General features: G+C 71.2%; 52 protein-coding genes, 1 pseudogene and 1 riboswitch (2 of these 54 only partly in view). Of the genes and pseudogenes, 24 read left to right on the forward strand and 29 right to left on the reverse strand.

The window, feature by feature from the left end:
- Positions 1-755: the 3' portion of a glycosyltransferase family 87 protein gene (locus ACFWJB_RS02130; protein ID WP_386919699.1), read on the forward strand. Its footprint begins 754 nt before the window's first position; only the last 755 of its 1,509 coding nucleotides appear in the window; its start codon lies beyond the left edge, outside the window; it ends in the stop codon at positions 753-755.
- A gap of 113 nt (positions 756-868) precedes the next feature.
- On the opposite strand, the gene ACFWJB_RS02135 is transcribed toward ACFWJB_RS02130, so the two are convergent.
- The 3 genes from ACFWJB_RS02135 to ACFWJB_RS02145 all read right to left on the reverse strand — a co-directional run bounded on the left by ACFWJB_RS02135 (position 869) and on the right by ACFWJB_RS02145 (position 3,593).
- Positions 869-1,900, reverse strand: a complete 1,032-nt coding sequence (locus ACFWJB_RS02135; protein ID WP_385459265.1) for an alanine racemase — start codon at positions 1,898-1,900, stop codon at positions 869-871.
- A gap of 103 nt (positions 1,901-2,003) precedes the next feature.
- Complete coding sequence (gene femX / locus ACFWJB_RS02140) at positions 2,004-3,125, reverse strand: peptidoglycan bridge formation glycyltransferase FemX (protein WP_127444086.1); 1,122 nt, start codon at positions 3,123-3,125, stop codon at positions 2,004-2,006.
- 138 nt (positions 3,126-3,263) lie between these two features.
- The gene (locus ACFWJB_RS02145) at positions 3,264-3,593 is read right to left on the reverse strand and encodes a hypothetical protein (protein WP_385459262.1); all 330 of its coding nucleotides are present in this window, start codon (positions 3,591-3,593) and stop codon (positions 3,264-3,266) included.
- A 276-nt stretch (positions 3,594-3,869) separates the two neighbouring features.
- On the opposite strand from ACFWJB_RS02145, the gene rpsF reads away from it, so the two are divergent.
- The 4 genes from rpsF (at position 3,870) to rplI (ending at position 5,569) form a co-directional block, all read left to right on the forward strand.
- Complete coding sequence (gene rpsF / locus ACFWJB_RS02150) at positions 3,870-4,160, forward strand: 30S ribosomal protein S6 (RefSeq protein ID WP_077798159.1); 291 nt, start codon at positions 3,870-3,872, stop codon at positions 4,158-4,160.
- A gap of 76 nt (positions 4,161-4,236) precedes the next feature.
- Positions 4,237-4,824 carry a single-stranded DNA-binding protein gene (locus tag ACFWJB_RS02155; protein WP_386919702.1) on the forward strand — a complete coding sequence of 196 codons (588 nt, stop codon included), beginning with the start codon at positions 4,237-4,239 and terminating at the stop codon, positions 4,822-4,824.
- 43 nt (positions 4,825-4,867) lie between these two features.
- Positions 4,868-5,104 carry a 30S ribosomal protein S18 gene (gene rpsR, locus ACFWJB_RS02160; protein ID WP_003949403.1) on the forward strand — a complete coding sequence of 79 codons (237 nt, stop codon included), beginning with the start codon at positions 4,868-4,870 and terminating at the stop codon, positions 5,102-5,104.
- Between the two features lie 18 nt (positions 5,105-5,122).
- A complete protein-coding gene (gene rplI, locus ACFWJB_RS02165; RefSeq protein ID WP_385459258.1) occupies positions 5,123-5,569 on the forward strand; it encodes a 50S ribosomal protein L9 in 447 nt (148 codons plus the stop codon).
- A gap of 131 nt (positions 5,570-5,700) precedes the next feature.
- On the opposite strand, the gene ACFWJB_RS02170 is transcribed toward rplI, so the two are convergent.
- Positions 5,701-7,038 carry an MATE family efflux transporter gene (locus ACFWJB_RS02170; protein ID WP_386919705.1) on the reverse strand — a complete coding sequence of 446 codons (1,338 nt, stop codon included), beginning with the start codon at positions 7,036-7,038 and terminating at the stop codon, positions 5,701-5,703.
- A gap of 459 nt (positions 7,039-7,497) precedes the next feature.
- Between ACFWJB_RS02170 and dnaB the strand changes: the two genes are divergently transcribed.
- Both dnaB and ACFWJB_RS02180 read left to right on the forward strand, forming a co-directional pair.
- Positions 7,498-8,979: a replicative DNA helicase gene (gene dnaB / locus ACFWJB_RS02175; RefSeq protein WP_385459254.1), complete on the forward strand. Its 1,482-nt coding sequence runs from the start codon at positions 7,498-7,500 to the stop codon at positions 8,977-8,979.
- Between the two features lie 58 nt (positions 8,980-9,037).
- On the forward strand, positions 9,038-10,423 hold the full coding sequence (locus tag ACFWJB_RS02180; RefSeq protein WP_386919707.1) for a serine hydrolase domain-containing protein: 1,386 nt from the start codon (positions 9,038-9,040) through the stop codon (positions 10,421-10,423).
- Between the two features lie 65 nt (positions 10,424-10,488).
- Here the strand turns inward: ACFWJB_RS02180 and ACFWJB_RS02185 are convergent, their stop codons facing one another.
- The 8 genes from ACFWJB_RS02185 to ACFWJB_RS02220 all read right to left on the reverse strand — a co-directional run bounded on the left by ACFWJB_RS02185 (position 10,489) and on the right by ACFWJB_RS02220 (position 16,340).
- On the reverse strand, positions 10,489-10,941 hold the full coding sequence (locus ACFWJB_RS02185; protein WP_385459250.1) for a GNAT family N-acetyltransferase: 453 nt from the start codon (positions 10,939-10,941) through the stop codon (positions 10,489-10,491).
- 53 nt (positions 10,942-10,994) lie between these two features.
- Positions 10,995-11,459 (reverse strand): MarR family winged helix-turn-helix transcriptional regulator, encoded by a 465-nt coding sequence (locus ACFWJB_RS02190; protein WP_385459248.1) that lies wholly within the window; start codon positions 11,457-11,459, stop codon positions 10,995-10,997.
- A 154-nt stretch (positions 11,460-11,613) separates the two neighbouring features.
- Complete coding sequence (locus ACFWJB_RS02195) at positions 11,614-12,480, reverse strand: GNAT family N-acetyltransferase (RefSeq protein ID WP_385459246.1); 867 nt, start codon at positions 12,478-12,480, stop codon at positions 11,614-11,616.
- Between the two features lie 142 nt (positions 12,481-12,622).
- Positions 12,623-13,105 carry an NUDIX hydrolase gene (locus ACFWJB_RS02200; RefSeq protein WP_361573524.1) on the reverse strand — a complete coding sequence of 161 codons (483 nt, stop codon included), beginning with the start codon at positions 13,103-13,105 and terminating at the stop codon, positions 12,623-12,625.
- A gap of 56 nt (positions 13,106-13,161) precedes the next feature.
- Positions 13,162-14,067: a LysR family transcriptional regulator gene (locus tag ACFWJB_RS02205; RefSeq protein WP_386919710.1), complete on the reverse strand. Its 906-nt coding sequence runs from the start codon at positions 14,065-14,067 to the stop codon at positions 13,162-13,164.
- 230 nt (positions 14,068-14,297) lie between these two features.
- The gene (locus ACFWJB_RS02210; protein WP_386919712.1) at positions 14,298-15,467 is read right to left on the reverse strand and encodes a cystathionine gamma-lyase; all 1,170 of its coding nucleotides are present in this window, start codon (positions 15,465-15,467) and stop codon (positions 14,298-14,300) included.
- Complete coding sequence (locus ACFWJB_RS02215) at positions 15,464-15,958, reverse strand: low molecular weight protein-tyrosine-phosphatase (protein WP_385459239.1); 495 nt, start codon at positions 15,956-15,958, stop codon at positions 15,464-15,466. Before ACFWJB_RS02215 ends, ACFWJB_RS02210 begins: the two co-directional genes overlap by 4 nt.
- Before the next feature lie 4 nt (positions 15,959-15,962).
- Complete coding sequence (locus tag ACFWJB_RS02220) at positions 15,963-16,340, reverse strand: phage holin family protein (protein ID WP_386919714.1); 378 nt, start codon at positions 16,338-16,340, stop codon at positions 15,963-15,965.
- A 59-nt stretch (positions 16,341-16,399) separates the two neighbouring features.
- Between ACFWJB_RS02220 and ACFWJB_RS02225 the strand changes: the two genes are divergently transcribed.
- From ACFWJB_RS02225 to ACFWJB_RS02240, 4 genes are all read left to right on the forward strand, one after another.
- Complete coding sequence (locus tag ACFWJB_RS02225; RefSeq protein ID WP_385459235.1) at positions 16,400-16,717, forward strand: cupin domain-containing protein; 318 nt, start codon at positions 16,400-16,402, stop codon at positions 16,715-16,717.
- Positions 16,718-16,891: 174 nt separating this feature from the next.
- Positions 16,892-17,104 (forward strand): DUF5326 family protein, encoded by a 213-nt coding sequence (locus ACFWJB_RS02230; RefSeq protein WP_007388908.1) that lies wholly within the window; start codon positions 16,892-16,894, stop codon positions 17,102-17,104.
- 313 nt (positions 17,105-17,417) lie between these two features.
- A complete protein-coding gene (locus ACFWJB_RS02235; protein WP_385459295.1) occupies positions 17,418-18,143 on the forward strand; it encodes an IclR family transcriptional regulator in 726 nt (241 codons plus the stop codon).
- A gap of 99 nt (positions 18,144-18,242) precedes the next feature.
- Positions 18,243-18,680, forward strand: a complete 438-nt coding sequence (locus ACFWJB_RS02240) for an SsgA family sporulation/cell division regulator (protein ID WP_385459233.1) — start codon at positions 18,243-18,245, stop codon at positions 18,678-18,680.
- A gap of 150 nt (positions 18,681-18,830) precedes the next feature.
- On the opposite strand, the gene ACFWJB_RS02245 is transcribed toward ACFWJB_RS02240, so the two are convergent.
- Positions 18,831-20,288 (reverse strand): YibE/F family protein, encoded by a 1,458-nt coding sequence (locus tag ACFWJB_RS02245; protein ID WP_386919717.1) that lies wholly within the window; start codon positions 20,286-20,288, stop codon positions 18,831-18,833.
- A gap of 71 nt (positions 20,289-20,359) precedes the next feature.
- Positions 20,360-20,549: riboswitch (TPP riboswitch) on the forward strand.
- Here ACFWJB_RS02245 and thiC point away from each other — a divergent pair.
- Positions 20,542-22,350, forward strand: coding sequence for a phosphomethylpyrimidine synthase ThiC (gene thiC / locus ACFWJB_RS02250; RefSeq protein WP_386919719.1), 1,809 nt, complete (start codon positions 20,542-20,544; stop codon positions 22,348-22,350). Its footprint overlaps the riboswitch before it by 8 nt.
- A 51-nt stretch (positions 22,351-22,401) precedes the next feature.
- On the opposite strand, the gene ACFWJB_RS02255 is transcribed toward thiC, so the two are convergent.
- Positions 22,402-22,824 carry a YybH family protein gene (locus ACFWJB_RS02255; RefSeq protein ID WP_386919721.1) on the reverse strand — a complete coding sequence of 141 codons (423 nt, stop codon included), beginning with the start codon at positions 22,822-22,824 and terminating at the stop codon, positions 22,402-22,404.
- A gap of 66 nt (positions 22,825-22,890) precedes the next feature.
- On the opposite strand from ACFWJB_RS02255, the gene ACFWJB_RS02260 reads away from it, so the two are divergent.
- Together ACFWJB_RS02260 and ACFWJB_RS02265 are read left to right on the forward strand one after the other, a co-directional pair.
- Positions 22,891-23,319, forward strand: a complete 429-nt coding sequence (locus tag ACFWJB_RS02260; protein WP_386919723.1) for a winged helix-turn-helix transcriptional regulator — start codon at positions 22,891-22,893, stop codon at positions 23,317-23,319.
- Entirely contained in the window at positions 23,316-24,770 is a 1,455-nt protein-coding gene (locus ACFWJB_RS02265; RefSeq protein WP_386919725.1) for a VWA domain-containing protein, read from the forward strand. Before ACFWJB_RS02260 ends, ACFWJB_RS02265 begins: the two co-directional genes overlap by 4 nt.
- A gap of 21 nt (positions 24,771-24,791) precedes the next feature.
- On the opposite strand, the gene ACFWJB_RS02270 is transcribed toward ACFWJB_RS02265, so the two are convergent.
- From ACFWJB_RS02270 to ACFWJB_RS02280, 3 genes are all read right to left on the reverse strand, one after another.
- Positions 24,792-25,655 carry a hypothetical protein gene (locus tag ACFWJB_RS02270; protein WP_386919727.1) on the reverse strand — a complete coding sequence of 288 codons (864 nt, stop codon included), beginning with the start codon at positions 25,653-25,655 and terminating at the stop codon, positions 24,792-24,794.
- A gap of 182 nt (positions 25,656-25,837) precedes the next feature.
- Positions 25,838-26,944 (reverse strand): metallophosphoesterase, encoded by a 1,107-nt coding sequence (locus tag ACFWJB_RS02275; RefSeq protein ID WP_385459219.1) that lies wholly within the window; start codon positions 26,942-26,944, stop codon positions 25,838-25,840.
- 252 nt (positions 26,945-27,196) lie between these two features.
- Positions 27,197-28,309, reverse strand: coding sequence for a LacI family DNA-binding transcriptional regulator (locus tag ACFWJB_RS02280; protein ID WP_385459217.1), 1,113 nt, complete (start codon positions 28,307-28,309; stop codon positions 27,197-27,199).
- A 402-nt stretch (positions 28,310-28,711) separates the two neighbouring features.
- Here ACFWJB_RS02280 and hisC point away from each other — a divergent pair, with 402 nt between their 5' ends.
- The 6 genes from hisC (at position 28,712) to ACFWJB_RS02310 (ending at position 39,104) form a co-directional block, all read left to right on the forward strand.
- On the forward strand, positions 28,712-29,791 hold the full coding sequence (hisC, locus tag ACFWJB_RS02285) for a histidinol-phosphate transaminase (protein WP_385459215.1): 1,080 nt from the start codon (positions 28,712-28,714) through the stop codon (positions 29,789-29,791).
- 323 nt (positions 29,792-30,114) lie between these two features.
- Positions 30,115-31,620: a cytochrome ubiquinol oxidase subunit I gene (locus tag ACFWJB_RS02290; protein ID WP_386919729.1), complete on the forward strand. Its 1,506-nt coding sequence runs from the start codon at positions 30,115-30,117 to the stop codon at positions 31,618-31,620.
- 20 nt (positions 31,621-31,640) lie between these two features.
- The gene (gene cydB / locus ACFWJB_RS02295) at positions 31,641-32,645 is read left to right on the forward strand and encodes a cytochrome d ubiquinol oxidase subunit II (protein WP_386919731.1); all 1,005 of its coding nucleotides are present in this window, start codon (positions 31,641-31,643) and stop codon (positions 32,643-32,645) included.
- A gap of 21 nt (positions 32,646-32,666) precedes the next feature.
- Complete coding sequence (gene cydD, locus ACFWJB_RS02300) at positions 32,667-36,176, forward strand: thiol reductant ABC exporter subunit CydD (protein WP_386919733.1); 3,510 nt, start codon at positions 32,667-32,669, stop codon at positions 36,174-36,176.
- 72 nt (positions 36,177-36,248) lie between these two features.
- Positions 36,249-37,931 (forward strand): GAF domain-containing sensor histidine kinase, encoded by a 1,683-nt coding sequence (locus ACFWJB_RS02305; RefSeq protein WP_386919735.1) that lies wholly within the window; start codon positions 36,249-36,251, stop codon positions 37,929-37,931.
- Positions 37,932-38,054: 123 nt separating this feature from the next.
- A complete protein-coding gene (locus tag ACFWJB_RS02310; protein WP_386919737.1) occupies positions 38,055-39,104 on the forward strand; it encodes a peptidoglycan DD-metalloendopeptidase family protein in 1,050 nt (349 codons plus the stop codon).
- A 36-nt stretch (positions 39,105-39,140) separates the two neighbouring features.
- On the opposite strand, the gene ACFWJB_RS02315 is transcribed toward ACFWJB_RS02310, so the two are convergent.
- The 5 genes and pseudogenes from ACFWJB_RS02315 to ACFWJB_RS02335 all read right to left on the reverse strand — a co-directional run.
- Positions 39,141-40,025: an HAD-IIB family hydrolase gene (locus tag ACFWJB_RS02315; protein ID WP_386919739.1), complete on the reverse strand. Its 885-nt coding sequence runs from the start codon at positions 40,023-40,025 to the stop codon at positions 39,141-39,143.
- Between the two features lie 48 nt (positions 40,026-40,073).
- Positions 40,074-40,979: an LLM class flavin-dependent oxidoreductase gene (locus ACFWJB_RS02320; RefSeq protein WP_386919741.1), complete on the reverse strand. Its 906-nt coding sequence runs from the start codon at positions 40,977-40,979 to the stop codon at positions 40,074-40,076.
- 95 nt (positions 40,980-41,074) lie between these two features.
- Complete coding sequence (locus ACFWJB_RS02325; RefSeq protein ID WP_386919743.1) at positions 41,075-41,638, reverse strand: RNA 2'-phosphotransferase; 564 nt, start codon at positions 41,636-41,638, stop codon at positions 41,075-41,077.
- 112 nt (positions 41,639-41,750) lie between these two features.
- Positions 41,751-43,508: an SDR family oxidoreductase gene (locus ACFWJB_RS02330; RefSeq protein ID WP_386919745.1), complete on the reverse strand. Its 1,758-nt coding sequence runs from the start codon at positions 43,506-43,508 to the stop codon at positions 41,751-41,753.
- Positions 43,505-43,603: pseudogene (locus ACFWJB_RS02335) on the reverse strand (Xaa-Pro aminopeptidase); the annotation flags it as partial. The pseudogene ACFWJB_RS02335 and the gene ACFWJB_RS02330, both read right to left, overlap by 4 nt.
- Before the next feature lie 198 nt (positions 43,604-43,801).
- On the opposite strand from ACFWJB_RS02335, the gene ACFWJB_RS02340 reads away from it, so the two are divergent.
- The 4 genes from ACFWJB_RS02340 to ACFWJB_RS02355 are packed head-to-tail and all read left to right on the forward strand — an operon-like array spanning position 43,802 to position 47,366.
- The gene (locus ACFWJB_RS02340) at positions 43,802-44,764 is read left to right on the forward strand and encodes an ABC transporter ATP-binding protein (protein WP_385459293.1); all 963 of its coding nucleotides are present in this window, start codon (positions 43,802-43,804) and stop codon (positions 44,762-44,764) included.
- Positions 44,754-45,671: an ABC transporter permease gene (locus ACFWJB_RS02345; RefSeq protein ID WP_385459196.1), complete on the forward strand. Its 918-nt coding sequence runs from the start codon at positions 44,754-44,756 to the stop codon at positions 45,669-45,671. The genes ACFWJB_RS02340 and ACFWJB_RS02345 overlap by 11 nt, the downstream gene beginning before the upstream one ends.
- Positions 45,672-45,723: 52 nt before the next feature.
- On the forward strand, positions 45,724-46,635 hold the full coding sequence (locus ACFWJB_RS02350) for an ABC transporter ATP-binding protein (RefSeq protein ID WP_385459194.1): 912 nt from the start codon (positions 45,724-45,726) through the stop codon (positions 46,633-46,635).
- An 11-nt stretch (positions 46,636-46,646) separates the two neighbouring features.
- Positions 46,647-47,366 carry an ABC transporter permease subunit gene (locus ACFWJB_RS02355; RefSeq protein ID WP_386919748.1) on the forward strand — a complete coding sequence of 240 codons (720 nt, stop codon included), beginning with the start codon at positions 46,647-46,649 and terminating at the stop codon, positions 47,364-47,366.
- A gap of 308 nt (positions 47,367-47,674) precedes the next feature.
- Here ACFWJB_RS02355 and ACFWJB_RS02360 read toward each other — a convergent pair whose 3' ends face one another.
- The 7 genes from ACFWJB_RS02360 to ACFWJB_RS02390 form a co-directional block, all read right to left on the reverse strand.
- Positions 47,675-48,493 (reverse strand): HAD family hydrolase, encoded by an 819-nt coding sequence (locus tag ACFWJB_RS02360; protein WP_385459192.1) that lies wholly within the window; start codon positions 48,491-48,493, stop codon positions 47,675-47,677.
- Positions 48,490-49,767, reverse strand: coding sequence for a serine--tRNA ligase (gene serS / locus ACFWJB_RS02365; RefSeq protein ID WP_386919750.1), 1,278 nt, complete (start codon positions 49,765-49,767; stop codon positions 48,490-48,492). The genes ACFWJB_RS02360 and serS overlap by 4 nt, the downstream gene beginning before the upstream one ends.
- Before the next feature lie 551 nt (positions 49,768-50,318).
- Positions 50,319-51,251, reverse strand: a complete 933-nt coding sequence (gene pheA / locus ACFWJB_RS02370) for a prephenate dehydratase (protein WP_385459188.1) — start codon at positions 51,249-51,251, stop codon at positions 50,319-50,321.
- A gap of 84 nt (positions 51,252-51,335) precedes the next feature.
- Positions 51,336-52,649: an iron uptake transporter deferrochelatase/peroxidase subunit gene (gene efeB / locus ACFWJB_RS02375; RefSeq protein WP_386919753.1), complete on the reverse strand. Its 1,314-nt coding sequence runs from the start codon at positions 52,647-52,649 to the stop codon at positions 51,336-51,338.
- Between the two features lie 8 nt (positions 52,650-52,657).
- On the reverse strand, positions 52,658-54,649 hold the full coding sequence (locus ACFWJB_RS02380) for a copper resistance CopC/CopD family protein (protein WP_386919755.1): 1,992 nt from the start codon (positions 54,647-54,649) through the stop codon (positions 52,658-52,660).
- 13 nt (positions 54,650-54,662) lie between these two features.
- Positions 54,663-55,097 carry a copper chaperone PCu(A)C gene (locus ACFWJB_RS02385; RefSeq protein WP_385459291.1) on the reverse strand — a complete coding sequence of 145 codons (435 nt, stop codon included), beginning with the start codon at positions 55,095-55,097 and terminating at the stop codon, positions 54,663-54,665.
- Positions 55,098-55,126: 29 nt separating this feature from the next.
- Positions 55,127-55,226: the 3' portion of an SCO family protein gene (locus ACFWJB_RS02390; protein ID WP_386919757.1), read on the reverse strand. It continues 551 nt past the right edge of the window; only the last 100 of its 651 coding nucleotides appear in the window; the start codon falls outside the window, past its right edge — the gene reads right to left on this strand; the stop codon is at positions 55,127-55,129.

The raw sequence follows: 55,226 nt of genomic DNA on the forward strand, positions 1-55,226 counted from the left end.
GCAAGTGGCGGGAGTTCGGCAAGGCTCTGGGTGGAGCGGCCGGCGCCTGGCTCCTGGTGAACCTGCCGGTGATGCTCTTCGCGTTCGACGGCTGGTCGAAGTTCTACCGGTTCAGCCAGGAACGCGGCGTCGACTTCGGGTCCTTCTGGCTGATCATCGTCCAGAACACGGACGACCCGCCCAGCACCGAGACCGTCAACACGCTGGCCATGCTCCTGATGCTGCTGTGCTGCGGCGCCATCGCGGCGCTCGCGCTGACGGCCCCGCGCCGTCCGAGGTTCGTCCAGCTCGCCTTCCTCATCGTCGCGGCGTTCGTCCTCACCAACAAGGTCTACTCGCCGCAGTACGTCCTGTGGCTCGTGCCGCTCGCCGCGCTGGCCCGGCCGAAGTGGCGGGACTTCCTGATCTGGCAGGCCTGCGAGGTGGCCTACTTCCTGGGCATCTGGATGTACCTCGCCTACACCACCAGCGGAGACGCCCACAAGGGCCTGCCGACGGACGGCTACCACTGGACCATCGGCATCCATCTGCTGGGGACGCTGTACCTGTGCGTCATGGTCGTCCGCGACATCCTCCTGCCCGACCGGGACCCGGTCCGGCGGACCGGCGACGACGATCCCTCGGGCGGTGTGCTGGACGGCGCCGAGGACGTCTTCGTCCTCGGTCCCGCGGCGCGTGCGCCACAGCCCACGGATCACCTCGAGGGCTCCCTGGTGGAATGGGGCGCCGGGCGGCAGCCGGGGGGTTCGCTCTGAGCGAACCGGAGCGGCGAGCACCCGCCGACGGGTCTCCGGACGTGAGAAGGGCCGTACACGGGCAACCGTGTACGGCCCTTCCGGGGTTCTCCGGGGCTCCGGCTCCGCGACCGTCAGCGGTCGACGATGCGGTCGAACTGCGTGGTGGTGTGGCGCAGATGTGCCACCAGCTCGTCACCGACCTTCGGCTCCGGTGCGTCCGAGGGCACGAAGAGGATCGACACCTGCATGTGCGGCGGTTCCGCGAACCAGCGCTGTTTGCCGCCCCAGACGAACGGCGACAGGTTCCGGTTGACCGTGGCCAGGCCCGCTCGGGCGACGCCCTTGGCGCGCGGCATGACACCGTGCAGCGCCTTCGGCGCCTCCAGACCCACGCCGTGGGAGGTACCGCCCGCAACGACCACCAGGAAGCCGTCGGAGGCCGCCTTCTGCTGCCGGTAGCCAAAGCGCTCCCCCTTGGCCACGCGGGTGACGTCCAGCACGGCGCCGCGGTACTCGGTGGCCTCGTGGTCACCCAGCCACAGCCGCGTCCCGATGCGCGCGCGGAACCTGGTCTGCGGGAACTGCTGCTGGAGGCGGGCGAGTTCGTCGGCCTTGAGGTGGCTGACGAACATCGTGTGCAGAGGCAGACGGGCCGCACGCAGCCGGTCCATCCACCCGATGACCTCCTCGACGGCGTCCGAGCCGTCGGTGCGGTCCAGCGGCAGATGGATGGCGAAGCCCTCCAGCCGAACGTTCTCTATGGCGGCGTGCAGCTGCGGCAGGTCCTGCTCGCTGATGCCGTGCCGCTTCATCGAGGACATCACCTCGATGACCACCCGCGCGCCCACCAGGCCGTACACGCCGTCGATGGAGGAGACGGAGCGCACGACCCGGTCCGGCAGCGGCACGGGCTCCTCGCCACGCCGGTACGGCGTCAGCACCAGCAGATCGCCGCCGAAGAAGTCCTTGATCCGGGCGGCCTCGTAGGTCGTGCCCACGGCGAGGACGTCGGAACCGAGGCGCGTGGCCTCCTCAGCCAGCCGTTCGTGTCCGAAGCCGTAGCCGTTGCCCTTGCAGACCGGGACGAGCCCGGGGAACTGCTCCTGCACGTGCTTGTGGTGCGCCCGCCAGCGCGCGGTGTCGACGTAGAGCGTGAGCGCCATGGCCGGACCTGGAACCTTTCTGGTGGCTGCGGTGTGTCAGAGGTGAGGGAACGCGTCGGAGCTGTGGAGCCGCCCCCGACGCTACTGGAGCGGGGGGTGTGGGTCAGCGGCGCGACATGTAGATGTCGAGCGCCTTGTGCAGCAGCTTGTTCAGCGGGAAGTCCCACTCCCCGAGGTATTCCGCCGCCTGCCCGCCCGTGCCGACCTTGAACTGGATCAGGCCGAAGAGGTGGTCGCTCTCGTCCAGGGAGTCCGAGATGCCGCGCAGGTCGTACACGGTGGCGCCGAGGGCGTAGGCGTCCCGCAGCATCGCCCACTGCATCGCGTTCGAGGGCCGGACCTCGCGGCCGATGTTGTCGGAGGCGCCGTACGAGTACCAGACGTGCCCGCCGACGACCAGCATCGTCGCTGCGGACAGGTTCACGCCGTTGTGCCGGGCGAAGTACAGCCGCATGCGGTTGGGGTCCTCGTTGTTGAGGGCCGCCCACATGCGCTGGAAGTACGACAGCGGCCGCGGCCGGAAGTGGTCGCGCACGGCCGTGATCTCGTACAGGCGCTGCCATTCCTCGAGGTCGTGGTAACCGCCCTGGACGACCTCGACGCCGGCCTTCTCGGCCTTCTTGATGTTGCGGCGCCACAGCTGGTTGAAGTTCTTGTGGACCTCTTCGAGGGACCGGTTGGCCAGCGGCACCTGGAAGACGTAGCGGGGCTGTACGTCACCGAAGCCCGCGCCGCCGTCCTCGCCCTGCTGCCAGCCCATGCGGCGCAGCTTGTCGGCCACCTCGAAGGCACGCGGCTCGATGTGGTCGGCCTCTATGTCGCGCAGCCGCTTGACGTCGGGGTCCTGGATGCCCTTCTTGATCGACGCGGCGTCCCAGCGCCGGATGATCACCGGCGGGCCCATCTTCACCGAGAAGGCGCCCTGCTGCTTCAGGTGCGCCAGCATGGGCTCCATCCATTCCTGGAGGTTGGGCGCGTACCAGTTGATGACCGGGCCCTCGGGAAGATACGCGAGGTACCGCTTGATCTTGGGCAGCTGCCGGTACAGCACCAGGCCCACGCCGACGAGCTGACCCGTCCGGTCGTCGAACCAGCCGAGGTTCTCCGAGCGCCATTCCGCCTTTACGTCCGCCCAGGCCGGGACCTGCATGTGACTCGCCGCCGGCAGGCTCTGGATGTAGGCCAGATGCTGCTCGCGGCTGATGGTCCTCAGGGTCAGGCTCATTCGGGGCGCTCCTCGGGCTGGTGTGTCCCCATGGGTTCAGGGGCTCCGGCTCTCGCGCGAAGCCTACTGCGCCCTGTGAGCGCCCCGTCCGGCGTACTGGGGGACCGCGCCGTCCCGCGGGCCGGCGCGGTCCGTGGATCAGCCGCCGACGAACCCCCCGAAGGAGCCGAACAGCCCGCCGTGGGCCATGCCGAAGTAGAGGCCGACCGCGGAAGCGCCGATACCCAGCACCAGGCCGAAGCGCTCTCGGGTCGTCACGGAGATGAACTGGCCGTACCCGCCGGTCAGGACACCGGCCAGTCCGGCCCAGGAGGTCAGGAGATGCAGTCCCGGGAAGCCCGCGGTGACGAGGGAGATGACGCCGAGCACCAGGGTCACGGCCATCAGCGTGTCCTGGAGCGGGTGCCGTTTGCCGTCCGTGGCCAGCAGGCCGGTCCTGGGTTTGGCGGGTCGCGTGATCTGTGCCATGGGGAACCTCCAGCCGAAGGCGGTCCGTCTTCGCCCTGCACGTCCGTTGTGTACAGATTGGGTCCCCTCGCGACCGGATTTCAACCGCAAGCCATGGGCCAGGTACTCTGTACCTTCTGCACTGGTGTCTGCTGCCAGACCCCGGCCGGCCACCTCCTCGGAGGAGGCCGATTGTCAGTGGGGCCTGGTTTACTCGCTGATGCCGGTGCCAACGCATCGCAACCCTCCTGCCACGGAACGACCGTGGCCGCTGAGTCCAAAGGAGGTGGGTTCCACATGCGTCACTACGAGGTGATGGTCATCCTCGACCCCGATCTCGAGGAGCGTGCTGTCTCCCCGCTGATCGAGAACTTCCTCTCTGTCGTCCGTGACGGCGGCGGAAAGGTCGAGAAGGTCGACACCTGGGGCCGTCGTCGTCTCTCGTACGAGATCAAGAAGAAGCCCGAGGGCATCTACTCGGTCATCGACCTGCAGGCCGAGCCTGCGGTCGTCAAGGAGCTCGACCGCCAGATGAACCTGAACGAGTCGGTCCTCCGGACCAAGGTCCTCCGTCCCGAGATGCACTGAGCCTTCCGCTCAGCTGAATCCGGGATTCGAGTAGCAGCACAAGCAGCCAGCAGCAAACCCGCCGAGAGGTTCCCCCATGGCAGGCGAGACCGTCATCACGGTCATCGGCAATCTTGTCGACGACCCCGAGCTGCGCTTCACCCCGTCCGGTGCGGCCGTCGCGAAGTTCCGTGTCGCGTCGACCCCCCGCACCTTCGACCGCCAGACGAACGAGTGGAAGGACGGCGAGAGCCTCTTCCTGACCTGCTCGGTCTGGCGCCAGGCGGCGGAGAACGTCGCCGAGTCGCTCCAGCGAGGCATGCGCGTCATCGTGCAGGGCCGGCTGAAGCAGCGGTCCTACGAGGACCGTGAGGGCGTCAAGCGCACGGTCTACGAGCTGGACGTCGACGAAGTCGGTGCCAGCCTGCGCAGCGCCACGGCCAAGGTCACCAAGACCTCGGGCCGCGGTGGCCAGGGTGGCTACGGCGGTGGCGGCCAGGGCCAGGGCCAGGGTGGCGGCGGCTGGGGCGGCGGCCCCGGCGGTGGCCAGCAGGGCGGCGGCGCTCCCGCCGACGACCCGTGGGCCACGGGCGCTCCCGCCGGTGGCAACCAGGGCGGCGGCGGCGGTGGCTGGGGCGGTGGCTCCGGCGGCGGTGGCGGCTACTCGGACGAGCCCCCCTTCTAGGGCGGGCTCCACCCACACTTCTTGATCACACAGGAGAAACATCATGGCTAAGCCGCCTGTGCGCAAGCCGAAGAAGAAGGTCTGCGCTTTCTGCAAGGACAAGGTCACGTACGTGGACTACAAGGACACGAACATGCTGCGGAAGTTCATTTCCGACCGCGGCAAGATCCGTGCCCGCCGCGTGACCGGCAACTGCACGCAGCACCAGCGTGACGTCGCCACGGCCGTCAAGAACAGCCGTGAGATGGCGCTGCTGCCCTACACGTCCACCGCGCGATAAGGGAAGGGTGACCGACTCATGAAGATCATCCTCACCCACGAGGTCTCCGGCCTCGGTGCCGCGGGCGACGTCGTGGACGTCAAGGACGGCTACGCTCGCAACTACCTGATCCCGCGGAAGTTCGCCATCCGCTGGACCAAGGGCGGCGAGAAGGACGTCGAGCAGATCCGTCGCGCTCGCAAGATCCACGAGATCCAGACCATCGAGCAGGCCAACCAGGTGAAGGCCCAGCTCGAGGGTGTCAAGGTCCGCCTGGCCGTCCGCTCCGGCGACGCCGGTCGTCTCTTCGGTTCCGTCACCCCGGCCGACGTCGCTTCGGCGATCAAGGCCGCCGGTGGTCCCGAGGTCGACAAGCGCCGCATCGAGCTCGGCTCGCCGATCAAGACCCTGGGCGCTCACGAGACGTCCGTGCGTCTGCACCCCGAGGTTGCCGCCAAGGTCAGCCTCGAGGTTGTTTCCGCCTGAGCCTGGCTCTCGCTGAAGCGATGACATGGGGCCGTACTCCCGGTCGGGAGTACGGCCCCATTGTCATGACAGCCGCTGAGCCGGCGGCCGGGCGCAGTTTCACGTGAAACGACGTGTTCCACGTGAAACGGTCAGCGCGTCGCGCCGGTGACGATCCAGTGGCCCGAGCGCGTACGCCACCACAGCGTCAGCATGCGCATCGTCATCATCAACGTCATGGCTCCCCACAGTGCGGTGAGACCGCCACCGAGGACCGGGACGAGGAGGGCGGCGGGGGTGAAGACCGCCAGGGTGAGCAGCATCGCCCAGGCGAGGTACGGACCGTCCCCCGCGCCCATCAGCACTCCGTCCAGGACGAAGACCACACCGCAGACCGGTTGGGAGAGGGCCACGATCACCAGTGCGGGCAGGGCAGTGTCCTTGACGGAGGAGTCACTGGTGAACAGGGGCAAGAACGCCGGCCGGGCCAGCACCACGAGCAGGCCCAGAAGGAATCCGACCGCGATGCCCCATTCAACCATCCTGCGGCAGGCTTCCCGGGCACCTCGGGTGTCGCCGGCTCCCAGGTAGCGTCCGATGATGGCCTGTCCGGCGATGGCGATCGCGTCGAGGGCGAAGGCCAGCAGGCTCCACAGGGACAGGATGATCTGATGGGCCGCGATGTCGGCGTCCCCGAGACGAGCCGCCACGGCTGTGGCGATCATGAGGATCGCCCGCAGCGAGAGGGTGCGGACGAGCAGCGGTACCCCGGCCTGTGCGGAAGCCCGGATACCGGCGGCGTCCGGGCGCAGCGACGCACCGTGCCGGCGTGCTCCACGGATGACCACCCCCAGGTACACCGCGGCCATACCGAGCTGGGCGATGACCGTTCCCCAGGCGGAGCCCGCGATGCCGAGGCCGGCCCCGTAGACGAGCGCGACATTGAGAACGGCGTTGGCGACGAAGCCCGCGACGGCCACGTAGAGCGGGGTCCGGGTGTCCTGCAGTCCTCGAAGGACACCGGTCGAGGCGAGCACGACGAGCATGGCCGGGATACCGAGCGAGGAGATCCGCAGATAGGTCACGGCATACGGAGCGGCGGTCTCGGAGGCTCCGAACAGGTCCACCAGGGACGGGGCCGTGGGCAGGACGACGGCGATGACGGCCGCGCCGAGCAGCAGGGCCAGCCAGATTCCGTCCATTCCCTGCCGGATGGCGGACTGCAGATCACCTGCCCCGACGCGCCGGGCGACGGCCGCCGTGGTGGCGTAGGCGAGGAAGACGAACACGCTGACGGCTGTGGTCAGCAGAGCCGAGGCGAGGCCGAGTCCGGCGAGTTGTGCCGTACCGAGATGGCCGACGATGGCACTGTCGGCCATGACGAAGAGCGGCTCGGCGACGAGCGCGCCGAAGGCCGGGACGGCCAGCGCGACGATCTCTCGGTCGTGCCGGCGCCGGGCGGTGCGGGAGCGCACGGGGGCCTGTGTCATGAGCACCAATCTAATCGTCCACAGGTAAGAGATGCAAAGCCTAAGTAACCCTTACTTTGCCGCTCATCCGGTGTGCTCTTGTGTGCGGTTGCTGATGATCTTGGCCCGGCAGGGAAAGTTTTTCTTCTGCACAGCCCGTGGATGGTGAAACCGCAGGTCACAGGCGTGCCCTAGGTGTTGGGGAGGGCTTGTTCACAGGGCTGTCCACCGAGTCGTGCACAGCTTTGGAGGGGTTGTCCACAGCATCTGGCCAGTCGTCCACATGGCCTGTGGATAACCAGATTGGCTGACGGTGCCCGCGGGCCTACGGTGGTCCGGCGCCTGCTCCGTCCGACGGCTTGTGAACCATCACAAAACCGACGCCTCAGAACCGGAGTTGGGCGTCTTATTTGTCAGTGCCGTGCCGTAGAACTGAGGAGCACGGCGAGGTCCGCGCGGCGGACGGGAGGAGGTGGCTCGGTGAGCATTTCCGAGCCCTTGGACGACCCGTGGGCCGACAGCGGTCCCAGTGATCGTCTGCCCGCTTCCCGCCGTCGGGGTGACAGCGCCAGGAGCCGTGACGACCAGCACGAGCGCGGCCGGGACAACGGTGCGTGGGACGGAGCGGGACCCTCCGCGTTCGAGCGGGTGCCTCCGCAGGACCTCGAGGCGGAGCAGTCCGTTCTCGGCGGCATGCTGCTCTCCAAGGACGCCATCGCGGACGTCGTCGAGATTCTCAAGGGCCACGACTTCTACAAGCCGGCCCACGAGACGATCTACCAGGCGATCCTCGACATCTACGCCAAGGGGGAGCCGGCCGACCCGATCACGATCGCCGCCGAGCTCACGAAGCGCGGCGAGATCAACAAGGTCGGCGGTGCCTCGTACCTGCACACGCTCGTCCAGACCGTGCCCACGGCCGCGAACGCCGCCTACTACGCGGAGATCGTGCACGAGCGTGCCGTGCTGCGCCGCCTGGTGGAGGCCGGCACCCGGATCACCCAGATGGGATACGCGGCCGACGACGACGTGGACGAGATCGTCAACCGCGCCCAGGCCGAGATCTACGCCGTCACCGAGCAGCGCACCAGCGAGGACTACCTGCCGCTGGGCGACATCATGGAGGGCGCGCTCGACGAGATCGAGGCGATCGGTTCCCGCAGCGGTGAGATGACCGGCGTGCCCACGGGATTCACCGACTTCGACTCGCTCACCAACGGCCTGCACCCGGGCCAGATGATCGTCATCGCCGCGCGTCCCGCGATGGGCAAGTCGACGCTCGCGCTGGACTTCGCGCGGGCCGCCTCCATCAAGAACAACCTGCCGAGCGTCATCTTCTCGCTCGAAATGGGACGCAACGAGATCGCGATGCGACTGCTGTCCGCCGAGGCCCGTGTCGCCCTGCACCACATGCGGTCCGGCACGATGACGGACGACGACTGGACGCGTCTGGCCCGCCGGATGCCGGACGTCTCGGCCGCGCCGCTCTACATCGACGACTCCCCCAACCTGTCGATGATGGAGATCCGCGCCAAGTGCCGTCGGCTCAAGCAGCGCAACGATCTCAAACTGGTGGTCATCGACTACCTCCAGCTGATGCAGTCCGGTGGGTCCAAGCGCGCCGAGAGCCGTCAGCAGGAGGTCTCGGACATGTCCCGTAACCTCAAGCTCCTGGCCAAGGAGCTGGAGATTCCCGTCATCGCGCTCTCCCAGCTGAACCGCGGCCCCGAGCAGCGCACCGACAAGAAGCCGATGGTGTCCGACCTGCGTGAGTCCGGCTCCATCGAGCAGGACGCCGACATGGTGATCCTGCTGCACCGTGAGGACGCCTACGAGAAGGAGTCCCCGCGCGCGGGCGAGGCCGACCTGATCGTGGCCAAGCACCGAAACGGTCCGACGGCGACCATCACCGTCGCCTTCCAGGGCCACTACTCGCGCTTCGTGGACATGGCACAGACCTGACCCGCCGGCCAGGGGAAATCGACTCGACGCGGGGTGTGCGGCCCGGTGGACTGGGGGCATGACGACACCTCAGGGAGAACTGCTTCCCGCCACTCGCCGCGCCCTGCTGCACCGGATCGCCGTCGCCCAGAGCGAAGGGCGTACGCCCTCGCTCGTCGCCGCCGTGGTGCGGGACGGACGGGCCGTGTGGCACGGGGCGCGGACATCGGTCGAGGGGCACGGGCCGGACGAGAACGTGCAGTACCGGATCGGATCGATCACCAAAACCTTCACCGCCGTTCTCGTGCTGCGGCTGCGCGACGAGGGCCTGCTCGACCTCGGGGACCGGCTGGAGAAGCATCTGCCGGGCACGGGAGCGGGGGAGGCCACGATCGCCGGTCTTCTCGCGCACACCGGAGGACTGGCCGCCGAGTCCCCCGCGCCCTGGTGGGAACGGACCCCCGGCTCCTTGCGCCCCGAGCTGGCCGACGTGCTGGGCAAGCAGCCTCTTCTGCATCCGGTCGGCCGACGGCACCACTACTCGAACCCCGGCTACACCTTGCTCGGCGCATTGGTCGAGCGACTGCGCGGTGCTCCCTGGGAGGAGGTGCTGCGCCGGGAGGTGCTGGAGCCGCTGGGTCTGAACCGTACGACCACGCGCCCGCAGGCGCCTCACGCCGGCGGCTGGGCGGTGCATCCGTGGGCCGACGTGATGCTGGCGGAGCCCGTCGAGGACCTCGGACGGATGGCTCCCGCCGGTCAGCTCTGGTCCACGACCGGGGACCTGGCTCGGTTCGCCGCCTTCCTGACGAGGGGCGACGACAAGGTGCTGAGCGCCGAGACGGTACGGGAGATGCGGACGCCCGCGGCGCCGGCCGAGGCCGCTGATGTCGCGGACGGCGTGACGTACGGACTGGGTCTGCAGATCCAGTACCGGGACGGACGGCTGCTCGTGGGCCACTCCGGCTCCCTGCCGGGCTTCCTGGCCAACCTGACCATCGGCGTCGAGGACGACGTGGCGGCGGTCGTGCTGACCAACTGCACATCGGGGCCGCTGACATCCGCAGTGGGGGCCGACCTCGTGCGGATCGTCGCGGAGGCCGAACCGCGGATCCCGGAGCCGTGGCGGCCGCTGCCGGACGTCGACGCCTCGGTGCTCGAGCTGGCCGGGCAGTGGTACTGGGGCACCCAGGCCTTCGCGCTGCGGCTGACCCCCGCCGGGGGCGTCTCGCTGGAGCCGCTGTCGGGCCAGGGCCGCCGCTCGCGCTTCCGGGCGAACGGCGACGGCACCTGGACGGGGCTGGAGGGCTACTACGCCGGTGAGCCTCTGCGGGCCGTGCGGCGCCAGGACGGGACCGTGAGCCATCTGGACCTCGGCTCGTTCGTCTTCACGCGCCGGCCCTACGACGAAGGAGCCTCCGTACCGGGAGGGGTGGACCCGGAAGGGTGGCGGGGCATCGGCTAGGGGCGCCGGGGCCGCGGTGTGCGCTGTTCCACGTGAAACAGCGCACGGCCACGCACACGCCGGAGTCAGAGTTCGAGCTTGAAGCCCGTGTGCGAGGCCGAGAAGCCGAGGCGTTCGTAGAAGCGGTGGGCGTCCGTACGGGTCTTGTCCGAGGTGAGCTGGACCAGACGGCACCCCAGCCGACGCGATTCGGCGACGGCCCACTCGATGAGTTGGGTGCCCAGTCCGCTGCCCCGCTCGTCGGCGTGGATGCGTACGCCCTCGATGATCGAGCGGGTGGCGCCGCGCCGGGAGAGTCCGGGGACGACGGTCAGCTGGAGCGTGCCGACGACGCGGCCCTCGCGGACGGCGACGACCAGGTGCTGGTGGGGATCGGTACTGAGCCGTTCGAAAGCGGCCAGGTAGGGACTCAGATCGTCCGGTGACTCGCGCCGGGCGCCCAGCGGGTCGTCGGCGAGCATCGCGACGATCGCGGGAATGTCGTCCTGGACGGTGCGGCGTATTTCAAGATCTCCCATGGCCGCACCCTACGCAGGGAGAGCCGGCGAGGACACGCCCGCGCCGGCTTCGGTCATGCGGCCACCGGTGCCTTGAGCGTCTCCACCGCCCGGACCAGCGGAGCCAGCTCGGGGTTCCTGGCCGCCTCGTCGAGAGCCTCGCGCAGAGCGGCGTCGTTGGTGGGCCGGGCCTCGTTCAGTAGCTTCAGGCCCTCGGCGGTGACGTTGGTGTAGATGCCGCGACGGTCGGTGGGGCACAGGTAGCGCTCGAGCAGGCCGCGGTCCTCGAGGCGGGTGACCAGGCGGGTGGTGGCGCTTTGGCTGAGGACGACCGCGTCGGCGACCTGCTTCATCTGCAGATGACCTCCGTCGCCGTCGTGCTGCCGGCTGAGCACGTCGAGCAGGGAGTACTCACGCACGCTCAGGTCGTGCCCGGACTGCAGGGCGCGCTCGATACGGGCCTCGATCCTCCCGTGCAGCAGGGAGAGGGCGCACCAGCCCTGGGAGAGGGCGGTGAGCGCGGGGTCCGTCGCTGTCATGTGGTTCCTCCGTCCCGGAGCGGCTGAGACAAGGGTAGACCAGGCACACAATTTCTGGCGTTTGCTTGTAACAAGCGCGTGCAACTATTTAGTCCCGGGAACGAAGGGCCGCGCCCTCTGACGGGAGCTCCCTTCCGTACCCGACCCGCAGCGGTCAGCCCGCCGCCACGGTCAGGGGGGCGAAGCGCCGGGTCCGGTCCCCGGGCAGCTCCGTGATCCCGTACGTCATGACCGCGCTGGGGAAGACCGGGGCGAGGCCGCGCTCGTGCGCCCATGCCAGCAGCTCTTCGTGCCGTACGTCGATGTCGGTGCGCAGCGGCCGGTCGGTGCGGGCGGCGAGCCAGGTGACGAGCGCCTTGGCCGTCTCGGTGTCGCGGGCGATCAGCGGCCCCACGACGTGGGTGTCCATGTTGGGCCAGGCGGCGGCGTACCCGATGAGCCGACCGCCCTCCTCGGCCACGCACAGCTGGTCGGCGAAGGCGGGCAGGCGCGTGATGATGTGGGTGCGATCGGCGCCGAAGACCTCCTCGTCGAGCCGGAGGATGGCGGAGAGGTCCTCCGCGGTGGCCGCCCGTGTGGCGATCCGCGGCTCGGGCCCGCCCGGGGCGAAGCGCCCGCGCACCATCTCCACCCGGCCCGTGCACTTGAAGCCGAGCTCCTCGTAGAGCGGGCGGCCGTTGGGGGTCGCGTGCAACGTCAGGGGAGTGGTGCCCTGCGCCGAGACGACGTGGCGCATCAACCGGCGTCCGACCCCCTGGCGGGCATGCCGCTCGGCGACCAGCACCATGCCGATGGCGGCGAGGGACGGCCGCTCGACCGGGCCGTACTCGGTGACGGTGCAGGCACTGACGAGACCGCCTTCGGGATCGTCGATGCCGTACCCCTTCCCGGCGGTGAGAAGAAAGCCCCACTTGTGTTCTTCGCGTAGCCACCCCCGGTCCTCGGACAAGTCGGCGCAGGCGGTGAGATCGCGGAGCGTCAGACGGCGGATCGGCAAGGAGGAGAGGGAAGGAGTCACCACGCAGGTCAGGCTGTCCGACGGGAGCCGTCCGCGTCCACCTGTTTGCCGTGGGACGTGTGAGCTTTTGGCCACGTCATGGCGCAGCGTGCGACGTCCCGGCAGGCGGTGGGCGTCCTGCGTCCGGCGCGCGGCGTCGTGGGCTTCAGCCGAGGTCGGGGGCGTGCATCGCGCGTACGCCCTCGATGTTGCCGTCCAGATAGTGCCGCAACGACAGCGGTACCAGGTGAACGGAGGCGATCCCGACCCGGGTGAAGGGAACCCGGACGATCTCGTATTCGCCGGCGGGCTCGTCGACCTCGGGACCGTGCCGCAGGGCCGGATCCATGGACTCCAGGCGGCAGACGAAGAAGTGCTGCACCTTCACGCCGGTCGCCCCGCCGTCCTCGCCGATGTGCTCCACGGTGTCCACGAAGCAGGGAACCACGTCGGTGATCTTGGCACCCAGTTCTTCGTACACCTCGCGGTGCAGGGCGTCGACGACAGTCGTGTCCTCCGGCTCGACCCCGCCCCCGGGAGTGACCCAGTAGGGATCGACACCGGGCTTGGTGCGCTTGATCAGAATCAGATCACCGCCGTCCAGGAGGACGGCGCGGGCGGTGCGCTTGACCACGGGTCGGACGGTCATGGGAGAAATGTGGCCCGGCTGGTTCCACGTGAAACATCGCAGACGTGCGCTTCTGCTCAGTTCCAGTCCCCCGCCGCGCGCAGGAGCCACTCGTGAGCCCGGGCGATGTGCGGCAACGCCAGGGTGCCGGTGCGCACCACCAGGAAGTACGTCCGCAGCGGCGGCACCGCCGGATCGTGCAGGGCGACGACGTCCCCGCGCAACAGGGCGCCGGCGCACAGATAGCGGGGCAGCACCGCGAGCCCGGCGCCCGCGATCACGCAGGTGAGCACCGCACGCAGGTCGGGAACGACGACGGTCCCCGGGGTGGCCGGGCAGGTGTCGAAGACGGACGCCCAGTACCGGGTGACGAAGGGCAGCGACTCGTGCACCTCGACCACGGGCACATGCGCCAGGTCCCGTGCGGAGGCGCGGCGGGGCTCCCCGGCGCCGGTCTGCGCGGCCCAGCGAGGCGCGGCGACCAGGACGTGCTCCTCGTCGCAGAGCGGAGTCGCCGTGAGCAGGGCGCCGCGCGGCCGGGCGGTACCGATGGCCAGATCATGATGTCCGGCGGCCAGGCCCTCCAGTGCCTCCTCGGCGTTCACGAAGACGGCGCGCAGCGCGACACCCTGTCCGTCCTCCCGGGTGAGCTCCGTGAGCGCGGGCAGCGCCCGCTCGGCGGTGAACTCGGGGGGTCCGGCGAGGTGAAGGGTCCGCACCAGGAACTCGTCGTCGGCGCCGGTCTCGGCGATCTCCACCAGCGCGTCGAGGTGCGGGGCGGCCTTGTGGGCGAGTTCGTCACCGATGGTCGTCGGGGTCACGCCTCGGGCCTGCCGTAGGAACAGGGGCCGGCCGAGCTGCCGCTCCAGGGTCCGGATCTGTGAGGTCACGGCAGGCTGGGAGAGACCCAGCAGAGCGGCGGCACGGGTGAAGCTGCCGGCCCGGTGCACGGTCACGAACGTGCGCAGCAAGGCCAGATCCACGGACGACCTCCCCCTTCTCCGCCGTTCCCGACGCCCCGGCCGTCCTCAACTATAAATATGTCGATAGGTCGCTGTCGCTACCGTGATTGGACACTGACACAGAGTCAACTAGCCTTGCTCACGCGGTTCTTCGCGCGCGGAACCGAGAGGACGGTCCGAGCCACGAGGGGGGAGGCTCGGACCGTCCGCCGTGTGCGGCCGGACACCGTCCGGCGGCTGGGCGCCGGGGTTCAGCCCGCCGACTTGTCCAGTGCGCGCATCAGGTCCGCCATCAGGTCCTCGGGGTCCTCCGCGCCGACCGAGAGGCGGATGAAGCCCTCCGGCACCGCGTCGCCGCCCCAGCGTCCGCGCCGCTCGGCCGTGGACCGCACCCCGCCGAAGCTCGTCGCGTCGTCCACGAGCCGCAGGGCCTCGAGGAAACGATCGGCACGCGCGCGCGAGGGCAGCGTGAAGGAGACGACGCACCCGTAGCGCCGCATCTGCCGCGCGGCGGCCTCGTGCGCGGGGTCGTCGCGCAGCCCCGGATACCGCAGGCCGGTCACCTCGGGCCGCTCCCGCAGGGCCTCGGCCACCTTCAGCGCGGTGGCGTTCTGCCGCTCGACGCGCAACTGGAGGGTGGCGATCGAGCGGTGCGCGAGCCAGGCCTCCATGGGCCCGGGGACGGCGCCGACGATCTTGCGCCAGCGCCGTACCGCGGCCATGGCCTCGGTGTCGCGGCCGGTGACGTACCCCAGCAGGATGTCGCCGTGCCCGGTCAGCTGCTTGGTACCGCTGGCCACGGAGAAGTCGGCCCCGAGTTCCAGCGGGCGCTGCCCCAGCGGAGTGGCGAGCGTGTTGTCGACGGCCACCAGGGCGCCGCCCGCGTGCGCCGCCTCGACGAGCCGCCGGACGTCGCACACGTCGAGCCCCGGGTTCGAGGGCGTCTCGATCCACAGCAGCTTCGCCCCGTCCAGGACGCCGAGCTGGGCGTCCCCGCCGGTCGGCGCGGTGCGCACCTCGATGCCGTACGTCTCCAGCTGGGCGCGGACCAGGGGCAGTGCCTGGTAGCCGTCGTCGGGCAGTACGGCCACGTCCCCCGCGCGCAGCTGGGAGAAGAGCACCGACGAGATCGCGGCCATGCCCGAGGCGAACACGAGCGTCTCGGTGTCGTCCCGCCCGGGGGCCTCCAGCTCGCCGATGGCGCGCTCGAGGTGGGTCCAGGTGGGGTTCTCGTCGCGGCCGTAGGTGTACGGACCGGTGGGGTCGCCCGGGAGGTGGAAATGCGCGGCGAACACGGGCCCGGGCAGGGTCGGCTCGTGCTTGACCGGTTCGGGCAGCCCGGCGCGCACCGCGCGCGTGCCGTCCCCGGCGGACGCGTCCGCGCCCGGTGCTCCCCCGTTGTCGACAGCGGAATCGTTCATGCCGCCCGTCCCTTCATGTGCTCACGTACCGCGGCGAGCAGTCCGCCGCTCGCCGCCTCCACCATCTCAAGGCATTCCTCGAAGCCGTCGGCACCCCCGTAATAGGGGTCGGGCACGTCGAGGTCCCCGCTGCCGGCGGCGGGGTCGTACGACCGCAGCAGCCGTACCGCGTCCGCGGCCTGTTCCGTGGGCGCGAGCCGCCGCAGTGCCTCCAGGTGACCCGCGTCGAGGGCGACGACGAGGTCGAGGTGCCCGAACCAGGAGGGCCGGAACCGGCGGGCCGTGTGGTCGAGGCCGTAGCCGTTCTCCTCCAGGACGGCCATGGTGCGCGGGTCGGCGCCCTCGCCCTCGTGCCATCCGTCGGTGCCGGCGCTGTCGACCTCGACGAGGCCCTCGAGCCCGGCCTCCGCCACGCGCGCGCGGAAGACGGCCTCGGCCATCGGGGAGCGGCAGATGTTGCCCGTGCAGACGAAACAGACGCGGTAGGTCATGGGCTCAGTCCTCGTCGGGCAGGAACGCGTTGAGAGCCCAGGAGACGACCGAGATGATCAGGCCGCCCAGGACGGCCGTCCAGAAGCCCTCGACGTGGAAGCTCAGGTCGAGAACGTCGGCCAGCCACGACGTGAGCAACAGCATGAGCGCGTTGACCACCAGCGTGAACAGGCCGAGGGTGAGGACGAACAGCGGAAAGGTCAGCACCCGCACGATCGGCTTCACCAGCATGTTGACCACCCCGAACACCAGGGCGACCACGATCAGCGTGGCGGCCTTCTCGCCGGTGCTGCCCCCGGTCAGGGTGATCTTGTCGAGCAGCCACACGGCGACCGCCAGGGCGCCCGCGTTGGCGACCGTCTTGACTAGAAAATTCTTCATGTGTCTGATCGTGGCAGACGCGATCGGAATCGAACGGCGAGGCAGGGGCGGACGAGGCGATGAAGGCATTCCGGCTGGACGAACTGGAGGCGGAGCGTGCCGCCAACGACGGTGCCTATCTGCAGTTCCTGCGCGAGCGGAACATGTCCGTCGGCCTGTACGCGCTCGACGCGGGCACGGCCGATCCGCAGAAGCCGCACGAGCAGGACGAGGTGTACTTCGTGGTCAGCGGCCGCGCCGCGATCACCGTGGGGCTGGAGACCACCGAGGTCGCCCGCGGCAGCGTGGTGTACGTGCCGGCCGGAGTCGCCCACAAGTTCCACCACATCAGCGAGGACCTGAGGGTGCTCGTGGTGTTTTCTCCGCCGGAGAGCTGACCCGCCGCCCCGGGGTTCCCTAGGGGATCGGTCAGGGGGAGACAAGGGCTGCGGGAGTCCTGCCGCGGCCCTCGCGGCCCTAGCATCGAGTGCAGGACTTCAGGAATTCCCCGCGGGGTCCGGGCCGCCCAAGGGCCCGGCACCCGGACGGGCGGAGAGGTAAGGACGAGGGCGATGCGAGAGATCTTCACGGGACTGCCGTGGTGGGTGAAGTGGATCGCGGTGCCGGTCATCGCCCTGGTCGTGTTCGGCGGGCTGATCGCCAGTGTGGTCGGCTTCGTGATCGGACTGCTGTTCAAGCTGCTCGTCTTCGTCGCGCTCGTCGGCGGACTGATCTACGTCGTCCGCAAGTTCATGTCGAGCTCCTCGTCGCGCAGCGACTGGTGAGGGCCGCGGGGCACCGGGGCCGGTAACAGGAATCACCGGTTCCCTCGCGCGGGGGAAGTTTTCCGGACGGGCCGTCGGCACGCGGTGACCGGCGGTTAGAGTCCGGAACTCCACGCGGGGGCGACCCCGCGAGCGGCGTACCCCACCCGTGTCTCCCCGCACGGGCTGCCCCCTCGCGTTCCGGGAGTGACCCTTGGCCACGGCCGACACCGCATTCGTACCGCCGCACGCACTGCCCGTGCAGCCCCGCTCGGCGCCCCGGACACCCCCCGCCGCGGCCGTGCCGCCGCCCGCGGTCACCCTCATCGGCTCGGTGCAGCGCGCGATGCGCCTGCTGGAGTGCGTCGCGGAGCACGAGTACGGAGCCCCCGCGAAGCAGCTGGCCCGGGAGACGAGGCTGGCGCTGCCCACGGCGTACCACCTGCTGCGCACCCTCGTGCACGAGGGATATCTGCGCCGCGAGAAGGGCCTGTTCTTCCTCGGGGAGGCGGTCGAGCGGCTGAGCAGCAGCGGGGCCGAGCAGAAACGTCGCAGCACGGTCGTCGACGCACTGGCGCGCTGGCGGGACGCGATCGGCGCGCCCGTCTACTACGCCATGTACCGCGACGGCGAGATCGAGATCCTGTGCGTCTCCGACACCCCGGGCAACCCCGCGGTGGAGGAGTGGGCGGACTTCCGCGAGACCGGGCACGCGCACGCCATCGGGCAATGCCTGCTGTCACAGCTGGACGAGGACGCCCGCCGTGATCACCTCGACCGCTATCCGGTGAACCCCGTGACGCCGTACACGGTGCGGGACGAGGTCGGTCTGATGAAACGACTGGAACGGACCCGGCGGATGACACCCGTCACCGAGCGCCAGGAATACGCCCTGGGGACGGTCTGCGCGGCGATTCCGATCACCATGGGCACCACGGCCGCGACGATGGCCCTCTCGCTGCCCGCCCACCAGGCCGACCGGCTGCTGCCCGCGGCGCAGCGACTGCAGGGCGAGATGGGGCGGTTCCTGGGGTCGCTCGCGCTCTCTATCAGTATCTGAAAACTCACTCCTTGTGATCTGGTGTGTACGTTGAGCAAGATGCCACCAGTGTTAGAGGTTTGATTCCCGGACAGTCGACGGCGAATGACGGGGTAGGCGATGGGCGAGTCCGTACAGGCAGAGGTCATGATGAGCTTTCTCGTGTCGGAGGAGCTCTCTTTCCGCATCCCGGTGGAGCTGCGCTACCAGACCTGTGATCCCTACGCGGTGCGGCTGACCTTCCATCTGCCCGGCGATGCCCCGGTGACCTGGGCATTCGGACGGGAGTTGCTGGTCGACGGGGTGGGTACGCCGTGCGGCGACGGCGACGTGCGCATCGCACCCGTCGATCCCGGCCCGCCGGCCGAGGTGCTGATCCGCCTTCAGGTGGGCAGTGACCAGGCGCTGTTCCGTTCTTCGGCCGCGCCGCTCGTGGCCTTCCTCGACCGGACCGACAAGCTGGTGCCGCTGGGGCAGGAAGGTGCCCTCGCCGACTTCGACGCCCACCTCGACGAGGCCCTGGACCGCATCCTCGCGGAAGAGCAGAGCGCGGGCTGAACCGTTCCGGCGGCCCCCGGTCGGTGGCTCGACGCCTCGGTGCGTTGTCCGCCTGTGCAGGAACGCTTCTTCAGGCGTGGGCCGGCCAAGTACGAACAGGTCCACGGGCTGCGAGCGGGCCCACCTGCAGAGAGTGGGCCCACGGGCGGTTCAGCGCTTGCGGCGGCGGCCCCGCCCGCCCCGCGCCGGTGCCCGGCCCGCGTCCGCCGCCCCCGCGCTCTGCCCGGCCGCACGCCCCGCCGGACGGTCGGCCGAGACGACCAGGGCCGCGAGGGCGGTGGTGACCGGCACGGACGCCACGAGGCCGATCGAGCCCACCAGCGTGCGCACGATCTCCTCCGCGACCAGCTCGCTGTTGGCGACCGTCCCCACGCTGCTCTGCGCGATAGAGAAGAGCAGCAGCAGCGGCAGAGCGGCGCCCGCGTACGCGAGGACGAGGGTGTTGACGACGGAGGCGATGTGGTCGCGGCCGATGCGGATGCCGGCGCGGTACAGGCCGCGCCAGCCCATCGTCGGATTGGCCTCGTGCAGCTCCCAGACCGCCGACGTCTGGGTGACCGTCACATCGTCGAGGACACCGAGCGAACCGATGATGACCCCGGCGAGGAGCAGGCCGCTCATGTCGATCGACGGATACAGGCCGTGGATCAGGCCGGTGTTGTCGTCGGTGTTGCCGGTGAGCGCCGCCCAGCCGATGAACAGCGACCCCAGGACACCGATCAGCAGCAGGGAGACCAGGGTGCCGAGCACCGCCACGGAGGTCCGCGCCGACAGCCCGTGGCACAGATACAGCGCGATCAGCATGATGGCGCTGGACCCGATCACCGCCACCAGCAGGGGATTCGAGCCCTGCAGGATGGCGGGCAGGATGAAGAAGTTCAGCAGCACGAAACTGATGGCCAGCGAGACCAGGGCCATCAGACCCCGCAGCCGGCCGACGACCACGACGGCCAGCGCGAAGATGCCGGCGAGCAGGGCCATCGGAAAGCCGCGGTCGATGTCGGTCACCGAGTACTGCAGGTCCCTCGGCGCGGAGGGTTCGTAGGCGACGACCACCTTCTGGCCCTCGTGCAACTGGCGTGTCTGGTCCGGCTGCACGATCTCCTGGAAGGTGCGGCCCTTGTCCCCGCCGGTGTCGACGCGGATCGTCGCCCGCTTGCAGTCGCCGTTCGCCTGCTGCGCCGCGGAGGAGCCCTCCGCGGTGGAGGTGTCGCCGGTCGGGACGCCCCCCGACGCGTTGACGGACTGGCAGCTCAGCCTGTCCACCTTGGTGACCGTGGCCTCCTGTGTCTGCCGGTCGAAGCCGACCCCGGTGCGTTCGTGCGGTGGCGCGCCGCCCGGCCAGAGCACGGCGAGCCCGACCAGCACCGCGGCGGCGAAGGGGATGAGAACCGCCGCGATGACCTTCCGCAGATGCCGCGAGACGGGAGCCGCGGGCCCGTGACCGTGTCCGTGTGCGTGCCCGTGCCCCCCACTGCCGCCGTGCCCGCCACTGCCGGAGTGCTCCCCGCCGGGGGCATGGTCGTGCGCACTCCCGTCGCCCGACGGCGCGCCCGGGCCGCGGCGGGGTTCGTGCGGCGGGTAGGGAGGGTGCTGGGTCGTGGTCACCGACCGATCATCGCAAGAAGGAGAGGGGCCCCCTGTTCACCGCGCCCGGATCGACGCTAGCGTGGGGGCACCTTTGTACACGCGGGAGCTCGGAGCACCGGGCTGAGAGGGCGCTGACCTCCGTCCCAGCGATGTTTCACGGGAAACATCACCGAAGTCGAGTGATGTTGACCACGAGGCGTCGTCGGACGGAAACGGCTGCGTCGACCGCTGAACCTGTTACCGGGTAATGCCGGCGTAGGGAGTAGGTCTCATGACCATCAAGGACGCACGCACGCCTGTCTCCACCCAGCACTCCGCCGAGGCGGAGTCCGCGGAGACCGGGAAGTCCATCGGCTGGCACAAGGCGTACGTCGAGGGTTCGCGCCCCGACCTGCGGGTGCCGGTCCGCCAGGTGCACCTCACCAACGGGCAGTCGGTCACGCTCTACGACACGTCGGGCCCGTACACCGATCCGCTCGTCGACACCGACGTCCGCCGGGGGCTGCCGGCGCTGCGGGAGAACTGGATCGTCGCCCGCGGCGACACGGAGGAATACGCGGGCCGGCCCGTCCGGCCCGAGGACGACGGGATCAAGCACACCTCGCCGCGCGGAGGCCTGCGCAATCTGGACGCGGTCTTCCCCGGGCGTCCGCGTCAGCCGCGCCGCGGCCGCGGCGGTGCGGTGACGCAGCTCGCGTACGCCCGCCGGGGCGAGATCACGCCCGAGATGGAGTACGTCGCCATCCGGGAGAACGTCGCGCCGGAGGTGGTCCGTGAGGAGATCGCCGCGGGCCGGGCCGTGCTGCCGGCCAACGTCAATCACCCGGAGATCGAGCCGATGATCATCGGCAAGCGGTTCCTGGTGAAGGTGAACGCCAACATCGGCAACTCGGCGGTGACGTCCTCCATCGAGGAGGAGGTCGAGAAGATGACCTGGGCGACCCGCTGGGGCGCCGACACGGTCATGGACCTCTCCACCGGCCGTAACATCCACACCACCCGCGAGTGGGTGCTGCGCAACTCCCCCGTGCCCATCGGCACCGTGCCGCTCTACCAGGCCCTGGAGAAGGTCGACGGCAAGGCCGAGGAACTGACCTGGGAGGTCTACAAGGACACGGTGATCGAGCAGGCCGAGCAGGGTGTGGACTACATGACCGTCCATGCGGGCGTGCGCCTGGCCTACGTGCCGCTGACCGCGAACCGCAAGACCGGCATCGTCTCGCGCGGCGGTTCGATCATGGCCGCCTGGTGCCTGGCGCATCACAAGGAGTCGTTCCTGTACGAGAACTTCGAGGAGCTCTGCGAGATCCTCGCCGCCTACGACGTCACGTACTCCCTCGGCGACGGCCTGCGGCCGGGATCGATCGCGGACGCCAACGACGAGGCGCAGTTCGCCGAGTTGCGCACGCTCGGGGAGCTCAACCGGACCGCCAGGCGGTTCGACGTGCAGACCATGATCGAGGGCCCGGGGCACGTCCCGATGCACAAGATCAAGGAGAACATCGATCTTCAGCAGGAGATCTGCGACGAAGCTCCGTTCTACACGCTCGGCCCGCTGACGACGGACGTCGCACCGGCGTACGACCACATCACCTCCGGCATCGGTGCCGCGATGATCGCCTGGTGGGGCACGGCCATGCTCTGCTACGTCACGCCCAAGGAACACCTGGGCCTGCCCAACCGCGACGACGTCAAGACCGGCGTCATCACCTACAAGATCGCTGCCCACGCCGCCGACCTCGCCAAGGGGCATCCGGGCGCACAGGAGTGGGACGACGCCCTGTCGGACGCCCGCTTCGAGTTCCGGTGGGAGGACCAGTTCAACCTGGCTCTCGACCCGGACACGGCGCGGGAGTTCCACGACGAGACACTGCCGGCCGAGCCCGCCAAGACGGCCCACTTCTGCTCCATGTGCGGACCGAAGTTCTGCTCCATGAAGATCAGCCAGAGCATCAACGAGCGGTTCGGCGGGGTGGCCGCCGAAGGCGCCTCTCCCGACGAGATCGCCGAGGGCATGCTGCAGAAGTCGAAGGAGTTCGCCGCCGCCGGGAACCGGGTGTACCTCCCGCTGGCCGACTGAACCTCCGTCACCGGCTCCACGCCGTGCGGTCCCTCGCCGGGCCGCCCGGCGTCAGCGGGGCGCCGGGGCCGCCTCGGGAGCGGTCGCCACTCCGAACGGGTTGTCGATCGCGTAACGCCAGCAGCCGTCGGGCCCGCGACGGGCCACGTCGGTCGCGGTGCCCTCGATGTGGACGTGGCCGCCGTGGGCGGCGACGCCGTCGATGACGAAGTCGACGATCAGCAGGACCAGGTCGCCGACGACGTAGGTGTGCCGGGGCGCCACCCGGATCGGGACGCGCAGCCGGAGGAACTCGTCGTTGGCCCGTATCCGGCCCGGCCCGGTGACCAGTCGGCCGGGTTCGGGAACGAAGCCGGCTCCGGGCTCGTAGACCTGGTCCAGGACCTGCGGGTCGAAGGTGTTGAAGGCTCGCGCGAAGACGTGCGGAAGCTCGGCCGCGCTGGTGGCCGGCGGCACACTGGGGGGATGCGTCATGTGACAAGCGAACAGCCCGTCAGCGCAGGTCACCAAACGGTAAGTCACGCCTGGGACGAGGAGTTGGTGCCCGATGCGCGGGGTCGGACCCGCCGCCCCGAGGCCGGCTGTCCCGTGGAGGCCGCCCTCGCGGCGGTCTCGGGCCGCTGGACCACCCTGGTGCTCCGCGAGCTGATGGGCGGCCCCCGCGGCTTCACGGAGCTGCGGACGCTGCTGCCCGACCTGTCGGCGAAGGTGCTCAGCGAACGCCTCACGGCGCTGCGGGAGAGGGGCCTGGTGACCGCGGAACGGCTGCCGGGCTTTCCCGTACGCACCCGCTACGACCTGACGGAGGCGGGCCGGTCCCTGCGGCCGCTGCTGGTCGCCCTGTACGCCACCGGTGCCGAGCTGCAGCGTCTGATACCCGGCGGGGAACCGGGGGAGCGGGAGAAGGGACGCAGCACGGGGCCCGCCCCCTCCCGCCGGGGAGCGCGTCTCGGCAGACTGGGCCCATGACAGCCACATCCCTGAGCAAGGGCGCCAATGTCGCCGTCGACTCCCCCGCGGTGCGGGTCGCACTCAGCTGGTCCGCCGGCCCCGGTGTGCCCGAGGTCGACGCCTCCGCGCTGCTGCTCACCTCGGCCGGACGCGTACGGGACGACGGCGACTTCGTCTTCTACAACCAGCCCCGGCACGCGTCCGGGGCGGTGCGGCACCTGGGCAAGGAGAGCGGGCCCGGTTCCGGTGTCATGACCGACACCGTCGAGGTGGACCTGCGCGCGCTGGAGCCCGCCGTCGACCGCATCGTCCTGTGCGCCTCCTCCGACGGCGGGACGTTCGGCCAGGTGCCGGGGCTGTCACTGCGGCTGCTGGACGCCGCCACCGGGGCCGGGCTGGCGTACTTCGACATGGCGGCCGGCACCGAGACCGCGCTGGTCGGCGGCGAGCTGTACCTGCGCCAGGGGAAGTGGAAGTTCCGGGCGGTCGGGCAGGGCTACGCCGCCGGTCTCGCGGGGCTGGCCACCGACTTCGGCATCACGGTCGACGACGCCCCGACCGCCGCGGCACCCTCCACCCCCTTGCCTCCCACGCCGTACGCCGGAACCCCGCGTCAGGCTCCCCCGGCGGCGGCACCCACGGCGCCGCCCGCACCAGCGGCCCCTCCGGCGGCGCCTCCGGTGGCCCCTCCGGCGGCGCCAGGGCCCCGGCTCACCAAGGGGGAGGAGCGCCTCCCCGTCGACATGCGCAAGCGGCTGTCCCTGCGCAAGGAGCAGGTCGCGGTCAGCCTGAGCAAACACGGCGCCACCGGTGTCACGGCACGCGTCGTCCTGGTCCTCGACGCCTCCGGGTCCATGTCCTTCCTCTACTCCAAGGGCGTGGTGGCGGACGTGGTGGAACGCATGGCCGCCGTCGCCGCACAGCTCGACGACGACGGTGAGATGCAGGCCTGGACCTTCGCCTCGAACCCGGCACGGCTGCCCGACCTGACACTGGGCGACCTCCCCGAGTGGCTGCGGCTGCACGTGCGGGTGGGCGAGGTGGGCCTCTTCCGCCGGGGACGGAAGAAGGGGCTCCACGACGACCAGGTCGACATGCGGGCGGTCGGCATCCAGAACGAGGAGCAGAAGGTGATCGCCGAGGTCCGGGCCTTCGTCCGGGACAACCCGGCACAGGCGCCGACCCTGGTGCTGTTCTTCTCCGACGGCGGTGTCTACCGCAACGACGAGATCGAGCGGGAGCTGCGGGAGGCGGTGGAGGAGCCGGTCTTCTGGCAGTTCGTGGGGCTCGGCCGGTCCAACTACGGGGTGCTCGAGCGGTTCGACACCCTGCCCGGCCGCCGCGTGGACAACGTCGGCTTCTTCGCCGTGGACGACATCGGCACCGTCCCCGACCAGGAACTGTACGACCGCCTGCTGTCCGAGTTCCCGTCCTGGATCGCAGCCGCCGGCCGGGCGGGCATCCTCTGACGTGCCCGCCCCGGCCGGTGGCTACTCCGGTCGGTGTTCCGGGCCGCCGAAGTCCGGGCTGCTGTAGTCCGGGCTCGAGTAGCTCGGGCGCGGGCCCTCCCGGTCGTCGCCGGGACTCGTGAACCCCGGGCGGTCGTAGCCGAGGTGCGGCATCCGGCTCGCGGGCGCCGGCCCCGTGGGGTGCAGTGCGACCGCCGCGTCCGGGTCGGTGAGCGCCTCCCGCAGGAACGGCAGGATGCCGCGTTCGAGCAGGGCGTCGTGCCAGGCCTCCCTGGCCCGGGCCACCTCCCCGTCGAGTTCGCCGTAGCGGCCGGACTCGGCGGAGGGCCGGTTGCGCAGCGCGGTGAGCAGCAGCCCCACGCCCGCGACGAGGATGGCGACGGCGGCCACACCGCCGAACACCCACCCCGTGGTGAGCATGGTCCGCGCGAACGCCTGCCCCGGGGCGACCATCCTCAGGACGTAGCCGACGAGCAGGAAGATCGCCGCGGCGGTGCCCGCCAGGACGGGTGCCAGGACGGCGACGACCGCGCCGGCGCCCGCGCCGGCGGCCTCAGCGGCCTCCCCCACGGTGGCGGCGAGACCCAGCGCGCCCGTACCCGGCGCGTCGGAGCCGGAGTCGCGCGCGGACGACGGGGCGGCCGGCGCCGGCCGGCGCAGTTCCTCGCGGACCTTCACATAGTGCTGGTACTCGGTGCCGGCCGCCGCCGTGATCAGTGCGGTGGCGTCGAGTGCCATGGTGCGCAGTTGTTCGGTGTTGAGCCGCTGACCGACAGCGGCCAGTTCCGGGCGGTGTGGTGCGGAGCGCAGCACCTCGTCGAGGATCCGCTCGTACTCCTGGCGGTCCTCGTTCGACAGATGCTGCGGAACGCTGTTCATGTGCATCCCCCGATGCTCCGTAGGGCTTGGGGCTCGCATGCCAACGAGCCGTCGGGCAGAAACGGAGGGGAGCCTGCTACGGATAAGCCGATGGTAGAGCGGTGACGGCGCGCGGTGACAGGGGGTTTCCGGAAATTGGGTGCCGAGCCGCGGGCCCGCCGCCGGGAAGACGGCGGCCCCGTGAACGGTCAGGCGTCCAGCGGGAGTTGCTGGACCAGCAGCTTTCCGGCCATGGTCACACCGCCGTCCATCGCGATGGCCAGCCCGTCCGCGTAGACGTGGGGACCCTCGACGGCGGTGCGGGTGTCGTCCTCGCCGTCCTCGGAGCCGACCTCGCCCAGGAGGTAGGGGATGGGGCTGTGGCCGTGGACGATGCGGGTGCCGCCGTAGGTGTCCAGCAGCGAGCGCACGGCGTCGGCACCGCCCTCGTCGCGGAAGGAGAAGCGCTTGGTGAACTTGCGGAACAGGTCCCACACCTCCTCCGCGTCGTTGCGCGTGAGCGTCTCGCGGACGGTGTCGTTGACTTCCTCGATCGAGCGGCCGTAGTCGAGGTAGGTGGTGGTGTCCGAGTGGACGAGCAGGTGCCCGTCGACCTCTTCGAGCGCGTCGAGGCGGGACATCCACTGCAGGTGGTGGTCCTGGAGCCGGTCCATGTCGGTCTTCTGGCCGCCGTTCAGCAGCCAGGCCGCCTGGAAGGTGGCGGTTCCCGCGCCGGAGTTGACTGGGGTGTCGCCGAACCGCTTGGCGCCGAGCAGCAGCAGCTCGTGGTTGCCCATCAGCGCCTTGCAGTAGCCGCCGGCCGCGGCGGCCTCGGCGGACAGCCGCATCACCAGGTCGATGACACCGATGCCGTCCGGGCCGCGGTCGGTGAAGTCACCGAGGAACCACAGGCGGGAGGTGCCCGCGCACCACTGGCCGGCGGAGTCGACGAGGCCCTTCTCCTGGAGGGCGGCGATCAGCTGGTCCAAGTAGCCGTGCACGTCGCCGACGACGAACAGCGGTCCCTGGCCCGTGGCGGGCTGCGCCGCCGGAGCCTGCTCGGGGTCGACGGTCACCTGCACCGTGTCACCCCTACGGATGACGGGCAGATCGCGCTGAGTGGGTGTGTACCCCTCGGGATAGGCCTCCTCGTACCCCTTACCGGAAGGGGGAGCGGCCTCGCCCGCGTGCGGGACGGGGGCGGCGTACGGAGCGGCCTCGTGGACGTACGCGGGCACCCGGAAGTCGCGCACCGTCGCCGTCCGCTCCACCTCGGGTCCCTGACCGGCCCCCTGAGTCATCGACCCCTCCACCATCGCGCCGCATCTGCACCGCTTCGGACTGCCTGGTCGCAGCGGCCCGCGGTGTGTGGGCCCATCATAGGAATGCGGATCGCTCTGTGTGATGACCCAGGGGTGGTGAATCGGAGCAGGACCCCGGTTCACCGCGGCTTTCGCCCCGATTGGGCCGGGCTTCGCCCGTCCGTGACGTCGGCGTGATCTTCACCGATCGGGTACCGTCCGGCCTGTTTTCCGTCGGTCGGGGCCGCGCTCCGGGCGGCCCGGCCACTACTCGCGCTCGGGTGACCGCGGCGGGCTGACCGTCGTCCGGGGCGGACGGCGCTGCGAGGACGTCCGCACCATCAGCTCCGTCGGTATCACCTGCTCGACCGTCCGGTCCGAGTCGAGCCCCTCGATCGCGTCGATGAGGAGCTGGACGACAGCCGTGCCGATGCGGCGTGGCTTCAGCGACAGTGTGGTGATGGGCGGCTCGGTGCTGGCGTACACCGTGGACTCGCTGCAGCAGACCAGCAGCAGGTCCTCCGGGACGCGCAGCCCGTAGCGGCGGGCGGCGGCCAGCAGGTCGGTGCCGTTCGGGTCGAACAGGCCGTACACGGCGTCGGGCCGGTCGGGCCGGGCGAGCAGCCGGTCGGCGGCCACCGCCCCGGCGCACGGGTCGTGTGCCGGGTAGGCCTCGTAGACCGGGTCCTGTCCGACGCGCTCGCACCAGTGCAGGTAGGCGGTGGTCGACAGGTGGGTGTACGTGTCGGTCGTGGTGCCGGTGAGCAGGCCGATCCGGCGGGCGCCGGCGGCGGCCAGGTGGTCGAGGATGCCGAGCACGGCGGCCTCGTGGTCGTTGTCGACCCAGGCGGTCACGGGAAGCGCGCCGGCCGGGCGGCCGTCGGAGACGACCGGTAAGCCCTGGCGGACCAGTTCGCTGACGACCGGATCCTGGTCGGAGGGGTCGATGACGACCGTGCCGTCCAGCGCGACGTTGGACCACACGTCGTGGCGGGAGGTCGCCGGGAGGATGACGAGGGCGTAGCCGCGGGCGAGCGCGGCGGAGGTGGCGGCGCGCGCCATCTCGGCGAAGTACGCGAACTCGGTGAAGGTGAAAGGTTCATTCCCGTACGTCGTCACGGTCAGGCCGATGAGCCCCGACTTGCCGGTGCGCAGCGTACGGGCGGCGGCCGACGGCCGGTAGCCCAGCCGGTCGGCCACCTCGCGTACATGGCGCCGGGTGGCATCCGGGAGACGGCCCTTGCCGTTGAGGGCGTCGGAGACGGTCGTGATGGATACTCCGGCGGCGGCGGCCACGTCTCTGATGCCCGCCCGGCCCGGCCGGCTGCCTCGACGTGAGGTTTCCGCGCGGCTCACCTGGTGCTTCCCTGCTGCTGTCATGGCGAGCCGATAGTAGGGCTCATGCGGTGGGGTAGGGCGGACGCATATGCACGCGTTGACAGGCACGTTTCTGCATGATCATGGAAACCTAACTGCCTGCGAAAGCTAGGTAGTTGACCCTCTTCAGCCCAATACCTTGCGTGTCGGCGAGCGGGGGCCTGTCGACCGGCCGATGTTGCGAAGAGGTCTCAACTCACCTGCACGAGGGATGCGCGCCACGGAGCGAGCCACCGGCGCGTAGATATATGTGCAGCGCGCCCCCCGAATCGTGCGCCTTCGTGCCCCGATACCCCTGATGCCGGTGTGACGGATGAGGTCGGGCCGCACCTATTCGCAGCGGCGCCGAATCCTCTTAAGGTGAGGAGTATTCGATGCCGGTGGTAGGTCACGAGGAGGACTGCGGTGAGCGAGACGAGCCCCAAGCTGCGCGCCGAGCTGGAGGGAGTTCCCACCTACAAGCCGGGCAAGCCCGCCGCGGCGGACGGGCCGGTGGCCTACAAGCTGTCCTCCAACGAGAATCCGTACCCGCCGCTGCCGGGTGTGATGGAGACGGTCGCGGCCGCGGCCTCGTCCTTCAACCGGTATCCGGACATGGCCTGCACGGGACTGATGAACGAGCTGTCGGAGCGGTTCGGCGTCCCTGTCTCCCACCTGGCCACCGGTACGGGGTCGGTCGGTGTGGCGCAGCAGCTGCTCCAGGCGACCTCCGGTCCCGGTGACGAGGTGATCTACGCCTGGCGCTCCTTCGAGGCGTACCCGATCATCACGCAGATCAGCGGTGCGACGTCCGTGCAGGTGCCGTTGACGCCGGGCGACGTGCACGATCTGGACGCCATGGCCGCCGCGATCACCGACCGGACGCGGCTGATCTTCGTCTGCAACCCCAACAACCCGACGGGCACGGTGGTGCGGCGGGCCGAGCTGGAGCGCTTCCTCGACCGGGTGCCGAGTGACGTCCTCGTGGTCCTCGACGAGGCCTACCGAGAGTTCATCCGCGACCCCGAGGTGCCCGACGGCGTCGAGCTCTACCGGGAGCGGCCCAACGTCTGCGTGCTGCGGACCTTCTCCAAGGCGTACGGTCTCGCCGGGCTGCGGGTCGGTTTCGCGATCGCCCACGAGCCGGTGGCGGCGGCACTGCGCAAGACGGCCGTGCCCTTCGGTGTGAGCCAGATCGCCCAGGAGGCGGCGATCGCCTCGTTGCGGGCCGAGGACGAGCTGATCGGCAGGGTCGGCTCGCTGGTCTGCGAGCGCATCCGTGTGGTCGACGCCCTGCGCGGGCAGGGCTGGACGGTGCCGGAAACCCAGGCCAACTTCGTGTGGCTGCGTCTGGGGGAGCGCACGGTGGCCTTCGCCGAGGCGTGCGAGCGGGCCGGCGTGGTCGTGCGTCCGTTCCCGGGTGAGGGTGTGCGGGTGACGGTCGGGGAGAGCGAGGCGAACGACATCTTCCTGAAGGTGACGGAAGGATTCCGCAAGGAGATCTGACGGCGCGACGACGTCAGGCGTTCGCCGGAAGGCGGACCGAAGACGGACGTCGGACTTCCCATGGAGGCGGTGGACGCTTGGCGTCCACCGCCTCCGCGCGTGCCGGGGCGACCTCGCGCAACGTCGCCGGCAGACGGCGCGCGGGTGGGCCGTGGGCGGGGGGTTGACGTCACACCCAACCCCCCTTCCGGTGTCGAAAAGCTGTAGGTCATAATTGCTTGTGAATGTGAACGCGTTCACAAGCTCGTCTGTTTGGTCCCGGGATCGGTGGCCCAGACACGCACAAACTGCCTGAACCGCGGCGATGCAAGGAGGCCGACGACGTGGACATGGCTTTGGCGCCGGAGACACTGGCGCGATGGCAGTTCGGCATCACGACCGTCTACCACTTCCTCTTCGTACCGCTGACGATCTCCCTGGCCGCTCTCACGGCCGGGCTGCAGACCGCCTGGGTGCGCACGGAGAAGGAGAAGTACCTCAGGGCGACGAAGTTCTGGGGCAAGCTCTTCCTGATCAACATCGCCATGGGTGTCGTCACCGGCATCGTGCAGGAGTTCCAGTTCGGCATGAACTGGTCCGACTACTCCCGCTTCGTCGGCGACATCTTCGGCGCACCGCTCGCGTTCGAGGCGCTGATCGCCTTCTTCTTCGAGTCGACCTTCATCGGCCTGTGGATCTTCGGCTGGGACAAGCTGCCGAAGAAGATCCACCTGGCCTGCATATGGATGGTCTCGATCGGCACGCTGCTGTCGGCGTACTTCATCCTCGCCGCCAACTCCTGGATGCAGCACCCCGTCGGCTACCGGATCAACGAGGAGAAGGGCCGCGCCGAGCTCACCGACTTCTGGCAGGTGCTCACCCAGAACACCACGCTCAACCAGGTCTTCCACAGCTTCTCGGCCGCCTTCCTGACCGGTGGCGCCTTCATGGTGGGCATCGCCGCCTTCCACCTGATGCGCAAGAAGCACATCCCCGTCATGCGGACCTCGCTGCGGCTCGGCCTGGTCACCCTGGCCGTCGGCGGCCTGCTCACCGCCGTCAGCGGCGACACCCTCGGCAAGGTCATGTACGAGCAGCAGCCGATGAAGATGGCCGCCGCCGAGGCCCTGTGGGACGGCGAGGAGCCGGCGCCCTTCTCGGTCTTCGCCTACGGCGACGTCGACAAGGGCCACAACGAGGTCGCCCTGGAGATCCCCGGCCTGCTGTCCTTCCTGGCCCACAGCGACTTCGACTCGTACGTGCCCGGCATCAACGACACCAACAAGGCCGAGCAGCAGAAGTTCGGGCCCGGCGACTACAAGCCCATCGTCCCCGTCGCCTACTGGGGCTTCCGGTGGATGATCGGCTTCGGTATGGCCTCGTTCTCGCTCGGTCTGCTGGGGCTGTGGCTGACCCGGAAGAGGTTCATGCTGCCGGCGTCCTGGAGGACCGGTGACGACGAGGTGCCCCATCTGGTGCTGCTGAAGAAGCCGCTCGGGTCGAAGTTCTCCCGGCTGTACTGGCTGGCGGCGGTCTGGACGATGGCCTTCCCGCTGATCGCCAACTCCTGGGGCTGGATCTTCACCGAGATGGGCCGGCAGCCGTGGGTCGTCTACGGCGTGTTCCAGACCCGCGACGCGGTCTCCCCCGGCGTCTCCACGGCCGAGGTCCTCACCTCGATGATCGCCTTCACCCTGCTCTACGCCGTCCTGGCCGTCATCGAGGTCAAGCTGCTGGTGAAGTACGTCAAGGCCGGCCCGCCCGAGCTCACCGAGGCCGACCTCAACCCGCCCACGAAGATCGGCGGCGACTCCCGTGACGCCGACAAGCCGATGGCCTTCTCCTACTAGGCCGAGGGAGCTGCACAGTCATGGAACTCCACGACGTCTGGTTCGTCCTGATCGCCGTCCTGTGGACCGGCTACTTCTTCCTGGAGGGCTTCGACTTCGGGGTCGGCGTGCTCACCAAGCTGCTCGCCCGCGACCGGGCCGAGAAGCGGGTGCTGATCAACACCATCGGCCCTGTCTGGGACGGCAACGAGGTGTGGCTGCTGACGGCCGGCGGTGCGACCTTCGCCGCCTTCCCCGAGTGGTACGCCACCCTCTTCTCCGGCTTCTACCTGCCCCTGCTGGTCATCCTGCTCTGCCTGATCGTCCGGGGTGTCGCCTTCGAGTACCGGGTGAAGCGGCCCGAGGAGCGCTGGCAGCGCAACTGGGAGAACGCGATCTTCTGGACCTCGCTGATACCGGCGTTCCTGTGGGGCGTCGCCTTCGGCAACATCGTCCACGGGGTGAAGATCGACCGTGACCTGGAGTACGTCGGCAGTGTCTGGGACCTGCTGAACCCGTACGCCCTCCTCGGCGGCCTGCTCACGCTGACCCTGTTCACCTTCCACGGAACGGTGTTCACCGCGCTCAAGACCGTCGGGGAGATCCGCGAACGGGCGCGGGCCCTGGCACTGAGGCTGGGTCTCGTCACCGCGGTGCCGGCCCTCGTTTTCCTGCTGTGGACGCAGGCCCACAGCGGCGACGGCAAGAGCCTGGTCGCGCTGGTGGTGGCCGTCGCCTCCCTGACCGTCGCGCTGGCGGCGAATCAGGCGGGCCGCGAGGGATGGGCGTTCGCGCTGTCCGGCGTCACCATCGTGGCCGCCGTGGCGATGCTCTTCCTGACGCTCTTTCCGAACGTCATGCCGTCCACGCTCGACGCGGACTGGAGCCTCACCGTCACCAACTCCTCGTCCAGCCCCTACACGCTCAAGATCATGACCTGGCTGGCCGTGATCGCCACGCCGGTCGTCCTCCTCTACCAGGGGTGGACGTACTGGGTGTTCCGCAAGCGGATCGGCACCCAGCACATCGCCGAACCCGCGCACTGACTCCGGCAGGGTGTGTTTCACGTGAAACCGATCGATCCACGACTGCTGCGGTACGCCCGCGCCACCCGGCTCTTCCTGGCGGCGGTCGTCGTCCTGGGGGGCGTCGGGGCCGGGTTGGTCGTCGCCCAGGCGATGCTCATCGCGGAGACGGTGGTGGGCGCCTTCCAGCACGACATGACGGCCGCCGAACTCCGCACCCCACTGCTGCTCCTGGTGGCCGTCGCCTGCGGCCGGGCTCTGGTCGGCTGGCTCACCGAGCTGGCCGCCCACCGGGCGAGTGCGGCCGTGAAGTCGGAGCTGCGGGGCCGGCTGCTGGAGCGGGCGACCGCGCTCGGACCCGGCTGGCTGGGCGGACAGCGCACCGGATCGCTCGTCACCCTGGCCACCCGGGGTGTCGACGCCCTCGACGACTACTTCTCGCGCTACCTGCCGCAGCTGGGTCTGGCGGTGGTCGTGCCGGTGGCGGTGCTGGCCCGGATCGTCACCGAGGACTGGGTCTCGGCGGCCATCATCGTCGCCACCCTCCCGCTCATCCCGGTCTTCATGATGCTGATCGGCTGGGCCACGCAGGCGCGGATGGACCGGCAGTGGCGGCTGCTGTCCCGGCTGTCCGGGCACTTCCTGGACGTGGTCGCGGGACTGCCGACGCTGAAGGTGTTCGGACGGGCCAAGGCGCAGGCCGAGTCGATCAAACGCATCACCGGTGAGTACCGGCAGGCGACCGTGCGGACCCTGCGGATCGCCTTTCTGTCGTCCTTCGCCCTGGAACTGCTCGCCACGCTCTCGGTGGCGCTCGTCGCCGTGACCATCGGCATGAGGCTCGTCCACGGCGACATGGCCCTGTACGACGGCCTGGTCGTGCTCGTGCTCGCGCCCGAGGCCTACCTGCCCCTGCGGCAGGTGGGGGCGCAGTACCACGCGGCGGCCGAGGGGCTGGCCGCCGCCGAGGAGATCTTCTCGGTGCTGGAGACGCCCGCGCGGGCACCCGGGAGCGGGCCGGTGCCGGCGGACGGGGCCCTGTCCTTCGAAGGCGTGACCGTGCGCTACCCCGGGCGCGCCGCGGACGCCGTGGCGGACGTTGACCTCGTCGTCCGGCCGGGCGAGACGGTGGCGCTCGTCGGACCGAGCGGAGCGGGCAAGTCGACGCTCCTCAACGTTCTGCTCGGCTTCGTCCGTCCGTCCCGCGGGCGGATCACGATCGGCGGGGCCGATCTCGCCGGCCTCGACCCGGAGCAGTGGCACGCCCGCGTCGCCTGGGTCCCGCAGCATCCGCACCTGTTCGCGGGCACCGTCGCCGAGAACGTACGGCTGGCCCGTCCCGAGGCGGACGACACGGCCGTGCGGCGGGCGCTGGGCGACGCCGGGGCGCTGGAGTTCGTGGACGCGCTGCCGGAGGGAACGGACACCGTGCTCGGCGAGGACGGCGCCGGGCTGTCCGCCGGGCAGCGGCAGCGGCTCGCACTGGCCCGGGCGTTCCTCGCGGACCGGCCGGTGCTGCTGCTCGACGAGCCGACGGCCGCCCTGGACGGGGCGACCGAGGCCGAGGTCGTGGCCGCCGTGCGCAGGCTGGCGGCCGGCCGGACCGTACTGCTGGTGGTGCACCGGCCGGCCCTGCTGGAGGTGGCCGACCGCGTGGTGCGCCTGGACGAACCCACGTCCGCCCCGGCGGTCGCCGGGGTTCCGGGGCCCGTGGCGGAGCGCCCGGCCGACGTGTCGCCGGCTGTCACTGCTCCGGCTCCGGCCGACGGCCCGGGCACGCCGGACGCGGGGCCGGGCTCTCCGGCCGGCGTCCTCGCCAGGGTGCGCGCGATGTCCGCCGCCCGGCGCGGGCGCCTCGGCCTCGCGCTGCTCCTCGGCAGCCTCGCCCTCGGCAGCGCCGTGGGACTCATGGCCACCTCCGGGTGGCTCATCTCGCGGGCTTCGCAGCAGCCGCCGGTGCTGTATTTGATGGTGGCCGTCACCGCGACGCGCGCCTTCGGGATCGGGCGGGCGGTGTTCCGCTACGCCGAGCGGCTCGTCTCGCACGACGCCGTGCTGCGGATGCTGGCCGACACCCGGGTCGCCGTCTACCGGCGGCTGGAGCGGCTGGCGCCCGCCGGCCTGCGCCGCAGCCGGCGGGGTGACCTCCTGTCCCGGCTCGTCGCGGACGTCGACGCGTTGCAGGACTACTGGCTGCGCTGGCTGCTGCCCGCCGCGACCGCGGTGGCCGTCTCCGCCGTGTCGGTCGGCTTCACGGCCTGGCTGCTTCCGGAGGCCGGAGCCGTGCTCGCCGCCGGACTGCTCGCGGCCGGAGCCGGCGTCCCGCTGATCACCGGGGCCGTCGCACGGCGGGCCGAATCCAGGCTGGCCCCCGCTCGCGGTGTGCTGGCCACCCGGGTGACCGACCTGCTCACCGGCACCGCCGAACTGACCGTCGCCGGCGCCCTGCCCGGGCGGGCCGCCGAGGCGCGTCGGGCCGACGGCACGCTCACCCGGATCACCTCGCGCGCGGCCACGGCCACCGCGCTGGGCGACGGCCTCGTCGCCCTGATCTCCGGTCTGACCGTCGCCGGCGCCGCACTCACCGGCGTGCAGGCCGTGGCCGACGGCCGGCTCGCCGGAGTGGCCGTGGCCGTCGTGGTCCTCACGCCGCTGGCCGCGTTCGAGGCGGTTCTCGGGCTGCCGTCGGCCGTGCAGTATCGCCAGCGCGTGCGCAGGAGTGCCGAGCGGGTGTACGAGGTCCTCGACGCGCCGGAGCCCGTACGTGAACCGGAGCGGCCGCAGGCAGCGCCCGCGTCACCGTTCCCGGTCGTCCTCGAGGGGCTGACCGCGCGCCACCCGGGGCAGGGCCGGGACGCCCTCGCGGGACTCGATCTGACGCTGGAGGAGGGCCGCCGCGTCGCCGTGGTCGGGCCGTCCGGATCCGGCAAGACGACGCTGGCCCAGGTGCTGCTGCGGTTCCTGGATTCCGACGGGGGTTCCTACACACTGGCCGGTGCGGACGCCACCGCCATGGCCGGCGACGACGTGCGGCGGCTCGTCGGACTGTGTGCGCAGGACGCGCACCTCTTCGACAGCTCGGTGCGCGAGAACCTGCTGCTGGCCAGGAAGGACGCCACGGAGCGGGAGCTGCGCGCCGCGCTGGCACGGGCCCGCCTGTTGGACTGGGCCGAGGGACTGCCCGACGGCCTGGACACCTTGGTCGGAGAGCACGGGGCACTGTTGTCCGGCGGTCAGCGGCAGCGGCTGGCCCTGGCCCGGGCGCTGCTCGCCGACTTCCCCGTACTCGTGCTCGACGAGCCGGCCGAGCACCTCGACCTGCCGACCGCCGACGCGCTCACCACCGATCTGCTGGCCGCCACCGAGGGCCGGACGACCCTGCTCATCACGCACCGGCTGGCGGGTCTGGACGCGGTGGACGAGGTGGTGGTGCTGGACGGCGGCCGGGTCGTGCAGCGCGGCACCTACGCGGAGCTGGCGGCCGTGGAGGGGCCGCTGCGGACGATGACCGAGCGGGAGGCGGCGTCGGAGCTGCTGGTCGGAGCACGGTGACGGCGGGACAGTGCGCAAAAAATGCTGCTATTCCGACTTTCCTGAATAAAACCGTCTGATTAGGCTCGGTTCATGTCCGCAGCCCCGTCCCCCGGCCGTCCGCCTTCCCGCGACGGAGTGTCGGCCGAGCTCCTGGCGCGCGTGCCGAAGCTGCTGGAGGCGATGCGGTCGGTGGGCACGGGGCTGGAGCTGCACTCCACGCTGAACCGGATCTGCGAGACCGCGGCCGAGCTCGCGGACGCCCGGTACGCGGCCATCGGCGTCGTCGCGGAGGACGGCGACGGTCTCGCCGACTTCGTGCACCACGGCATCGACGAGGCGACCGTCCGCCGGATCGGGCACCTGCCCGACGGCCGTAAGGGCCTGCTGGGCGCCCTCGTCCGCGACCCGGAGCCGGTCCGGCTCACGGACCTGACCGGCGATCCGCGCTCCTGCGGCTTTCCCGAGCATCACCCGCCGATGCGCAGCTTCCTCGGGGTGCCCATCCGTGTGCAGGGGGAGATCTTCGGCAACCTCTACGTGACCGACAAGCGGGACGCCGAGTCGTTCGACGACTACGACCTGGCCATGGTCCGCGTCCTCGCCACGGAGGCGGGAATCGCCATCGGCAACGCGCGGCTCTACGAGTCCGCGCAGCAGCGGGAGCGCTGGATCGACGGCTCGGTCGCCGTGACCACCGCGCTGCTGTCCGGCGGCGACACCGACGACGCCCTCCAGGTCGTCGCCGAACAGGCCCGCCGGCTCTCCGGGGCGGCCGCCGGAATCGTGCTGCTGACCGCCGACGGGGGAGGCATGGAGATCGCGGCCGTCGCGGCGCCGCGCCCCACGGACGCGCTGGGCACGGTCGTCCCGCCGGACAACGGGGTGATCGCAGAACTCCGTGCCGGGCGAGCCGTGTTCGTCGACGACGCGGCCACCGACCCGCGACTGGACACCGGGCCGGTGCGTGCCTACGGGCCGATCATGCTCCTGCCGCTGTGCAGCCACGGACGGATCCTCGGCAGCCTGGTCATGCCCCGGGCGCGGGGAGGGCGTCCGTTCACGCGGACGGAGCGCGAGCTCGGCGGCCAGTTCGCCGCACAGGCCGCGCTGGCACTGATGATGTCCGACGCGCAGCGGGACCGGGAGCGGCTCGCCGTGTACGAGGACCGCGACCGCATCGCCCGTGACCTGCACGACCTCGTCATCCAGCGGCTGTTCGCCACGGGCATGATGCTGGAGAGCGCCCAGCGCGGACCGCTCGTGCCCGGGGTGCGCGACGGAGTGGGCAGGGCCGTCGACGAACTCGACGTGACCATTCAGGAGATCCGCTCGGCGATCTTCGCGCTGCGGCAGCCCGCCGAGGCTCCCGCAGGGCTGCGCGCCCGGGTGCTGCGGGAGATCACCATGGCGTCCGTGCCGTTGGGCTTCACCCCCTCGTACCGCTTCGTCGGCCCGGTCGACGGCGCGGTCGGCGACCTGACCGGCAAGAACCTCATCGCCGCCCTGCGCGAGGCGCTGTCCAACGCCTTCCGGCACGCCCGGGCCACGCGGATCGACGTGGTCGTCGACGCGGAGGTGACGCTGCCGGACGGGCGGCCGGGCGTCCGGCTGACCGTCGCGGACGACGGGGTCGGCATCCCCGAGGGCGGCAGGCGCAGTGGCCTGCGCAATCTGGAGCGCCGCGCCGAGACGCTCGGTGGCGCGAGCCGCGTCGGACCCGGCCCGGAAGCGGACGGCCACGGGACGACGGTGCGGTGGGAGGCACCGTACTGAGGAGCCGTCAGGTGCGCGCTGACCCGTGTGCAGCAACGGCACTGGGCCGTGTGCAGCAATCGGTCCCCCTCCCGTACGACACGGACGGGACCGCGCGCCCGTGTCCGGGCCACGATCGCTGCCATGCTCTCACCTCGCCGCCGTCCGCTGCTCGTCCCGGTCGTGCTGTGCGCACTCGCCGTACTCGCCGCCGGTCCGGCCGGAGCCACCGACGGGAGCGGCGGGTCCGGCACCGCCGCCGCGGCGCGGGTGGCACGGCTGTACGAGGAGGCCGCCAAGGCCACCGAACAGTACGAGCGGGGCCGGCGTGAGGCCGAGGCGCAGCGGTCCAGGGCCCGGCGCTACGACGAGCTGCTCGACCGGCAACGCCAGGAGGTCGCCGCCGTGCACGAGGACCTGGGCAGCATCGCCCGCGCCCAGTACCGCGGTGGAGGCGGCCTCCCGCTCACCGCGCGGATGGTCCTCGCCGACGACCCGGACGAGCTGATGCGCGGTCAGCACGCGCTGCGACGGGCCGACCTGGCCGTGGACAGGGCCCTCGGCCGGAGCCGGCGGGCCGAGGCCCGGTTCGCCGCCGACGAGGCCCGGGCGACCGCGGCCTGGCAGGCACTGGAGAGACGGAACGGGGAGCTGGCGGCCCTCAGGAAGACGATCGAGCACAAGCTGCTGGCCGCACGTTCCCGGCTGGCGGGGGAGGCGAACGCGTCGGTGACGGACGGCTCCTGCCCCGGCGCGGTCCGCCTGGACCAGCCGGAACCGCGCTCCTCGCGGGCGTGGGTCGCGCCGGTGGAGACGTACCGACTGTCGGCGTCCTTCGGCAGCGGCGGGGCGCGGTGGGCGAACCGCCACACCGGGCAGGACTTCGCCGTGCCGGTCGGGACGCCGGTGCGGTCGGTCGGCGAGGGCCGGGTGGTGAGGGTGACGTGCGGAGGCGCCTTCGGCATGCAGGTCGTCGTGCGGCACCCGGGGGGCTACTGCACGCAGTACGCCCATCTCGCCGCCGTCTCGGTCCGCCAGGGCGAGCGGGTCGGACCGGGGCGGTGGATCGGCCAGTCGGGCAGCACCGGCAACTCCACCGGGCCGCACCTGCATTTCGAGGTGCGGGTCACACCGGAGCCGGGCTCGGCCCTCGACCCGGTGCCGTGGCTGGAGCAGCGCGGGGTGCCGCTCTGAACGGGCCGGTCCGCGGTCGCGTCCGGACCCGGCTCGTCACAAGGTCTGCGCCAGGATGCGCTCCACCACCACCGCGACCCCGTCGTCGTTGTTGGCGACCGTCCGGCCCGAGGCGGCGGCGATCACGTCCGGGTGCGCGTTGCCCATGGCGTAGGACCGCCCCGCCCAGGTGAGCATCTCGACGTCGTTCGGCATGTCCCCGAAGGCGACGACCTCCTCGTGCGAGATGCCGCGCTCGGCGCAGCACAGGGCCAGCGTGCTGGCCTTGGAGACCTCCGGACCGCTGATCTCCAGCAGGGCGCTGGGGCTGGACCGGGTGACGTTGGCGCGGTCGCCGATGGCGAGGCGGGCCAGCGTGAGGAAGGCGTCGGGCTCCAGCTCGGGGTGGAAGGCGAGGATCTTGAGGACCGGCTCGGCCCCGTCAAGCCCCGGCGCCAGCAGCTCCTCGGCGGGCGCGAGGGTGTCGGGCACCTCGATGTGCAGCTTCGGGTACGCCGGCTCCTGATGGAAGCCGTAGGTCTGCTCCACCGCGTACACCGTGCCGGGGGCCGCGTCGCGCAGCAGCCGTACGGCGTCCAGCGCGTTCTCGCGGGCGAGCTCCCGGACCTTCACGAAACGATGGGCACCGGGGCCGCCGTGCAGGTCGACCACGGCCGCGCCGTTGCCGCAGATGGCGAGGCCGTGTCCGTGGACGTGCTCGCTGACGACGTCCATCCAGCGGGCGGGGCGGCCGGTGACGAAGAAGACCTCGATGCCCGCCTTCTCGGCGGCCGCCAGTGCCGCGACCGTGCGCGGGGAGACCGACTTGTCGTCGCGCAGCAGCGTGCCGTCCAGGTCGGTGGCGATCAGTCGCGGGCGCACGGCGGCGGCCGGGGTCTCGGGCTGTCGGGTCGCTGAGGTCACCCGGCCATTGTCACGCATATGCCCGCACGCCCGTGCGGGAGTCCGCACATCTGTGAGCCACGGCTCTCATCCCTGCAACTGCGCCGGGGCCTCCATGGCGATCCGCTCGAAGATCTTCTCGTCGGCCGTGAAGTCCGAGTCCGGGATGGGCCAGTGGACGACGAGCTCGGTGAAGCCCAGGTCACGGTGGCGGCCGGCGAAGTCGACGAAGGCGTCCACGGACTCCAGCGGACGGCTGCGGTCCGGGGTGAAGCCGCTGAGCAGGACCTTGTCGAGCTCGCCGACCTCACGGCCGATCGCCGCGCAGGCGTCGGCCAGCTTGTCGGCCTGGGCTCGCAGCGCCCGGTCCGACTGCTCGGGGGTGCCGTTCTCGTAGAGCTTCGGATCACCGGTGGTCACCCATGCCTGCCCGTACCGCGCGGCGAGCCGCACGCCTCGCGGGCCGGTCGCGGCCACCGCGAACGGCAGCCGGGGCCGCTGGACGCAACCCGGGATGTTGCGCGCCTCGTGGGCCGAGTAGAAGTCGCCCTCGTACGACACGGCGTCCTCGGTGAGCAGCCGGTCGAGCAGCGGGAGGAACTCGCCGAACCGGTCGGCCCGCTCACGCGGCGTCCACGGCTCCTGGCCGAGCGCGGTGGCGTCGAAGCCGGTGCCGCCCGCTCCTATGCCGAGCGTGATGCGGCCGCCGGAGATGTCGTCGAGGGAGATGAGCTCCTTGGCCAGCGTCACCGGGTGCCGGAAGTTCGGCGAGGTGACCAGGGTGCCCAGGCGCAGGCGCTCGGTCACGGCGGCGGCCGCCGTGAGCGTCGGCACGGCACCGAACCACGGGCCGTCACGGAAGCTCCGCCAGGACAGGTGGTCGTAGGTGTACGCGGTGTGGAAACCGAGCTGCTCGGCCCGGGTCCAGGCCGAACGGCCGCCTTCGTGCCAGCGGCGGTACGGAAGGATCACAGTGCTCAAGCGAAGACTCATGCCTCCGAGCCTATGCGGCCGGTCCCTGTTTCACGTGAAACGGCCGCCGGCCGTCACCGTGTGCGACTGGACCCCCACCCGGCGATCGCATGGTGTCAGTGCGGGCCGGGAAAACGCAGATAGCGCGGAGGCACGGCCTTGGTCAGCCAGACCCCGTTCGCGCTGACGTGGAAGACGTGGCCGTCGCGGTGCATGGCGGCGGCGTCCACCGACAGGACGACCGGCCTGCCGCGTCGGGCGCCGACCCGGGTGGCGGTCTCCCGGTCCGGTGAGAGATGCACGTGGTTTCGGTTCATGGGGCGCAGGCCCTCGGCCCGGATCGCGTCGAGGGCGCGGGCCACGGTCCCGTGGTGGAGATACGCCGGCGGTTCCGCCGCGGGCAGCCCGAGCTCCACGTCGACGCTGTGTCCCTGGCTGGCCCGGATGCGGGTGCCCTCGACGGCGAACCGCCGCTTGTCGTTGGTGGCGACCACGTGGTCCAGCTCCTGCCGGGTGAAGCGGAAACCGTGCGCGGCCGCCGCGGCGATCAGCGCGTCGATCTCGACCCAGCCGGCCTCGTCGAGGGTGAGCCCGATGCGGTCCGGCTGGTGCCTTAGATGCTTCGACAGGTACTTGGACACCCGCACGGTGCGTCTGTCGTCCCTCTGTTCTCCGTCCATGCGACCAGCGTGCCGAGAGGGGCACGCGTCGCGCGAACGGTTTTGCCGCCCGAGGTGCGGGTCACGGCCGTACGAGGGTGTCCGCAGGCCCGTGGGGACGCTCCCGCGGCGGCTACAGCGGCGGCGACACCCGGGCGAGCCTGCGCAACGCCCCCGGCAGGTAGCGGGACGCGAGGTGGGCGCCGCGTGCCTCGGGTGTGACCGGGACGACGGCCCGGTCGTGCACCACGGCCTCGAGGATCGCGGCGGCGACCTTCTCCGGCGGGTAGTTGCGCTTCCCGTACCACCGGGCGGTGCGCTGCTGCCGTCGCCTCTCCTCGCTCGCGTCGACCCCGGCGAAGCGCGCCGTCGAGGTGATGTTGGTGTTGACGAGGCCCGGGCAGATCGCCGTCACGCCGATCCCCTGCCCGGCCAGTTCGGCGCGCAGGCACTCGCTGAGCATCAGCACGGCCGCCTTGGACGTGCTGTAGGCGGGCAGTACCCTGGAGGGCAGGAAGGCGGCCGCCGACGCGGTGTTCACGATGTGGCCGCCCTGTCCCCGCTCCGCCATCTGCCGGCCGAAGAGGCGGCACCCGTGGATCACGCCCCACAGGTTGACGTCGAGGACCTTCTTCCAGTCCTCCGGCGTGGTGTCGAAGAAGGAGCCCGACAGGCCGATCCCGGCGTTGTTCACCAGGACGTCCACCACGCCGTACTCCGCGGCGACCCTGGCGGCGAGCTTCTCCATGGACTGCTCGTCGGACACGTCGGCGGTTTCCGCCCAGGCCTGCCGGGCGCCGAGCAGCCGTGACCGCTCCGCGGTGCGGGCCGCGGACGCGGCGTCCCGGTCGACGGCCACCACGCGAGCGCCGGCCTCGGCGAACGCGAACGCCGTCGCCCGGCCGATGCCGCTGCCCGCGCCCGTGACCAGGACCAGCTGACCACCGAAGCGGTCGGCGTGCCTGCCGCTCGCCGTCGCCCCGGTCCGTCCGCCCTCGACGTCGGTGACGAACTCCGTGATCCAGTCCGCGAGCCGGTCGGGCCGGGTGCGCGGCACCCAGTGCTTGGCGGGCAGGGTGCGGCGGGTCAGCCGCGGCGCCCACCGTTCCAGTTCGTCGTGGAGCCGCTCCGAGAGGAACGCGTCGCCGAGGGGCGTGACGAGCTGGACGGGCACGTGCGCGTAGGCGTCCTCGCGCGGGTGCCGCAGCCGGGGCCGGACGTTGTCCCGGTACAGCCAGGCTCCGTGCGCGGCGTCCGACGGCAGGGACGCGGTCGGGTAGTCCCCGCCGGGCACCTTCTCCACGCGCCGCAGGATGCCCGGCCAGCGCTTGCCGAGCGAGCCGCGCCAGGCCAGTTCGGGCAGGACCGGTGTGTGCAGCAGGTAGACGTACCAGGACTTGGCGCCCTGGCCGAGGAGCTGGCCCACGCGGCGCGGGGTGGGCCGCCTGACCCGCCGGCCGATCCAGTGGCCGAAATGGTCGAGGGACGGCCCCGACATCGAGGTGAAGGACGCGATGCGGCCCTCGGTGCGCCTGACCGTGACGAACTCCCACGCCTGCACGGAGCCCCAGTCGTGACCCACCAGGTGCACGGGCCGACCGGGGCTGACCGCGTCCGCCACGGCCAGGAAGTCGTCCGTCAGCTTCTCCAGCGTGAACCCGCCGCGCAGCGGGCTCGGTGCGCTGGACCGGCCGTGGCCCCGGACGTCGTAGAGCACCACGTGGAACCGGCCGGCGAGGCGGGCGGCCACCTCGGACCAGACCTCCTTGCTGTCCGGGTAACCGTGTACCAGGACGACCGTCGGCTGCCCCGGGTCACCCAGCTCGGCCACGCACAGCTCGACATCGCCCGAGCGCACCCGGCGCTCCCGTGCTCCGTCCGGAACCGTCATCTCTCCTCCGCCCAGCGCCGCACGTGCGGCAGATCGTCGTCCGGACGAACGGCTCTGCTCCGGGGACCCGCGGAGTCGGTGACGACCAGGAGATCCCCCCGTCCGTGACGCCGCCGAATCTCCCAGTTGTTAGACCCGGCGTCAATAGGGCGGAGGCGCGGCCCCCGGACCCCGGGCCGTGACCCTCAGGTACCGCATCCCCTACGGGCGGGTACTACTCGAGTCTGACCCGAAGACGGCTCTCCGGTCTGACGACCGGCGTGGCGGGCGTCACTACCGTCGTGGATGTGACTGTGATCGCGACCGAAAGCCTGAGCAAGCGGTTCCCCCGGGTGACCGCGCTCGACCGGCTCTCCGTGGACATCGGACCCGGTGTGACCGGACTCGTGGGTGCCAACGGCGCCGGCAAGTCCACCCTGATCAAGATCCTGCTGGGTCTGTCCCCCGCCACCGAGGGCCGGGCCCGGGTGCTCGGACTCGACGTCGCCACGCAGGGCGCCGACATCCGCGAGCGGGTCGGCTACATGCCAGAACACGACTGCCTGCCGCCCGACGTCTCGGCCACCGAGTTCGTCGTCCACATGGCGCGCATGTCCGGCCTGCCCCCGACCGCCGCGCGGGAACGGACCGCCGACACACTGCGCCACGTGGGACTGTACGAGGAGCGCTACCGCCCCATCGGCGGCTACTCGACCGGCATGAAGCAGCGCGTGAAGCTCGCGCAGGCCCTCGTCCACGACCCGCAACTGGTCTTCCTGGACGAGCCGACCAACGGCCTCGACCCGGTCGGCCGCGACGAGATGCTCGGCCTCATCCGCCGCGTCCACACCGACTTCGGCATCTCGGTCCTCGTCACCTCCCACCTGCTCGGCGAACTGGAACGCACCTGCGACCACGTGGTCGTCGTCGACGGCGGCAAGCTGCTGCGCTCCAGCTCCACCACCGACTTCACCCAGACCACGACGACCCTCGCCATCGAGGTCACCGACACCGACGAGCACCCCGACGGCACCCGCGCGGTGCGCGACGCGCTCCACGCGCGCGGGGTGACCACCGAGGACGGCAGCGGCCTGCCCGGCGCCGGCCACACCCTGCTGCTCAGCGCGTCGGGCGAGGAGACGTACGACCTCGTCCGGGACGTCATCGCGGACCTCGGCCTGGGCCTGGTGCGCATGGAGCAGCGCAGGCACCACATCTCGGAGGTCTTCAAGGACAGCGACGCAGCACGGAAGGAGGAGGTCGGCCATGGCAACTGAACAGCCCCTGCCGGCACCCGCCACGGGGCCGGGCGACCAGACCCGCATCCACAACATCGGCTACCGCAGCTACGACGGCCCCCGCCTCGGCCGCGCCTACGCCCGCCGCTCCCTGTACTCGCAGTCCCTGCGCGGCGCCTACGGCCTCGGCCGCTCGGCCAAGTCCAAGGTCCTGCCGATGCTCCTGTTCGTGGTCATGTGCCTGCCCGCCGGCATCATGGTCGCCGTCGCCGTCGCCACCAAGGCCGACGACCTGCCCCTGGACTACACGCGCTACGCGATCGTCCTCCAGGCCGTCATCAGCCTCTACGTCGCCTCCCAGGCACCCCAGTCGGTCTCGCGCGACCTGCGCTTCAAGACCGTGCCGCTCTACTTCTCACGGCCCATCGAGACCGCCGACTACGTCCGCGCCAAGTACGCGGCCCTGGCCTCGGCGCTCTTCCTCCTCACCGCCGCCCCCCTGCTGGTGCTGTACGTGGGCGCCCTGCTCGCCAAGCTCGACTTCGCCGACCAGACCAAGGGATTCGCACAGGGACTCGTCTCCGTGGCACTGCTCTCGCTGCTCTTCGCCGGCCTCGGCCTGGTCATCGCCTCGGTCACGCCGCGCCGCGGCTTCGGCATCGCGGCCGTCATCGCCGTCCTGACCATCACCTACGGCGCGGTCTCCACCCTCCAGGCCATCGCGGAAGTCCAGGACAGCTCCGGCTCCATCGCCTGGATCGGCCTGTTCTCGCCGATCACCCTCATCGACGGCGTGCAGTCCGCGTTCCTGGGCGCCACGTCCTCCTTCCCCGGCGGGACCGGCCCCGGCACCGCGGAGGGCGCGGTCTACGTCCTCGTCACCCTGGGTCTGATCGCCGGTGCGTACGGGCTCCTGATGCGCCGTTACAAGAAGGTGGGCCTGTGACCACGCCCGACCCGTCGGCCGCCACCACCCTCACGAGGAACGGGCTGCGCCCATGAGCACTCTCTCCATCGACCGCGTCTCCCGCTGGTTCGGCAACGTGGTCGCCGTCAACGACATCACGATGACGATCGGCCCCGGCGTCACCGGCCTGCTCGGCCCCAACGGAGCCGGGAAGTCCACCCTCATCAACATGATGGGCGGCTTCCTCGCACCCTCCACCGGCACCGTCACCCTCGACGGGCAGCAGGTCTGGCGCAACGAGACCATCTACCGGCACATCGGCATCGTCCCCGAACGCGAGGCGATGTACGACTTCCTCACCGGCCGCGAGTTCGTCCTCGCCAACGCCGAACTCCACGGCCTGGGTGCCAAGGCCGCCCAGCAGGCCCTCGCCACGGTCGAGATGGAGTACGCGCAGGACCGCAGGATCGCCACGTACTCCAAGGGCATGCGGCAGCGCGTGAAGATGGCGTCCGCCCTCGTCCACCAGCCCTCCCTGCTCCTGCTCGACGAGCCGTTCAACGGCATGGACCCGCGCCAGCGCATGCAGCTGATGGACCTGCTGCGCCGCATGGGCGACGAGGGCCGCACCGTGCTGTTCTCCTCGCACATCCTCGAAGAGGTCGAACAGCTCGCCCGGCACATCGAGGTGATCGTCGCCGGTCGTCACGCGGCCAGCGGCGACTTCCGCAGGATCCGCCGCCTGATGACCGACCGGCCGCACCGCTACCTGGTGCGCTCCAGCGACGACCGGGCCCTCGCGGCGGCGCTGATCGCCGACCCGTCGACGTCCGGCATCGAGGTCGACCTCGCCGAGGGCGCGCTGCGCGTCCAGGCCGTCGACTTCGGCCGGTTCACGGCCCTGCTGCCCCGGGTCGCCCGCGACCACGGCATCCGGCTGCTCACGGTCTCGCCGTCCGACGAGTCCCTCGAGTCCGTCTTCTCGTATCTCGTCGCGGCGTAGGAGGCCGAAGAATGTACGACCCCACAGTCGCCCGGCTCACCTACCGGGCCCTGCTCGGCCGCCGCAGGGCCCTAATCCTCGGGGCCCTCCCCCTGCTGCTGCTCGTCATCGCCGTGGCGGTGCGGGCCCTCACCGGAGCCGACGACCAGACGGCCTCCGACGTGCTCGGCGGGTTCGCGCTCGCCACCATGGTGCCGATCATCGGTGTCATCGCCGGCACCGGAGCCATCGGCCCCGAGATCGACGACGGCTCGGTCGTGTACCTGCTGTCCAAGCCCATCAAGCGGCCGACGATCATCTTCACCAAGCTGATCATCGCCGTCGCCGTGACCATGGTGTTCTCCGCCGTGCCCACGCTGCTCGCCGGCCTGATCCTCAACGGCAACGGCCAGCAGGTCGCCGTCGCCTACACGATCGCCGCGCTGGTCGCCTCCATCGCCTACGCCGCGCTCTTCCTGCTGCTCGGCACGGTGTCCCGGCACGCGGTGGTCTTCGGGCTGGTCTACGCCCTCGTCTGGGAGGCCCTGTTCGGCTCCCTCGTGCCCGGCGCCCGCACCCTGAGCGTCCAGCAGTGGTCGCTGGCCGTGGCGCAGAAGGTCGCCGACGGGAACCTGGTGACCTCCGACGTGGGGCTGCCGACCGCGACGGTGCTGCTGGTCGCGGTCACCGTGCTCGCGACCTGGTACGCGGGCCAGAAGCTGCGGTCGCTGACGCTCGCGGGGGAGGAGTGACCGGGCCCCGGTCCTGACGGTGCCACCGAATAACGCGTCCCGGCCCCGGGCCCACCGGGGCCGGGACGCCTTATTCGGTGGCGTCCGGTGTGCCGGGGCGGCAGTGTGATGGGTGCACGAGGCCGGCCGGCGCCGGCGCACGGACGGCCGCTTCGAGCACGCGAGAGCCTCGCGTGGGCCGGCCGAGGGGACACCGGCGCCGACCGGACCGTGCCACCGGGCCGTGACGGCACCGCGCGTCACGGCATCGCGCCGTCATGGCGCGGCCGGCCACCGCACGGGTCCACCGTGGCCCACCGCACGGGCCGTCAGAGCGCCAGCCGCTCCAGCACCGCGGCGATCCCGTCCTCGTCGTTCGAGGACGTCACCTCGTCGGCCACGGCCTTCAGCTCCGCGTGGGCGTTGGCCATCGCCACGCCCCGGGCGGCCCAGCCGAACATCGGGATGTCGTTGGGCATGTCGCCGAAGGCGATCGTGTCCGCGGCCTTCAGACCGAGCCGGCGCGCCGCCAGCGACAGCCCGGTGGCCTTCGACAGGCCGAGCGGGAGGAGCTCGACGACGCCCGCACCCGCCATGGTGACCGTGACGAAGCCGCCCGCGGCCTGCCGGGCCGCCTCGGCCAGCTCGTCGTCCGACAGGGTCGGGTGCTGGATGTAGATCTTGTTCAACGGTGCCGACCACAGGTCCGAGGCATCGGTGAACGGCACCGCCGGAAGGTCGCCCCCGACCGCGTACCCCGGGCCGACCAGCACGTCGCCGTCCAGCCCGTCGCGGCTCGCCGCCAGGTACAGCGGGCCGGTCTCCGCCTCGATCTTCGCCAGCGCCACCCCGGCCAGCTGCCGGTCCAGCGTCACCGAGGTCAGCAGCCGGTGCTCCCCGGCGTGGTAGACCTGCGCGCCCTGCCCGCAGACGGCCAGCCCGTCGTACCCGAGGTCGTCGAGTATGTGGCGGGTCCACGGCACCGCGCGGCCGGTGACCACGATGTGGGCCGCGCCCGCCGCGGTGGCCGCGGCCAGCGCCTCACGGGTGCGCTGCGAGATCGAGTCGTCGCTGCGCAGCAGGGTGCCGTCGAGGTCGGTCGCGATCAGCCGGTAGGGGAACCCCCCGGCGGAACCGGTGTCGCTCACTTGGCCACCGGCTCCAGGACCTCCCGGCCGCCCAGGTACGGGCGCAGCACCTCGGGCACGCGCACCGAGCCGTCGGCCTGCTGGTGGTTCTCCAGGATCGCCACGATCGTGCGCGGTACGGCGCACAGGGTGCCGTTGAGCGTCGCCAGCGGGCGCACCTTCTTGTCCTCGCGGACGCGGATCGACAGGCGGCGGGACTGGAACTCGGTGCAGTCCGAGGTCGAGGTCAGCTCGCGGTACTTGCCCTGGGTCGGGATCCACGCCTCGCAGTCGAACTTGCGCGAGGCGGAGGCGCCCAGGTCGGCGGAGGCGACGTCGATGACGCGGAAGGGCAGCTCCAGCGACGTCAGCCACTGCTTCTCCCACTCCAGCAGGCGCTGGTGCTCCGCCTGCGAGTCCTCGGGGAGGACGTAGGAGAACATCTCGACCTTGTCGAACTGGTGCACGCGGAAGATGCCCCGGGTGTCCTTGCCGTGCGAGCCCGCCTCGCGGCGGAAGCAGGGCGAGAAGCCGGCGTAGCGCAGCGGAAGCCGGGAGGCGTCGAGGATCTCGTCCATGTGGTACGCGGCGAGCGGCACCTCGGACGTGCCGACCAGGTACAGGTCGTCCTTGTCGAGGTGGTAGACGTCCTGGGCGGCCTGGCCGAGGAAGCCGGTGCCGGCCATGGACTGCGGGCGTACCAGCGCGGGAGTCAGCATCGGCGTGAAGCCGGCCGCCGTCGCCTGGGCGATCGCCGCGTTGACGAGGGCGAGCTCCAGGAGCGCGCCGACGCCGGTCAGGAAGTAGAAGCGCGAGCCGGACACCTTGGCGCCGCGCTCGACGTCGATGGCGCCGAGCAGCTGGCCCAGCTCCAGGTGGTCGCGGGGCTCGAAGCCCTCGGCCGCGAAGTCGCGGTGCGTGCCGTGCGTCTCCAGCGTGACGAAGTCCTCCTCGCCGCCGACGGGTACGTCGGGGTGGACGAGGTTGCCGAGCCGCTGGAGCAGCTCCTGGGTGTCGGCGTCGGCGGCGTCGCGATCGGCGTCGGCGGCCTTGACGTCGGCGGCGAGCCGGCTCGCGCGCTGCAGCAGCTCGGCCTTCTCGTCTCCGGTGGCCTTGCCGATGAGCTTGCCGAGGCCCCTCTGCTCGGCGCGCAGCTCGTCGAAGCGGACGCCGGACGACCTGCGCCGCTCGTCGGCAGACAGGAGGGAGTCGACGAGCGCGACGTCCTCTCCACGGGCGCGCTGCGACGCACGCACACGGTCGGGGTCCTCACGGAGCAGGCGAAGGTCAATCACGCGGTCAAGGCTACCGGTGCGCGGTGACGGCTCACGACTCACTATTGCCGACCGCGTTCCGCGCGCTCGGACAGGGGGGAAATGGTGCCTTGTGTTCCCGCCTGCCGCATCTGTCAATAAAGGGCGTCTCATTCCCTGGAACGATGCAGGCGGCGGGTGCCGGGTTGACCCGACTTCCTTGCGCTGAAGGGCACTTGGGGACTCGTCTGTCCACAGGGGGTGCGGGTCGGGGAAAGTTATCCACAGCCTGTGCGAAAGTTCTGTGGACTCCGGAAGTGATCATTCCTAATCGGGCATGTGCGGGCATGCGGGACGAGAATTTCCCGCGCCAAACCCCCTGCGTGCGCACTTTCGAGTGGAAAGGGGTCACTCCGGAGGGGGGAGGGCACGAAACAGGTGAACGAGGGGTGACTTGGCCCCCTGTGGACGAAGTGGGTGCCCGTAGGGTGATTTGTCGACCGAAGGGTGCTTCGTTGTCGACTTGTCCCCAGGTCGAGAAGTGGGCCTGTGGATAACTTCTGTGGATAACGAAAATCGGCAGGTACGACGGGTCAGAACCGGCCGTCCTGGCATCGCGCCACCCAGTCGGCCGCCGCGGTGAACTCCTCGTCCGAGGTTCCCCGCCGCAGCGGCGCCAAATCCGCCGCATCGACCTCCGCACGCGGATACGAGCCCAGGTAGCGCACCTGGAGGCAGATCCTCTTCAGGCCCATCAGGGCCTCGGCCACCCGCCGGTCGGAGATGTGCCCCTCGGCGTCGACGCAGAAGCAGTAGTTGCCGATGCCGGCGCCGGTGGGGCGGGACTGAAGCAGCATGAGGTTGATGCCCCGGGTGGCGAACTCGCCCAGCAGGTCGCGCAGCCCGCCGGGGTGGTCGTCGCGCTGCCAGAGGACGACGGACGTCTTGTCCGCACCGGTGGGCGCCGCGGGCCGGGCGGGGCGGCCCACGAGCACGAACCGCGTCTGGGCGTTCTCCGCGTCGTGGATCTGGGACTCGAGGACCTCCAGGCCGTACCGCTCGGCGGCGAACTCGCCGGCGAAGGCGGCGTCGTACCGGCCCTCCTGCACGAGGCGGGCACCGTCGGCGTTGGAGGCGGCCGACTCCCAGGCCACGTCCGGCAGGTGTGCCTTGAGCCAGTTGCGCACCTGGGGCTGGGCGGCCGGGTGGGCGGTGACCGTCTTGATGTCCGACAGCTTCGTGCCGGGGCGGACCAGCAGCGCGAAGGTGATGGACAGCAGCACCTCGCGGTAGATCATCAGGGGCTGACCGGCGACCAGCTCGTCCAGGGTGGTGGTGATGCCGCCCTCGACGGAGTTCTCGATCGGCACGAACGCGGCCTCGGCCTCGCCGACGCGGACGGCGTCGAGCGCCGACTGGACGGACACGTAGGGGACCAGTTCCCGGGTCGCCGTCTCGGGAAGTGTGCGCAGGGCGACTTCGGTGAACGTGCCTTCGGGACCGAGATACGCGTAACTGGCGGGCATGAGCCTCACCTTAGTGGCCTCGCCGTAAGCCCAGCACGCTTCCCCGGCCCGCCACCCCACGGGGTGACCCGTCGGGGCGACGGGTCACCCCTCCAGCAGTCGCTGCCCCACGTACTCGCCCTCCGCGGCCCCGCCCGGGACGGCGAACAGGCCGCTGGCCTCGTGCCGGACGAACCGCGACAGCGCGTCCCCGCGGTCCAGCTTGCGCTGCACCGGCACGAAGCCGCGCAGGGGGTCGGCCTGCCAGCAGATGAAGAGGAGGCCCGCGTCGGGGACGCCGTCGGTGTCGAAGCCGTCGTGGTACGAGAACGGGCGGCGGAGCAGGGTGGCGCCGCCGTTCTGGTCGGGACGGGTGATGCGGGCGTGCGCGTTGATCGGGACGACCAGCTTGCCGGACCCGTCCGTCTTCTCGAGGTCCATCTCGGTCGTCTCGGTGCCTCCGGACAGGGGGGCTCCGTCGGACTTGCGGCGTCCGATGACGTCCTCCTGGGCCTTGGCGGAGAGTCGCTCCCAGTCGTCGAGGAGCATGCGGATCCGGCGTACGACCACGTAGGAGCCGTTCGCCATCCACGCGGGCTCGCCCTTCTCGGGCACGAAGATCCGCTCCTCGAAGCCGGCGTCGGCCGGCTTGGGGTTGCGGGTGCCGTCGACCTGGCCCATGAGGTTGCGGGTGGTCATGGGGTGGGCGGTGGCGCCGGGTGAGCGGTTGAAGCCGTTCATCTGCCAGCGGATGCGCGCGGCCGCCCCGGCGTCCCGCTGGATCGCGCGCAGCGCGTGGAAGGCGACCAGGGCGTCGTCGGCACCGATCTGCACCCACAGGTCGCCGTTGCTGCGGGCCTTGTCGAGGTGGTCCGAGGAGAAGTCGGGCAGGGGGTCGAGGGCGGCCGGGCGCTGACCGTCCAGCCCGGTCCGGCCGAAGAAGCTGTGGCCGAAGCCGAAGGTGATGGCCAGGGAGGACGGGCCGGCGTCCAGCGCGACGCCCGTGTCACCGGTTCCGGCCGGTTCGCCGGCCATCAGCCGCCGGGCGGTGTCGGACCAGCGGCGGAGCAGTGAGGCGGCCTCGTTGCGCCCGGCGCCCGGCTTCAGGTCGAAGGCGACGACGTGCCCGCGGGCCTGCATCGGGGTGGTGATGCCGGGCTGATGTTTCCCGTGAAACATCACCTGCTCGCTGCCCACCGTGGTGAGCGGCGTGGCCGCGGAGGAGGGAGCGGCGGCGTACCCCACGGCGCCGCCCGCCGCGCCGAGCGCGAGCCCGGTGGCACCGGCGGTACCGAGGAGCCGCCGCCGTGAGATGCTCCCACGCGGCTCGGCGTCGCCGGCGTCGTGCGGGCCGGGCCCGGCGGATGCCCCGGGTGTCGCCTCTGGGGTGCGGGTCTCCGGGGTGGACTGGTCAGCCATGGTGCGGTTCAGCCGATCTGCGCGTTCTTGGAGATGGTCACCTGGTCGATGTCGGACGTGCGTACGGTGACGGCGACCTTCCAGTCGCCGGCCATCGGAAGCTGCACGCCGCTCGCCGACCAGTGTCCGGTGGTGATGTGTTCGGGGACGACGGGCAGGGGGCCGAGGTCCTTTGCCTCCAGCGTGAAGGCGATCTTGACCTCGGGGAGGTCGACGGCACGGCCGTCGGGGTCCTCGACATAGAGGTGCAGGTCGTTGTCGCCGACCCGGGCGGGATCGAGCTCGACCCGTACGACGCCCTTGCCGTTCGCGCTTCCGGTGTCGAAGGGCATGTCCAGGGTCACGGCGCCGGACGCCGCGGCGGACGAGGAGGCGGAGGACCGGCCGGCGGCCTGCGCTTCCTGCTCGGTGCGTCCGGGCTCGGTCTGGGTCAGCACGGTGGTGACGGCGAGCAGGACGACGGCGATGCCCGCCTCGGCGAGCACGGACCGGCGCAGGCCGAGGCGGTGGGGGTCGGCGTCCCGCAGCCGCTTCCGGCGGGCGGTGTCCATGGCGGCCCGCTGCCGGGCGAGCTGGGCGGCGCGCCGGGAGTCCCCGGGCTTCTCCGGCGCCGCCCCGGAGGCCTTCGGCGCGGCCGTCGCCCCGGAGCCGCCGGAGTCCTTCGACGTCCCCGACGTCTTCGCCCCTGCGGAGGCGTCCGCCGTCTCCTTCCCGCGGCCGCCGGCCACGGAGACCCGCTCCTTCTCCCGCCGCGGCGCGTCGGCGGACGTCGTCCCGGCCAGCTGTGCGGTCCATCGGCGCGAGAAGTACGCGACGCCGACCAGCACCGCCACGAGAGCGATCTTGGCGAGGAGCAGCTGCCCGTAGCGCGTGTCGGTGAACGCGGACCAGGAGCCGAGCTGGCGCCAGGACTGGTAGACACCGGTCACCACGAGCGCGACCACGCTGCCGAAGGCGATGCGTGAGAAGCGGCGCACGGCGGACGCGGGGACGGGGGCGTCGGAGGGTGCCCGGTACAGGGCGACGATCAGGGCGGCGAGTCCACCGAGCCAGCCGGCGACGGCCAGCAGGTGGACGACGTCGACCGGCATGGCGAGGCCCGCCTGGAGGCCGACGGAGGCGTGCTCGGACAGCGCCCAGGTCGCCGCGAGCCCGGCGGCCACGACGGTCCCGCCGGCCGCGAGTCCGAAGGTGAGGTCCCGCTTCTCCTCGTCCTGGCGCTTGTCGTAGGCGCCGAAGAGCACGGCGATGAACAGGGCCGCCGCCGCGAGCAGCAGCAGCCGGGAGACCAGCGAGGCGCCGCTCCTGGTCTGCAGGACCTCACCGAGCAGGCCCAGGTCGAAGACGTCGCCGAGCTTCCCCGAGCCGGTGTAGGAGCCGCGCAGCAGAAGCAGCAGGAGGGTGGCGGCGGTCAGCGCGAGCCACCCGGAGACGACGAGCCGCTGCAGGGGCCGCACGCCGGACCCGCGAGGCCAGCAGGCGAGGACGAAGGCGGCGCCGCCGGCCAGGACGACGAACCCGGCGTAGGACACGTACCGTCCGAGGCCGTAGAGCAGGCCGACCGCGCCGCCGCCCGCTTCCTGTCCGCCGACCGCCACGGTGGTCCGGGAGGGGGCGCCGACGGAGAAGGTGTAGGCGCCGGAGACCGGGTGGCTGTCGGCGGAGACGACCTGGTAGGCGACGGTGTAGGTGCCGTCGGGCAGGCCCGCGTGCAGTTTCACGGCGTACGTCGTGCCGCTCGTGCCGGCGGGGCGGCCGTCGTCGACGCGCCGGCCCTGGGGGTCGAGGACGCGCAGCGAGTCGTCGCCGAGCGAGACGGCTTCGGAGAAGGTGAGCGACACCTGGGCCGGGGCCCGGTCGACCACCGCCCCCTGCTGGGGATCGCTGCCGGTCAGCGCGGCGTGCGCGGAGGCCGGGCCGGCGGCGGCGAACAGCGCGCAGACCGCGGCCAGGAGCAGCAGCACCAGGGTCCGCACGCGCGGGGCGGTGGTCTGCGTCAAGGTGGTCCCTCCCTCAGTGTCCGGTGTGTCCGGCGGTGGGCCGGTACGTGGCCGGCTTCACCGGCACCTCGACCGTGACGGGGCCGGAGTGGGCGAAGTGGAGCTCGATGGAGACCGTCTCACCCTGTTCGGGCCGGTGCTTCAGCTTTTCGAACATCAGGTGGTTGCCGCCGCTCTCGAGGACGAGCTCGCCGTGGGCGGGGACGGGCAGGCGGTCGACCTCCTTCATGGCGCCGCCGACGGTCTCGTGGACAGTGACCTCGCCCACCGCGCTCGTGACGGACGTGAGCGCGTCGTCGGCGCCGCCCTTGTTGGTGATGGTGAGGAACCCGGCGGCCATGGTGTCGGAGACGGGCTGCGGTATGTAGGCCGCGCCGACGGACAGTTCGGCGGCCGAGGACGCGTCGGAGCCGTCGCCGCAGCCCGTGAGGACCAGGGCGCCGATCATCGCCGCGGCGGCCAGGACGGGACGGCCCGTCACGGGTTCTCCCCCTTGATCAGCTCGGGGAGGTCCTCGGTGTAGTCGTCGACGGTGGCGTCCTCCCCGTACAGGACGTAGCCGGCGTCGGTCTTCGGG

It is taken from the genome of Streptomyces sp. NPDC127100, assembly GCF_042724095.1.
Classification (GTDB): Bacteria; Actinomycetota; Actinomycetes; order Streptomycetales; family Streptomycetaceae; genus Streptomyces.

What these genes read in the sequence shown, in the direction of transcription:
- ACFWJB_RS02190 (WP_385459248.1), bottom strand. Translation starts at nt 11,459, where the DNA reads ATGACAGCGACGGACCCCGCGCTCACCGCCCTCTCCCAGGGCTGGTGC.
- ACFWJB_RS02185 (WP_385459250.1), bottom strand. Translation starts at nt 10,941, where the DNA reads ATGGGAGATCTTGAAATACGCCGCACCGTCCAGGACGACATTCCCGCG.
- thiC (WP_386919719.1), top strand. Translation starts at nt 20,542, where the DNA reads ATGACCATCAAGGACGCACGCACGCCTGTCTCCACCCAGCACTCCGCC.
- ACFWJB_RS02240 (WP_385459233.1), top strand. Translation starts at nt 18,243, where the DNA reads ATGGGCGAGTCCGTACAGGCAGAGGTCATGATGAGCTTTCTCGTGTCG.
- rpsR (WP_003949403.1), top strand. Translation starts at nt 4,868, where the DNA reads ATGGCTAAGCCGCCTGTGCGCAAGCCGAAGAAGAAGGTCTGCGCTTTC.
- ACFWJB_RS02180 (WP_386919707.1), top strand. Translation starts at nt 9,038, where the DNA reads ATGACGACACCTCAGGGAGAACTGCTTCCCGCCACTCGCCGCGCCCTG.
- ACFWJB_RS02280 (WP_385459217.1), bottom strand. Translation starts at nt 28,309, where the DNA reads ATGACAGCAGCAGGGAAGCACCAGGTGAGCCGCGCGGAAACCTCACGT.
- cydB (WP_386919731.1), top strand. Translation starts at nt 31,641, where the DNA reads ATGGAACTCCACGACGTCTGGTTCGTCCTGATCGCCGTCCTGTGGACC.
- ACFWJB_RS02210 (WP_386919712.1), bottom strand. Translation starts at nt 15,467, where the DNA reads ATGAACGATTCCGCTGTCGACAACGGGGGAGCACCGGGCGCGGACGCG.
- ACFWJB_RS02385 (WP_385459291.1), bottom strand. Translation starts at nt 55,097, where the DNA reads ATGATCGGCGCCCTGGTCCTCACGGGCTGCGGCGACGGCTCCGACGCG.
- ACFWJB_RS02255 (WP_386919721.1), bottom strand. Translation starts at nt 22,824, where the DNA reads ATGACGCATCCCCCCAGTGTGCCGCCGGCCACCAGCGCGGCCGAGCTT.
- ACFWJB_RS02325 (WP_386919743.1), bottom strand. Translation starts at nt 41,638, where the DNA reads ATGGACGGAGAACAGAGGGACGACAGACGCACCGTGCGGGTGTCCAAG.
- ACFWJB_RS02305 (WP_386919735.1), top strand. Translation starts at nt 36,249, where the DNA reads ATGTCCGCAGCCCCGTCCCCCGGCCGTCCGCCTTCCCGCGACGGAGTG.
- ACFWJB_RS02230 (WP_007388908.1), top strand. Translation starts at nt 16,892, where the DNA reads ATGCGAGAGATCTTCACGGGACTGCCGTGGTGGGTGAAGTGGATCGCG.
- rpsF (WP_077798159.1), top strand. Translation starts at nt 3,870, where the DNA reads ATGCGTCACTACGAGGTGATGGTCATCCTCGACCCCGATCTCGAGGAG.
- ACFWJB_RS02310 (WP_386919737.1), top strand. Translation starts at nt 38,055, where the DNA reads ATGCTCTCACCTCGCCGCCGTCCGCTGCTCGTCCCGGTCGTGCTGTGC.
- ACFWJB_RS02170 (WP_386919705.1), bottom strand. Translation starts at nt 7,038, where the DNA reads ATGACACAGGCCCCCGTGCGCTCCCGCACCGCCCGGCGCCGGCACGAC.
- ACFWJB_RS02145 (WP_385459262.1), bottom strand. Translation starts at nt 3,593, where the DNA reads ATGGCACAGATCACGCGACCCGCCAAACCCAGGACCGGCCTGCTGGCC.
- ACFWJB_RS02220 (WP_386919714.1), bottom strand. Translation starts at nt 16,340, where the DNA reads ATGAAGAATTTTCTAGTCAAGACGGTCGCCAACGCGGGCGCCCTGGCG.
- ACFWJB_RS02350 (WP_385459194.1), top strand. Translation starts at nt 45,724, where the DNA reads ATGAGCACTCTCTCCATCGACCGCGTCTCCCGCTGGTTCGGCAACGTG.
- ACFWJB_RS02330 (WP_386919745.1), bottom strand. Translation starts at nt 43,508, where the DNA reads ATGACGGTTCCGGACGGAGCACGGGAGCGCCGGGTGCGCTCGGGCGAT.
- ACFWJB_RS02320 (WP_386919741.1), bottom strand. Translation starts at nt 40,979, where the DNA reads ATGAGTCTTCGCTTGAGCACTGTGATCCTTCCGTACCGCCGCTGGCAC.
- pheA (WP_385459188.1), bottom strand. Translation starts at nt 51,251, where the DNA reads ATGCCCGCCAGTTACGCGTATCTCGGTCCCGAAGGCACGTTCACCGAA.
- ACFWJB_RS02345 (WP_385459196.1), top strand. Translation starts at nt 44,754, where the DNA reads ATGGCAACTGAACAGCCCCTGCCGGCACCCGCCACGGGGCCGGGCGAC.
- femX (WP_127444086.1), bottom strand. Translation starts at nt 3,125, where the DNA reads ATGAGCCTGACCCTGAGGACCATCAGCCGCGAGCAGCATCTGGCCTAC.
- ACFWJB_RS02355 (WP_386919748.1), top strand. Translation starts at nt 46,647, where the DNA reads ATGTACGACCCCACAGTCGCCCGGCTCACCTACCGGGCCCTGCTCGGC.
- ACFWJB_RS02265 (WP_386919725.1), top strand. Translation starts at nt 23,316, where the DNA reads ATGACAGCCACATCCCTGAGCAAGGGCGCCAATGTCGCCGTCGACTCC.
- ACFWJB_RS02135 (WP_385459265.1), bottom strand. Translation starts at nt 1,900, where the DNA reads ATGGCGCTCACGCTCTACGTCGACACCGCGCGCTGGCGGGCGCACCAC.
- ACFWJB_RS02275 (WP_385459219.1), bottom strand. Translation starts at nt 26,944, where the DNA reads ATGGTGGAGGGGTCGATGACTCAGGGGGCCGGTCAGGGACCCGAGGTG.
- efeB (WP_386919753.1), bottom strand. Translation starts at nt 52,649, where the DNA reads ATGGCTGACCAGTCCACCCCGGAGACCCGCACCCCAGAGGCGACACCC.
- ACFWJB_RS02270 (WP_386919727.1), bottom strand. Translation starts at nt 25,655, where the DNA reads ATGCACATGAACAGCGTTCCGCAGCATCTGTCGAACGAGGACCGCCAG.
- rplI (WP_385459258.1), top strand. Translation starts at nt 5,123, where the DNA reads ATGAAGATCATCCTCACCCACGAGGTCTCCGGCCTCGGTGCCGCGGGC.
- ACFWJB_RS02315 (WP_386919739.1), bottom strand. Translation starts at nt 40,025, where the DNA reads ATGCGTGACAATGGCCGGGTGACCTCAGCGACCCGACAGCCCGAGACC.
- ACFWJB_RS02155 (WP_386919702.1), top strand. Translation starts at nt 4,237, where the DNA reads ATGGCAGGCGAGACCGTCATCACGGTCATCGGCAATCTTGTCGACGAC.
- ACFWJB_RS02215 (WP_385459239.1), bottom strand. Translation starts at nt 15,958, where the DNA reads ATGACCTACCGCGTCTGTTTCGTCTGCACGGGCAACATCTGCCGCTCC.
- ACFWJB_RS02200 (WP_361573524.1), bottom strand. Translation starts at nt 13,105, where the DNA reads ATGACCGTCCGACCCGTGGTCAAGCGCACCGCCCGCGCCGTCCTCCTG.
- ACFWJB_RS02225 (WP_385459235.1), top strand. Translation starts at nt 16,400, where the DNA reads ATGAAGGCATTCCGGCTGGACGAACTGGAGGCGGAGCGTGCCGCCAAC.